Origin of the sequence: Occallatibacter sp. (assembly GCF_049510455.1) — a bacterium.
Lineage (GTDB): Bacteria > Acidobacteriota > Terriglobia > Terriglobales > Acidobacteriaceae > Telmatobacter.
The window spans coordinates 1-51,986 of record NZ_JBEKYX010000020.1 but is presented as its reverse complement, the minus strand read 5'-3'; the positions used below and the strand labels follow the sequence as shown (position 1 = coordinate 51,986).

Sequence of the window (51,986 nt, the reverse complement as noted above, 5' to 3'; positions counted from 1 at the left end):
AGGCCGGGGATTCATCCCCGGCAATAAGTTCTCAGGTAGGCCGGGGATTCATCCCCGGCAATAAGTTCAGAAAAATGAACTGGGCCTTTAGGCCCGGAGGTATGCTTTTGGTCTTAAATTTCCTCTGTATGCATTTGCGTCTGAGTGGCGTTTTTATCTGCCAGACTCATCACCGCCGATGATAAAACGGCAGCACAACCAGCGCCGCACATCCAAAAGCAATCAAAAATCCCAGCGCAATCAACCCATAAATCAGCACAAGGTTAGGCCCTTGTCCCTCGTCCTCACTCATACTTCAGCGACTCCACCGGATCAAGCTGCGCCGCCCTCGTCGCCGGCATCGTCCCAAAGACAATTCCCACCAGCGTCGCCGCGCCCAGCGCAATCACCACGCTCCACGGGCTCACCGGCAGTTGGAAATCCGTCAGCAGCCGCACGGAAACCGGCAGCGATAGCCCCACAAGGCAGCCCACCACCCCGCCCGCAAGCGAAATAATCGTCGCCTCGGCCAGAAACTGCAGCCGTATCTCCCGGCTCGTCGCGCCCATTGCCTTTCGTATTCCAATCTCGCGGATACGCGCCCGCACAGTGGCCAGCATGATGTTCATAATCCCCACGCCGCCCACCGCCAGCGTCACCGCGGACACCAGCACCAGCACCGCCGTCAGAATGTTTGAGATCGTATCCGCCATCTTCAGCACTTCGCGCAGGTCTTGCGCGTGATACACCGAGTTCGGCCTGTGGTGCGCGCTCACAATCCGCGGAATCTCCCGCGTCGCGTCCTGAACCTCCGCCATCGATCGCATCGAGAAATAAATCTGCTTCACATTCTCCGTGCCCGTAAAAAACCGCCCCACGGAATAGGGAATCAGAATCGTCTCCTCGGCAATCTCCGATTGCCCAAAGTCCGTCACGCTCTCCCGGAACACGCCGATAATCGTGAACGGAATTCCGCTGATCGAAAACTCACGCCCCACCGCCGCATCTTCGCTGCCGTAGCGCCGCTTGGCAAAGGTCTCGGTCACCACCGCCACCTTCATGTGCTGAGTATCGTCAATATCTTCCAGAAAGCGTCCGTACGGCACCAGCAGGTTGCGAATCTGCTCGTAATCCGGGCTCACCCCCAGCACCAGCGTGTCCTTTACCAATCCGCCGCCAAGGCTGATCCGGGTATGCATCTCCAGAATCGGCGACGAATACATCACTCCCGGCACCTGCGCCACCACCCGTTTCTCATCGTCGCGCGTCAGGTAGTCGTTATAAACGTTGGTTTCCGAGCCCGCCGCGCCGCCCCCGGCATACTCCAGCTCCACCTCGTTCGTCCCGATCTTCTGAATCTCATCCAGGATGAACTGCTTGCCCGTCATGCCGATGGTGACCACCAGAATCACGGATGCGGTCCCAATCACCATGCCCAGCGCCGTCAGCGCAAGCCGCATCTTGCTCGCCCGAAAGCTATCCAGAGCAATCTTGAGGATCTCGCTCCAGACCATCGTCCGCCGAGCGCTCAGCAGAGTCTCCTGAAAGCGGCGGCTCGTTGCCGGCTGCGCACTTCGCTTCGCCGTCTGCTCCGTGCTCTCGCTGATTGTGCTCACTGGTCCCATAGCGTTTTCTATTCGATGCGCCACCGCCCCATCCGGTAGCTGAAAAAGACTCTCCGCTCCAAATTCCGGGTGCCCCAGGTCCCTCGCATTTGGGGACCTGGGATAGCGCAGCTCTACTTCCCATCATACTTTTCCAGCCACTTCAGCTCCTCGCGCACCTTGATGTACCCATGCCACGGATTCTTCCCCAGATCATGCCCCTCGCCCGGAAACACCAGAAAACTATGCGGAATCCCCAGCGATTCCAGCGCTCGCTCCAGCGTCACGCCCTCCAGGTAGCTCACCCGTACATCGGCCCCGCCCTGCACCAGGTGCGTCGGCGTCTTTACCTTGTCAAACAGGAACAGCGCCGCCTCGCTCTGGTAAATCTCCGGCTTCTCCCACGGCCGCCCGCCCAGAACCCACGCATCGTCAAAGGTCTCGTCGTCATTGCCCCAGTTCGCCGCATGTTCCACCGCACCCGCGCCCGTCACCGCCGCCTTGAACCGCGTTGTCTGCGTAATCAGCCAGTTCGTCATATACCCGCCATAGCTGTAGCCGCCAATCGCCAGCCGATCCGGGTCAGCAATCCCATCCTTCACCAGCGCATCCACCCCCGTCAGAATGTCCCTCCCCGGCCCTGAAACGATATGCGGCACAATCGACAGCATGAACTCATCCCCATACCCAGTCGATCCACGATAATTCGGCCGAAATACCAGCCACCCATTCGCCGCTGCCAGCGTGGCCCAGTCATACCAGTCCGCGCCAAACCGGTTTCCGTCCGCATCCGCTGGCCCGCCATGAATCAGCGTCAGCATCCGCAGATGCTTCGCGCCTTTCTTACCCGGCGGATAAATCAGCACGCCTTCAACCGTCTTCCCGTCGTCGCTCTTCCACTGATACGTCTGCCACTCCGACTTCGCCCGCTCGCCAAACACCGGATTCAACGCCGTCAGCGCCTTCACCTTGCCGGGATTCATCGCATCAGCCACCAGATACGCCTGCATCGGCTCGTTAATCGTCGAATGCGTTACCAGAATTGCGTTCCCACTTTTCGCCGCGCTGATCTGCCCGTATGTCCCCGTCAACCCCGGCAACTTCACCGCATGTGCCCCGTCAATCCGGTACACCTGCTGCTCCGTGCCTTTTTCTCCCAGCGCCAGTTCAGTGCCATCCGCCAGCAAAGCAAAGTTCGCAAACGATCCCTCAAACTCCGCGCCCAGCCGCGTCACCGCACCCGTCGCAACCTCCAGCCGGTAAAGCCGCCCCTGCACATCGCGATACTCGCCCTCGGCCGTACCCGCCGCCGCCGCCACCAGAAAGTACAGCCACTTGCCGTCCGCGCTCCAGCGCAAGTTGGATTCAATCCCGTTGTTGTGCGTCAACTGCTTTGCAGCGCCCTTCCCATCCGCCAGAAACACCTCATAATCCGCCGGCTTCTCAATCCTGTGGTGCGGCGGCCCGGTCACAAACACAACAATCTTGCCATCCGGCCCCGGCACAATCTCACCAATCTCAAGCTCGCTCTTCGCCGCCACCTCCGCACCATGAGGCAACTCGTCCCCAGCCTCGCTCTTTTTCTCGTCTTTCTTCTCGTCCTTCTTATCCTTTGCAGTTTCCGGCCCGGCGTTCTCTAATGCCTTCGCAATCGCCGGCCCCACCGCCAGCTTCACCAGCACATCGCCCCGATGCTGCTCCCGCCACCGGATCACATCCTTCCACTCCGCCTTCTGCGCCTCTTTCTCCTCGCTCGTCTGCGGCTTCGTCACGGAAAAATAAATCGCGCCACCATCCGCACTCCACGCAAAGGCATGCGCATCCAGCTTCTCCGTATACAGCGGCAGCGCCTCACCGCCACCCACCGCAATCACCCAAACCCGGCTCGCCTTCGCGTCATCCCCCGCGCTACCGTCCGCATCGGCAGACTCACCCGCCAACGCCCGGTCACTTAAAAACGCAATCCACTTCCCATCCGGGCTCCACTGCGGATTCTCCTCACTGCCCGAATGCGTCAGCGGCTTCAGCCCCGCAGCGGCAGTCCACAGCCACAGGTCGCTCCGGAAAACATTGTTCTTCCAGTCCGGAGCCTCAGTCCCAATCACCGCCGCACCGCCATCCGGCGAAATCCGCGCCGCCGTGATAGCAGTCGCATTCATAAACTCGTCCAGCGTAATCGGAGGCTTGGCAGACTGAGCCGCAGAGGGAAGCAGAGAAACGCCGCAAAACACCCCCGCGGCAACCAGAAAAGAGCAGACAGATTGAAAGCGCATAGCAGCACTATACCGCTCAATCATCCCACCAGCCGCGAATCCCACATCACAGCCACTGGATCTTCCGCTACGATCAGCCGAAACTGCGGATGCGCCGCATTCACAACCAGGTTGAACTCCGGCCCATGCGTCACCACACTCGGAACCCGCAGAATCGGACTCCGCTGCGAGTCATACCACGCATCTCCAAAGGCTTTTGCCGCGCCCTCATCCTTGCTGTCCCAGCCGGGCAGATCATCTGGCCGCACTGTCTCAATCCGCAGCGCATCAGGTACGCGGATCAGAACAGATTTGTGATTCTTCGGCAGCTTCGGAGCGTTCCTATGCGCCAGAACCTCCAGCATCGCCGCAGCATAGCTTTCCGACGCATAGATCACGCGCTTCCCGGCAGAGTTCCAGCGCCCGCCATGCATTGCCGCGCCAGTCGGGTCGAAAATCGGGTGCCGGCCATCGGCTATGCGGTAAGCATCCATCCGGTCAACACACCCTAAGGAAACTCTGATTAAGTGGCAAAACTCTGATTAAGTGGCACGAACGGTAGGTCACGGCTTCAGCCGTGACATAAATGCAGCAAAATCAATGCGGCTTTAGCCGCTGAGGTATGCTTCACGGACTTAATCAGACCTTCCCTAAGCCGGCAGCCCAAAGAAGAGCTTGTTCAAAACCGACTCCACCCGCCGCGCGCCAATCTCCGTTCGCGCCGCCTCAAGAGGCGTTTTCTCGTCCAGTTCGCTGTGCGCAGCGTTCATCCACTGCCGGGCATCGTCCTTGTCGTCCAAAACGTATTCGGCATACGCCAATACCCGCGCCAGGCGTTCGATACGCTCGCTTTCGGCCCGTGAAAGACGCTTCTCGTGTGCGCGCCGCTTCCACGTCGCCGCGGGAATCATCGTGTATTTGAATGCATTGGCAGCCCGGTTGTCGTGGTACAGCCGCGAGGAAAGCAGAACCAGTGAGCGCTTCGGCAATCCAACCTCCACTGCCGTATCCAGCTCCTGCATCGTCCGAACAGACGTCCCCAGACCGAGTATCTCTGCAATGGATCGAACGGCAACCACGATTCCACCTCGGTATCATTATAGCCATTTCTCAGGCTCACGTGGAAGAATCGAGCCGAGCCCAGAATCACGGACAGCCCAAATCCTCATTCCCCGCCAGAGCCTGCCCTCCGGATTCCTCGGTTTTCTGGAGTATCCGATTGCCATTTGCCAGAACAACCCCATCCACGGAGCGCAAAGTGTACCTGCCCTCATAACCCAGATGCGTGAACACGTTGTACTCCACCGTGACATACGGTTTGCCTTCGCGCTCCAGGCGATCGCGCAGGCTTGGCAGTTGGATGGCCGTGTAGCAATAGCTCTCGCCTACCTTTCGGTAAAGCACCGTCGGAGCATGGGCGGATGTAGCTTCAGGGCCGACAAGACCCCAGGGCGCTTTTCCATCCAGCGCCACATTCATCTCGTATCGCCTCACGGAGACGCGGTTCCAGTTGCACCCAATCACAGACACAACAATCAGGGACAGCAACACAATGGTCGCGCACAGGACGCGGCTCACAAGGAGCCTTGCTCTTTCTTTCGGCATATTTTTTTGATCGTGAGATCTTGATTAGAAGAATAACGATTTTGAGGAGTCAAGTGAAGAGTGTTTTGAATCCTGAATGTAAAAATCCGCCAAAGCCTCAAGCGGCAACCGTGATGCCGGCATTATTTCCGGTCGTGCGCATCGCGATTGCCCGTGATAAATGCGCGAAGAACCGACAAGTGCTGATTTCAGTCAATCCGCCCACTGATTCCGAGATAAAAGGAGCCGGGATTACGGAATGAAAAGAGCCATCCATACGAATGCCGCCGTGGATACTTGCCATCAAATCAGCCGTCGCACTCGTTGTCATCTTGTTGCATGTATCATCTAGTCAGATAGTCAGATTGAAGTGAGGTCAAAACAATGGCACCCACAGTGCGAAAAAACGCAAAGAATACGGCTCCAGTTGTCGGTCTTGAGCGCTGGAAGCTCGAAGATGCCAAAGCACGCTTGAGCGAAGTGGTGCGCCGTGCAGGGACGAAGGGACCGCAGTTGGTGACGATTCGCGGCAAGGAAGCTGCGGTTATCCTTGCGCCCGAGCAATACAAACAGCTTTTGCCAAAAGCCAGGGGGCACAAGCCGCTCGTTCAGTTCCTGCAAGGGCTCGGTCTGGCCGGTGTGGATATTGAGAGGCAGACCGATACAGGAAGGGACATCGATCTGTGAAAGGCTGGCTGCTCGATACAAATGTGATTGCCGAGGTTAGCGGAAACCGTCCAGACCCCAAAGTTGAAAAATGGCTCAGGACGCAACCGGAACAACTGCTCTTTCTTAGCGTCCTGACCATCGCCGAGTACGAAAGAGGCATCGAAAAGTTGGCTCCTGGAGATAAACGCCGTCCGCATCTCAAGAAATCGATCCATGCTTTGCAGGCACGGTTTTCAGGGCGGGTCTTGTCTCTGGCGGATACGACTGTTATTCGTTGGGGAGCAATCAGCGGCGAGGTAAAGCGCACTACTGGCAACTGGCCTTCGGTCATCGATACGATGCTTGCGGCAACGGCGCTGGAGCACAACCTGTACCTGGCCACTCGAAATGTCATGGATATGGCAGGCAGCGGTGCAGCGGTTTTCAACCCGTGGAAAGACGACCCGATAAACTTTCCTCTATGACTGGTTGGTCCAGTGCGGATTCCGCAGTCAGCACTGCCCATGCCAGGTATCTGTCAGCCGGCTTTTTAAATTCCGTAATCGGTGGCTTTATTCGGCTGGAATCCGCAAAGAAAATCCCGGCATACAAAAAATCGATCGAAAATCACTGTTCATCATTAGCAAAGATCCGGCTATGATGCTTTGCTAACCCCTAACCCCGTTTTTCCCATCTTGACATATTCCTTAATAGGAATATATTGAACCCATGCCAAGAACGGCCCACCCCACGGACGTCTTCACCGCCATCGCCGAGCCGCGGCGGCGCGAGGTCATCGCCGTCCTCTCAAACGGCAAGGAGTACCCTGTCAACGAGATTGTCCTTCGCATGAAGATGGCCCAGCCTGCCGTCTCCAAGCACCTCGGTGCGCTGCGCAGGGCCGGCGTGGTGACAGTAGTCAAGCGCGGACAGCATCGCATGTACCGCCTCAACCCGGAAGGCCTCAAGCCGGTGCATGACTGGGTAAAGGTCTTTGAGCGCTACTGGACCCACCAGATCGATCAGATCAAGGAGCGCGCGGAGCGCAAGGCGCTTGAACGCCTGATCCGCCTCGACGGCGATTCAAATCAAAGGCCCGGCAACGGAGCAAACCGAAAAAAGGAGAAATAATGCCAGCCACCGTAAAGGAAGGCGTACTACAAGCGTTCGAGATCCTCAAAGAAGAGGAAATCGCCGCTCCCATCGACATCGTCTTCGAGACCATCCTCGAGCAGATGGGCCCGCTCAACTCCACTCCTGAAAAGCCCATGCCCATGGTGCTTGAAGCCTGGCCCGGCGGGCGCTGGTTTCGCGATCTCGGCAACAACACCGGCCACTACTGGGGCGCGGTGCAGGCCATCAGGGCTCCATCGCTCCTTGAAATCTCAGGACCGCTCTTCATGTCCACACCGGCCATCTCGAATCTCCAATATCGACTCACAGAAGAAAACGGCGTCACGCGCATGCGCTTCCTGCACCGCGCCATGGGCTGGATTGGCGAGAATGACCGCGGCGTGGATGAAGGCTGGAGCCAGTTGATCGGCCGAATCGTCACAGCAGCCGCCGCACGCGCCCAGGCTGTTCGAGACTGAGCGGTTTAAGACAAGGAGGTAGCCATGTGTCCCTTCTGCATATCCACCGTGGCATGGATCGCCGCCGGTGTCATCTCGACGGGCAGCGTTTCCGCGCTCGCCGTAGCAAAAATCTGGAACAAAAAAGCACACGAACCACAACCAGCCAAGGGAGGAAATCATGACAACCAATGAACAGATCGCAGCAATGAACAAGCCTCCGGTAGTCTCCGCGGACGAATGGCAGAAGGCCTGGCAGGAAATGTTGATCAAAGAGAAAGAGCATACCCGCGCCCGCGATGCATTGGCCGCCGCGCGCCGCCGCATGCCGTGGCTCGCAGTCGAAAATCAGTATGTCTTCGAGGGCCCGCAGGGCAGGCTTTCGCTGCTCGATCTCTTTGAAGGCCGGCGTCAGCTCGTACTCTATCGCGCCTTCTACGACTCCAACGTCCACGGATGGCCCGACCACGCCTGCGTCGGCTGCTCACTCGGCGCCGACCAGATCTCGCACCTCTCGCACCTGCACGCCCGTGACACCACGCTGGCTTACGCCTCACGCGCATCGCAGCAGAACATCGCCGGCCTCAAGCAGCGTATGGGCTGGGAAAAGATTCCCTGGTACACCATCACCGACAGCTTCGACAAAGACTTCGGCGTCGATGAGTGGCACGGCCACAACGTCTTCTTCCGCGACGAAAATGACAAGCTCTTCCGCACCTACTTCGTCAACAATCGCGGCGATGAAGCCATGGGCTCCGTATGGAGCTACCTCGACGTCACACCGCTCGGCCGTCAGGAAGATTGGGAAGACTCGCCCGAGAGCTACCCGCAGACGCCGCGCTACAAGTGGTGGCGCTGGCACGACGCCTACGGCACTGAGGACGCCAAATTGGTCAGCGTCGTCGACAAAGCCATGGTGACACTGAACCTCTAACTCCCCGCACTCAGGGCCCTGGAATGAAATCAAGGGGAATTACATACTTAATTTCCCTTGATGCTCTTCTCCAGCTAACTTGCTGACTCGCTACCGCGCGAAGCGCGGCTGATCCGCTAAAAAACAAAACCGGATGCTCAAGCCATCTCCCGAAAGACAGTTTTTGCGCCCAACGCCGTTCAAGGGAGTTGCATATAAATTCCAAATCAAACGCACACCCGCCCAAATCATCGAAAAATTGTGAATCCTGCGTAACATCACGCTCCGCGTTTCCACAACCAAATCCAAATCCGCCATACTATTCATGGCCCTCCCGAGTGTGGGCCGTAGTTGTTTACCCGGTTGTGAGGAAAGATGAACGAGAAGCGTTGGGTTTTGTTAGTAGCAAGTGAAGTCGGACGCACCGACTCCGTATCGGATCGAGCCATGGAGCGCCTTGTCGACGCCATCGGCGAAGAAGGCTACACCGTCGTCCGCACCACCTCGCCTGAAGACGGTCTCTCGCTCGTCACCTCTGACCCCAGCTACTCCGCCGTCCTTCTCGACTGGGATCTCGAAGGCGAATCGCAGTTTGAAGAACGCGCCGCCCTCGACATCATCCGCGGCGTCCGCCACCGCAATAAAAAAGTCCCCATCTTTTTAATCGCCGACCGCACCCTCGTCTCCGAGCTTCCCCTCGAAGTCATCAAGCAGGTCCACGAATACATCCACCTCTTCGGCGATACCCCGGCCTTCATCTCCTCGCGCCTCGACACCGCCATCGAGCGCTATCACGATCAGCTCCTGCCTCCATACTTCCGCGAGCTGCTCCGCTACAACGACCAGTCCGTCTATTCCTGGGACGCACCCGGCCACATGGGTGGTGTCGCCTTCCTCAAGCACCCCGTAGGCCAGGAGTTCCACCGCTTCTTCGGCGAAAATCTCCTCCGCTCCGACCTCGGCATCTCTTCCGCGCCTCTCGGCTCCTGGCTTGATCACGTCGGCCCTCCCGGCGAATCCGAGCGCAACGCCGCCCGCATCTTCGGCGCCGACTGGACCTTCTACGTCCTCGGCGGCTCCAGCACCTCCAACCAGATCGTCGGCCACGGCGTCATCGCGCAAGACGACCTCGTCCTCGCCGATGCCAACTGCCACAAGTCCATCTGCCACTCGCTCACAATCACCGGCGCGCGCCCCGTTTACTTCAAGCCCACGCGCAACGGATACGGCATGATAGGCCTCGTCCCACTCAAGCGTTTCTCGCCCGCATCCGTGCAGGAGCTCATCGCCCGCAGCCCATTCTCCCCCGGCGCGCGCTCGCAGGAGCCCACATACGCGGTCGTCACCAACTCCACCTATGACGGCCTCTGCTACAACGTCGATCAGGTCGTCGAACAGCTCGCCGGCTCAGTCTCACGCATTCATTTCGATGAAGCCTGGTACGCCTACGCCAAATTCCACCCCATCTACAAAGGCCGCTACGCAATGGGCGTCCCGGAAGATATGAAAGATCGTCCCACCCTCTTCTCCGTGCAGTCCACGCACAAAATGCTCGCCGCCTTTTCGATGGGTTCCATGATCCACATCAAACTCTCGGATCGCGCCCCGCTCGACTTCGACCAGTTCAACGAATCCTTCATGATGCACGGCACCACCTCGCCCTTTTATCCGCTCATTGCCTCGCTTGACGTCGCAGCCGCCATGATGGACGAGCCCGCCGGCCCAACGTTGATGGATGAGACCCTCGCCGACGCCATCAGCTTCCGCCAGGCCATGAGCTCCATCGCCCATCGCCTGCGCATCACATCCGACAACGGAGACGGCTGGTTCTTCGGCATCTATCAGCCCGAGCACGTCACCGATCCCGCCACCGGCGAACGAATTCTCTTTGAAGATGCGGAAGACGAGCTCCTCGCCACCCAACCCAGTTGCTGGACCGTGAAACATGGTGAAGCCTGGCACGGCTATCAGGATGAAGACTCGCCCGACGACTACTGCATGCTCGACCCCACCAAAGTCACCATCCTCACCCCCGGCGTCAACGCCCAGGGCGTCATCGGCGACTGGGGCATACCCGCAGCCATCCTCACCGAGTTCCTCGACTCGCGACGCGTAGAAATCGCCCGCACCGGCGACTACACCGTCCTCGTCCTCTTCTCCGTCGGCACCTCAAAGGGCAAGTGGGGCAGCCTGCTTGAAAACCTCTTCGAGTTCAAGCGCCTCTATGACACCGGCGCCGTGCTGGAAGATGCCCTCCCGGAACTCGTCCAGCGTTTCCCCGCGCGCTATCGTGAGATCACCCTCAAAACGCTATGCGACGACATGCACAAAGCCATGGTCGAGCTCGACCTCGCCGGCCTCGTCAACGCCGCCTGCGATGAAGACTTCGATCCCGTCCTTACCCCCGGCCAGACCTACCAGAAGCTCGTGCGCCGCGAGACCGAAAGCATCCCGTTCAAGGAGATGGCCGGCCGCCTCGCCGCCGTCATGCTCGTCCCATATCCTCCCGGCATCCCCATGTCCATGCCCGGCGAGCGCCTCGGAGGCCCCGAGTCGCCAGTCATCAAGCTCATCCTCGCCATGGAGCAATTCGGCAAGCGCTTCCCCGGCTTCGAGCGCGAAGTCCACGGAATCGAAGTCGACAGCGAAGGAAACTACCACATGCGCGCTGTCATCGAAGAACCCAAAAACTCGGAGGGCTCATGACCATCCCCAATTCATCCGTTTCAGGCGAGTATTCTGTTCAACAACGGTACTCCATGGTCGAAGACTTGCACAGCGACATCAACGAGTCCAGCGTCGAATTCCTTCTCATGGACCTTGATCTGGCCCTTGCCTTCATGGATGCGACAAGCCTGGCCGGCGACCAGGAGACGATACACCGTAACCATGAGAACGCTCGCGCTGCATTCGATAACGTCAAACGTCTGCTGCAACGCCTCAAACCCAGCGCCGCGCAGCGCTCGATCATTGAAAACAAGCTTGCCATCTTAAAGTTGCGGCTGCTGGCTGTAGGCCAGCGCTTTTGAACGCGACGGGTTGGTAAGTGCGGTAGGACATCGAAAGCCCGCAAAAAAGAAAACAACTCAATAGGGAACCGCAGACTTATTTTTTGGGGACTGGCTTCAACTCAGTTTCTTCCAGGTTTTCGCCTACGCTGGAATACAGCAGCTTGCCGTGCTGCCGAACGTAAGACAGAGGAACTTTGGGATTATTGATGTCCTTGTTCCCGTCCGCAATCCACTTCGCACCCCATCGTTGATACCAATACTCCATCGCGTCCGGCTTCAGCAGGAAGATTTCTTTTAGTTCAATGGCCTCGTAGGTCGTAAAAATCCAGTCAACTTTCCGGTATTTCTCGATGATGACCGGATTGAGGTGATGGTGAGTGGTGAACTGGTCTGTGCGGAGCAGGTTCACCGTCTTCAATTCGTATTCGTTTCCGTCGGAGTCGATGGCGTCGTTACCCTCACGTGATTTCAGAACTACAAGACCCAAAATTAAACAGACCTGAAGAATCTTCCCTCCATTGTCTTGAAAATATCCGGTATTCCATGTTTCATGGCAAGCTTTTGATATTTCCTCACTGCGGGAAAAAGTCGCTTGAGCAGTCGGGCGTCAGGATGAGGCTGCATGGTCATGCTGGCTCATCCTCCAGTAATGTATTTGGGGCAACGCTGAAGGCTTTGCCCAGCTTCTCGATGTTATCGATAGAAACGTTTCGCTCGCCCCTCTCAATGGACCCGATGTAGGTCCGGTGGAGGCCTGCCATATCGGCTAGGGCTTCTTGCGAAATGTGGCGCTCCGCCCGTAGTTTACGGATATTCCGTGCTAAGGTGCTGCGAAGGACAGGGATGTTTTTACGCCGGGGCACACTAAAAGACTTTATCCCCAGATGACTTTAGGTCTACAGACGTTAGGTAGCTTTCGAAAAACAACCGCTTTAGAATGATAGGGACCAATGCAGCATAGTTCTTCGACGCTTACGATTGCCCCCGCTTACACGACAACCTGTGGTGCGGCATATTGCGGTGATTCTCTAGAGCTTTTGGCAGCTCTTCCTGACAACAGCATCAATTTGGTGATGACCTCACCGCCTTTTGCTTTGCAGAGGCAAAAGGCATATGGCAACAAAGACCAGGACGAATACATCGACTGGCTAGTGCAATTTGCTAAACAGGTCCATCGGGTTCTTAAGGATGACGGTAGCTTCGTCCTCGATCTTGGCGGCGCTTATGAGAAAGGCGTCCCGACCAGAAGCCTCTACAATTTTCGGGTTCTCATTCGGTTTTGTGATGAGCTGGGCTTTTTTCTTGCAGAAGATTTTTATTGGTTCAATCCCTCCAAGCTGCCCAGCCCTATTGAATGGGTGAACAAACGAAAGCTAAGAGTGAAGGACGCTGTTAATACGGTTTGGTGGTTCAGTAAGACTGAATGGCCCAAGGCGGACATAACGAAGGTGCTGGCGCCCTATAGCGACAGAATGAAGAAACTATTGGAGAATCCGGCAGCCTTCTACACGCCGAAGGTCCGTCCGTCAGGTCACGATATCGGCTCAGGATTTGGTAAGGATAACGGGGGGGCTATACCGCCTAATCTTTTGCAGATTCCCAACACCGAATCGAACGGTCAATACCTAGACGGCTGCAAACTGCTGGGAGAAAAGCAGCATCCCGCCCGCTTTCCAGCAAAGCTTCCCGAATTTTTTATCAACATGCTCACAGACCCAGGCGATGTGGTCTTAGATATTTTTGCGGGTTCAAATACGACGGGACAAGTTGCCCAGGCAGGAGGGCGTCGATGGCTGGCGTTTGAGCTTTCACGCGAATATGTAGGTGCATCAGCGTTTAGATTTCTCGATAGGCAGAACACTCATGCCGAAATGCGAGAAATATTCGACCTCATAGATGCTGGGGAAACCGTCGATCTAAACGAATACGTAATCCAAAGGGAGCTGCCCTCAGATGCCAGATGGGAACACTCTTCGCAATCTTTTGATTTAAGCGGAGCGGATAAGTCTCCCAAAACCTACCCTTTTCAAGCCGCTCACACCCCAAACTGCCGCAAATGATGATCAAGATGTTTGTACATCAGAATCGCCCACTCCTCCGGCGTCATCTTCCCAAAGAAACTATGCGGATTTCCCGTACACCCCACCGCCCCACCCGCCGCAAACCTGTCAATCAGTCCCGCTAACCGCACCCGTTCTTTGTCCAGGTCTCGCTCGTCCGTCACAATCAGGCTCTTGATCGTCGGCGAATGCTTCCGCATCAGGTCATCGTTCCGCAACACCAGCGGCTTCACCAGCCGCCCCATCACGCGAGCAGGCAGCGGTCCCTTTTCGGGCACCGTATCTCCCACCGCCCACTGCATACTCATCGCGCAATGCGCCACCATCTGCGCGACTGTCATCTGACCCCAGAGCCGTTCGCTCTGCGGCTCCAGCCGTTGCAGCCGAGCCTTCACCTCATCCGCCACCGCGGCATCGAACAAATTCTTCATGACCACGCGCCTCCTGCGAACTACTCACGGCCTCTAAGAACAGCGGCAATCACGCCTGGGCTGCGCCGGCCGTGAATGACAGCGACAATCCACAGCGGGTCTTTCTCAGGCGCGTATGCAATCAGGTATTCCCGAACGACGATGAAGCGCAACGGCAGGGAAGTGAAGTGAGGGCGACGAAAGCCCTGATGGGGAAATTGCGTCAAATGCCGCAGGCGATCAAATATTTCATTCACCATGCGATCGGCGCCGTCCGGACTATCCTCCGCGATATAAGCGCGGATTTCGTCGATATCGTCGTAGCCTTCCGGGTGAAGCCTGAAGCCGCTCATGCAGAGCGCCGGCGGCGCTCTTCCGTTTTCGCCATGAGGCGACGATAGGCTTCTTCCCCGTCAATCAGCTGCACATGTCCGGTTTCGATGTCGCGATAACGGCGCTCAAGCATCTCGCGCGCGAAAGCCAGTTCATCGAAAAAGCCCGTCACGACGTCTTGCACAAGTGCATCGCTGCGGCGGCCCTCATCTCGCGCCATCTGGTCCAGCTTCGCTTGCACATCAGGGGTAAATTGCACTTCCATGACCATCAGCCTACGCGCAAACCCACGCGGGCTCAAGCCTGAAGATTCAATAAGCCAACCTAACCACGCGCAACAGCCGTCCTCGCCGAATCCCGTCCCGCACCCCGCAAACCACTCCGTCCTTCCGCCTCAGCCACCTTGCACCAAACCTTCCAGGCCGCCCATCCGCATACACCTGCCGTAACCACCATCCCAACCCCCGCGCACACCAGCCCCGCCGCGTCCCGCACCACGCAGTGGCGGCCATTGCACCCAATCACAAGATCAGCGCGTACCTCCACCTCTCGCCCATCGTTCTTTGCCACCACGCCCGCAACGCGTCTGCGGTCTTTGATAAGGTTCACCGCCTCGTGCCCCATCAGGAGTTGAAACGAAGGAAACTTCCTCGCACGGCTCGAAAGAAAATTCAGAAAATCCCACTGCGGCATCAGCGCAATGAACTTGCAGCGCGTCGGCAAATGGCGAAAATCTGCCACCCGGAACGCGGAGTCTCCAATCACCACTCCGCCCGCCTCCACCTTCTGGTGCGGCAACGCAAGAAACTCCTCCAGCAGCCCAAGCTCCTTCAGCACATCCAGGGTCGAAGGATGCACCGTGTCCCCGCGAAAATCGCGAAAGAAGTCCGGGTGCTTCTCCAATACCGTGACCTCCACACCCCTGCGCGCCAGCAGGTATCCCAACATCACACACCACCCACAATGCAGCAACCTGTCTCCACCGCCGCCATATCGCACCCTCCTCTTCAGTCCATAATCTTCGATGCCGAAAGATCAGCCATCAATCCTCTCGCATTCCTGAAATTATGGATTGCTTTCCTCGCCGCTAATCCTTGAATGAGTAGCCATGGCTCTCTAGGAACGTGCTGATGTCAGTCCAATCTCCGTACCCATCGCCAGGAACTCCAGTATGCGCGACGCTGAATGTCGAGCCTGCTGGAAACTGCAGCAGTTTCTGTTCGAGGGCCTTCAAATCCGTGCATTGGTACTGATTGACCGAGTATTGAAACGGCCCCGCAGGCATGAGATAGTCAATTCGAGACTCGGTGGGAAACACCGGATCGTTGGCGCGACCGTGGATGACATAGTTGCCAGGAGTGGGCCCAACGCTTATCTGGCTGCCGCAGCTGAACGTGCAGGCAAGTTCTTTCGTCTCCTTATCTCCAATCAACTTTGAAAGGCCATTCACATCTTCTGGCGAAAGCGTCCAGCCCTGCGCGCGTACATACGCGGCAAGCAGTTTCGAATCCAGACCGTAAAGTTTCCAGTCATCCTGCCCGCTTTTCTGACCTTGCATACGGAGTTGTGCCCCGCTATCTACATATTTCTTGTGCCCGCGGGAAAGTTGCTCCCACACCACTAGCTTCATGGCTGCGCTTCCATATTTCTCCAGATAGCCCACCGCATCATCGGCCAGCGGTGTCCCATCTTCAACTTGCCTGGCTGCCAAAGTGTCGAGCACTGGACTAGCCTGCATGAATCCCAGGCTTGGGAAGAATTCTCCTCGCGGACAATAGGGCGGACTCACCTTTGGAAGCACTTGCACCACCCTCGGCCTGGCCTCCTCCGGCGAAACCTTGAGCAGATAAGCCAACACGGGAATCTGGACATTGCAGGGCCACTCGGTCAGATGCTGATCAATGAACGGAAGCACAGCGGGCAGTGTGGCACGTGTCGTGTAGCGATGCAGCAAGGTCGCCGCCCGCATCAACTCTTCCGGAGCGCTGAGCGTCACAAAATTCGCGGCGATCTGCTGCTCCTGCGCAGGAAGCGACTCATCGGTCAATCTCAGATACAGCGACGAAAAGCGCGGTGCCGGACGAACGATTTCCTGGCGTATGAAAGCCGTTGCCGCAGCGGGATCAAGTTCAAGCCAGCGTAGCAGCGCATGGCCATCGCCCGCCTCAGCTTTGCGGCGGACAACGGGCAGCATCAGCGGAGATCGCAGGTGGTCCCAGTTGGTATCGAGCAGCGCCACCTGGCTTTGCTCAGAGAGACGATCGAAATTCGCCGCAGCCACTGCAATGATTTCAGTCGAATAAGGAGTGCGCAGGTCGTAAGCAGAACCCAATACCACCCAGTAACCGTTCATCGGATTCAGGAGTATTGTTTCAAGCGATGGAATCATCGCCTCGACCGTCTTATTCTGCAGCGACGCAAACAGCGTCTCCCTCACCTCATTCACAACCTTGGGCGGAACGCCCGAAATCTCTCCGTTTTTCTCCGCACGTGGGCTGAGGAGCCTGGCGTAAGCCGCAAAGAGAACCGGACGTACACCTACATTCGGGTCTACCAGCAGGCGGCGCATCTCCGCTTCCGCGACGTCGTTGTGCGAATTGATCCGCAGGCAATGCGCAACATCGATTCCCTTGCCCAGGATCCCCGTCAGCGCCACCGCTGCTTCCGGCGTGCCCAGGTGGCATAGCGCGTCTCTTTCCTGCTGATACTTCAAGTACTCCGCCGATGGGGGCGTAGCATAAGCCGGTGGCGGCGCGACCCACGCGGCTATCCCTCGCGCAACGACGCTACGTTTCCACTCTCCTTCCGCGGGAACAATCTCTAGGATCATCTCCGCGGTTTTGCTCACAGAATTCGGCTTCACCGTGGAATTCTGTGAATTTTCGATCTTGTTCGTGTCATCGTCCAGGCCGACTGTTAATGACAGCCTCACGGTATATTTTCCTGGAGCGTCGAATCGAAATTTGTCGGTCAGCGCATAGGAGTATTTCTTCGCCTCCGCCGTCAGATCGGAGCTCTGGACGTCATACTTGGGTCCGCCCGTTGCTCCGCAGCCATGCCAGCCGATGTCTGTCCATCCAGTCGCGGGTATAACATCGAGCGACCAGTGGGTAAAGAACCGGCACCGCGGATATCCGAAGCAACTCTCCCTGAATAGAGTGCACGGCTCAAGGTAACGGTTTGGGGTACTGCTGGAGATGAGAACTTCCAGCGGAATCATTTCGCCAAGCTGGAACCGGTTCGATCCAGTGGCAGAGCGCAATTCAACCTTCAAGTCCGCGGCTTCCTGCGCAGGCGAGCCTTGTGCAAACACTGGAGAACCACAGACGGCAGCAACGATAATCAGCAGAGTGAGGCCGGTACGAAGCATTCGATCTCCTCGAAGGCCAAAAAACACGAAGGCTGTTCTCTCAACCTAACCCATCGGATATTGTGGTCCGGTTTAATAATTTAGACGCTTCGTTGAAGATAGGTCCTGATCAATCGGCTTCTCATCCTCAGCTTTCTCGTTACCAAAGTCCAATGTCCTTTCGTACCGTACACCCCACTCAGATAGTTTGCATAGAATTAACCCCGTTTGTGCTTTACTCATAATCAGCAGAAGAAAGACGGCCCGAATCCAGCTGGATTCGGGCCGTCTTGTTATGGAAGGGACGGGACCCCTCCCCCATCCCCGCTGCACCAGAATTTGTGCAAAGAGTCACGCTTCATCAAGAACGAGATTGCACAGTCCCGAAATGAAGATCGCATAAAGATTTCCGTAAAAACTGTGCAGCCGTTCTTAACCATCACAAAATACGAAGCTTGGGGATCGACGCTGCACAGGATAGCTCGCATATTGTCCGTAATCGAACAGTTGCAATTCCCGGAATTGCTGCCTATCATCAACTCCATGAATGGATTCTCCTGTTGCCGGTGTTGTTCGCTGCTCACCGCGGCTCAGGCAACCTGCTGAATCCAGCTTAAGCAAGAATCAGGTTTGCTATCTGCCCGCGGTTCAGCTCCAGCTGACGCGGGTTTTGCATTTTTCAAAGGTGTTTACAAACATATGACCCAAGCAGTTCCCGAAAAAGAGACTAAGGCCCAGCGCTCAGAACGGCTCAAGCGCACCAAGAATCCATGGGAAGCCTTCGATGAAGTCCGCCAGTTCGCCCGCGAAGGCCGCTCCAGCGTCGTCCCCGAGTGGGCATCGCTCTATTTCAAGTGGTGGGGCGTTTACACCCAGGGTGATGGCGTCGGAGCCACCGGCGGCAAAGGCGGCGAAGGTCTTGCCACGGATTACTTCATGCTGCGCATTGGCATTCCGAACGGAATTCTCACCGCGCATCAGCTCCGCACCATCGGCAGCCTCGCCCGCAAATACGGTCGCAACCTGGCCGACATCACCACTCGCCAGAACATCCAGTTTCACTGGCTGACAATTGAAACCCTGCCGGAGGTCGTCGACGCGCTCGACTCCATCGGCCTCTCGCCCAAAGGCGCATGCGGCGACGTCGTCCGCAACGTCACCGGCTGCCCACTCGCCGGCATCTCGGCAGACGAGCTCATCGACGCCTCATCCATCGCGCAGGAAATCGCGCACTTGCTTACCGCAAACCCAGACTTCTACAACCTGCCGCGCAAATTCAAAATCTCCGCCACCGGCTGCCCGCACTGGTGTACCTATCCGGAGATCAACGACATCGGCCTCACGCCAGCCCGCAAAAATGGCGAAATCGGCTACAGCCTCCGCGTCGGCGGCGGCCTCTCAAACGAGCCGCATCTAGCCGAACGCCTCGACGTCTTCCTGCGTCCCGATCAGGCCGTAGCAGCCGTTCGCGGCGTTGCCGAAATCTTCCGCGATCAGCAGGGCCTGCGCGAAAGCCGCGATCGCGCCCGCCTCAAATACCTCTTCATGAAAGAAGGCTGGACCGCCGCCAGCTTTCGAGACGAGCTCCAGCGCCGCCTCAGCTTCACACTCGAAACCGCCGGCGAAGAAACCATCCCCAGCGACGTCTTCCGCGACCACGCCGGAATCCTTCCGCAGAGCGAAGCCGGATTGAGCTCCATTGGCGCATCCGTCCTCCGCGGCCGCCTCACCGGCGAGCAGCTTGAAGCCGCCGCCGATCTCTCCGAGCGCTTCGGAAAAGGCCGCCTGCGCGCCACCGTCGCGCAAAACCTCATCTTCCTCGACATTCCCAACGCCAAAACCAGCGAACTCGTCAAGGAACTGAATCAGCTCGACCTGCAAGTGGACGGCTCCGTCTTCTGGCGCGGCGCTATAGCCTGCACCGGCACGGAATTCTGCAAGCTCGCCATCACGGAGACCAAAGGCTTCGCCCGCTGGGTAGTCGGCGAGATGGAAGAACGCCTCCCGCAATTCGATCAGCAGCTTCGCCTCCACGTCACCGGCTGCCCCAACAGTTGCGGCCAGCACTGGATCGCCGACATCGGCATAGAGGGCAAGAAGATCAAGCATGACGGCAAGCTGACCGACGCTTACTACTTCTGCCTCGGCGGCGCAGTGGGCCAGCATGCAGGCTTCGCGCGGCCCGTCGGTTACCGCTGCCTTGCTACGGACGTGCCGGAATCCATCGAGCGCCTGCTAAGCCAATACCTCGCCAGCCGCACCTCAGAGGAGAACCTGCGTCAATGGTTCGGCCGCCACACCAACGATGAGCTCCGCGCGCATCTCGCCGGCGAACTCGTCGCCGCCGTAGAGCGCGACATACCAACCGGTCCCGTACCGCACAGCGTCGCCGACTAAGAAAACAATATGAGCCGGGTGCCGGTACTGGCTCAGTTTGAATTGTTTTGTAACAGGGCACGACTTTGAGTCGTGCCGAAAATCCGGCTGATAAAGTCTTTGGGCTTTAGCCCCTGTGGGATTTTTTCAAACTGAGCCATTACCCGGGTGCCCCATCCATTCGCGCATTTTGCGAATGGGTGGGAGGGAACAACCAAAGGAAACACAAATGAGCCAGCTTCCCATCTTCCTCCAACTCGACGCCCGTACCGGACTCATCGTCGGCGCAGGCGCTGTCGCGTTAGACAAGATCGGCGCGCTGCTCAAAACAGGCATCCGCCTCCGCGTCGTAGCACCGGAGGCCCGCGAAGAAATCCGCGTACTCGCGGCAGAAGGCCAGCTCGAATGGATTCCCCGCGTCTTCACACCATCCGACCTCGACGGCATCTTCATCGCCATCGCCGCCACCAGCAAGCCCGAAGTCAATACAGCAGTCTATGAAGCAGCAGTCGAGCGCGGTGTTCTCTGCAACAGCGTGGATGACATTCCTCACTGCGACTTCTACTTCGGCTCCATCGTTGAGCGCGGTCCGTTGCAGGTCGCAATCTCCACCAGCGGCGAAAGCCCAGCCTTCGCACAGCGCCTCCGCCGTGAAATCGACGCACAACTCCCACAAGCCATCGCCTCATGGCTGACAGAACTCGGCGCAAAGCGCCGCGAAATCCTCGCAACGTTCCCCGCAAGCGAATCCCGCAAAGCCCTGCTCCACACGCTAGCCAACCAGCCCATCCCTCCCGCCGCATCAAAGGAAGCCAAGGTCTACCTGGTCGGCGCAGGCCCCGGCGATCCCGACCTGCTCACCCTCCGCGCCGCGCGCCTCATTCAATCCGCGCAAGTCATCCTGCATGACGATCTCGTCCCCGAAGCGATCCTCTCACTCGCCACCCAGGCTGAAATCGTCAACGTAGGCAAGCGCTGCGGCCACAAAAACATCACGCAGGAAGAAATCAACGCGCTCATGATCGTCCACGCCCGCGCCGGACGCACCGTAGTACGCCTCAAAAGCGGCGACCCGCTCATCTTTGGCCGCGCCGCGGAAGAGATGTCCGCCCTGCGCGAAGCAAACATCGTCTTCGAAGTCGTTCCCGGCATCACCGCCGCCTTTGCCGCCGCAGCCGCGGTCCCGTTCTCACTCACAGACCGCCATGCAGCATCGAGCGTCATCTTCTCCACCGGCCATCACGCGCAGTCGCACAATGACGCGCCGCTCCCCGCAAAAGAAGACGCAACCCTCGTCGTCTACATGCCAGGCCGGGACCTCAAACTGCTCGCCGCGGAGTGGCTGTCGGAAGGCCTTCCCGCCGATCTCCCGTGCGTTCTCGTCTCCCACGCCGCACAGCCCAACCAGCAGGTGCGATGTACAACCCTCGCCGCCCTCAGCCTCGATTCGGGCGATGAAGCGCCGCTACCCGCACCCAGCCTGCTTTTAGCAGGATGGGCCGTACGCGAAACCGCTGCGCGGTATCTGGCAGAAGCGAACCCTTCCATCGAAGTTTGATCCACGCAATTCAAAAACACAACTGGAGAACATCATGTCTCAAGTCCCTGTGAAACGCAGCGGAATTCCGCTCGACGTCTATGCCGTGGTGCTTGCACTCGTACTAGCGTTGCTCGTGCGCTTCAATCTGATCCCCGCCGTTAAGTGGTAAAGCCAAGTGGTAAAGCCCGTTGGTAGAGCGTACACCGCCGCAATCCCCGCGCCTCCACCCATAGCCGTAAGGAGATCTCTATGGCAACCACCGTCACCTCCGCTTCTCCAGCCTCCCTCAACCGCTCCGCGAACCCGCTCCAGCGCATTCTCGCGCTGATTCCCGGCCTGCTGCTTCTCATCGCCGTCGGCTATGGCGGAAAACTCATCGAGCAATCCATCAACGGCTACACAAAATCCCATCACATCCCATTTCCAAACATTGAATACGTCCTCTGGGCAATTGTGATCGGCCTCCTCATCGCAAACACCGTAGGCGTGCCGCGCATCTTTCAACCAGGCGTAGCCACGTATGAGTTCTGGCTCAAGGCCGGCATCGTCCTGCTCGGTTCGCGCTTCCTGCTCGGTGACATCGCCAAACTCGGCCCCGTCTCACTCGCACTCGCCGGTATTGCCATCACGCTCTCACTGCTTTTCATGCACTTGCTGGGCCGCGCATTCAAGCTAAAGCCCAAGCTGGCATCATTGCTCGCCGTCGGTTCTTCCATCTGCGGTGTCTCGGCAATCATTGCAGCCAAGCCCGCCATCGACGCCGACGATGAAGACGCCTCTTATGCCATCGCGGCCATTCTCGCCCTCGGCGCAATCTCGCTCTTCGCCTTTCCCGCCATCGGCCATGCACTGCATCTGAGTGACAAGGCCTACGGCCTGTGGACCGGTCTCGCCGTAGACAACACAGCGGAGGCAGCGGCGGCAGGCGCACTCTACTCCGACGCCGCCGGCAAATTTGCTGTGCTGGCCAAGACCACACGTAACGCGCTCATCGGTTTCATCGTCCTCGGCTACGCCATCTACTGGGCCTCGCGCGGACAAGCCCAGACCGTAGGCAACAAGGCAGGATTCCTCTGGCAAAAATTCCCCAAATTTGTCCTCGGCTTTCTTCTCATCTCGCTTCTCGCCACCGTAGGCTTCTTCACAAAAGCCCAGATCGGCAGCCTCGCAAACCTCTCCCGCTGGGCTTTTCTGCTCACCTTTGCAGGCGTCGGGTTAAGGACCAGCTTCCGCGAGCTGGGTAAACAGGGCTGGAGGCCGTTTGCAGTCGGAGCCATCGGCGAAGTCTTCATCGCTCTCATAACACTGGGACTCGTCTTCGGAGCGGACCGGCTCTTCCACCTCTAACGGATTTCCCAAATTGAAATTTGCCCCGAAGGCCTGTAAGGCTGCCGGGGCATCTTCGTTTGCGCTCGTTTCATCGCTGCGAAAACTCCGTCACAGCATGTAACATGGTGCGAACTTTTAGAGTGACCGCCACACGCATCCGTACGGATGCGGAAATGCAGCTCCGATGAGAGCGCGTCAGGCGGCAAGGGGCCAAATGATTTCTTTCGGAAGGCTATTGATCTTGGGCTCTGCGGCAGGCTTGTGCCTGGCCGCGGCATCTTGCGGTGGCGGAAGTAAGACACCCCCGCAGCCCACTACCTACACGCTGACGGTCAACTCCACAAACCCCGCAAGCGGCGCGCAGATCTCTTACACAGAGGGCAACAGCAGCGCTGCGCAAACAGGCAAAACCAGCTTTACGGTAACCGTTAACTCCGGCACTCAGGTGGCACTCTCCGCGCCTTCCACGGCGGGGGGCAACAACTTTGCCTCGTGGACAGGCTGCACCGCCGCAACCACCACAACATGCAACGTGACAATGACCGCCGGCGCCACCGTCACCGCAGCCTATACAACCCCCGCGGTTACCTCCGTGACGGTAACGCCAAATCCCGCCTCTGCAACCATCGGCAGCACATTGCAATTCACCGCGACGGTAAACGGCCCGGCAGTTACAAACAACAGCGTCACATGGACAGTTGCCGCGCCCTCCGGCAGTTCGCTCAGCCCCGGAACCATTTCATCCAGCGGGCTGTACACCACTCCATATCCAGCACCTGCAACCGTTACGGTCACCGCGACAAGCGTCCAGAACACATCCGTCTCCGGCAGCTCAACAGTAACTCTGACTGCGCCGGCCACTGCAGCCGGACCCACACTGAGCGTGGATGTCAGCACCCAGACCCATGCAATCAACCCGAATATCTACGGCATGAACGGCTATCTGCTCGATTCCGCTTCAGCGGCCACCGCAAATCCAACCGTTGTGCGCTGGGGCGGCGACGCCACCTCACGCTACAACTACAAGCTCAACACCACCAACTCCGCCGCCGACTATTACTTTGAGAACTTCTCTGGCGAAGGCGGCATGTGGGGCGGCGGTAACTATACGGGCTTTATCACTGCCTCCTCAACAGCGGGCATACAGTCGCTGATGACCATGCCTGTGCTCGGCTGGCTCACAAACAGTTCCACCACCGCCTGCAGCTTCACGCAATCGCAATTCCCAGGGCAAACCGGCTATAACGGCTCATGTGGAAGCGGCATTGTCCCTGTAGGAACGGACAACTGCACCACCTCTGGCGGATGCGACCTCTTTGGCGATACCGCCGGCACAATCGCCGCTCTCACCAGCACCTCCAACCCCGCGCCCACTCCTCCTGCGGCCGCAAATGCAACACTGGCATGGGCTCAGAGCACATGGGCTGGCGGATGGGTCGGCTCAATCCTCTCCGCATACGGAGCAGGATCGTCAGGAAAATCCGTAGCCATCTGGGATCTCGACAATGAGCCAGCCTGGTGGGATGAAGTACACCGGGACGTGCATCCGGTAGCTTCCACTTACGACGAAGTAACCAACGGTGGCATTAGCACAGCCTTGGCGATCAAAACCGTGGACCCAACAGCGCAGGTCAGCGGCCCCATCATCGATTACTGGTGGAATTACTTCTACTCGAAAAAGGACATCGAATCCGGATGGAGTTCCGGCGGCCCGTGCTATCAGCCCTGGAGCAATCCCGTCGATCGCAATGCTCACAGCGGCGTGCCCATGATCGAGTATTACCTGCAGCAGATGGCCGCAGCGGAAAAGACCTACGGCATCCGCCTGCTCGACTACCTCGATATTCACGCATACATGGCCGCAACCTATAGCGGCGCTTCTGTTGGCCTGGCTGCCGCGGGCGATACCGGCGTGCAGCAGGCGCGCATGAACTCGACGCGAGCCTACTGGGACCCAACCTACACTGACCCAAACTTCCCGCAACCGAATTACACAACCGACCCAAACTACACCCCGAGCTGCACCACGCCGCTGCAGGCGCCGCAGGCAATTCCCATGATGCAGGCCTGGGTGGCAATGGATTACCCAGGCACTAAGACTTCCATCGACGAGTACAACTTCGGCGGCTTGGAGTCCATCAACGGCGCGGTCACGCAGGCCGATCTTCTGGGCATCTTTGGCCGTGAAGGCCTCGACATGGGCATGTTCTGGCCTACAACAAACGACAACCAGCAGATCCCTGGCAATTTTGCTTTCGCCATCTACCGCAACTACGACGGCAAGCAGTCCACCTTCGGCGATCTTGCCCTGAACTCGTCGAGCGTGGACCAGTCGCAACTCGCGGTCTACGGCGGCCTGCGAAGCAAGGACGGCACAGTCACCATCGTAGTCATCAACAAGACCTACGGCGACCTGACGGCAACGCTCTCAGTCAACGCTCTATCCACATCCACAACTTCAGCGCAGGCATACCTCTACAGCAATGCAAACCTTAGCCAGATCGTAGGCCCAACCAGCGTAACGGTCACGCCGCCATCGGGAAGCGTAACCACCAGCACAATCGGCGCCACCTTCCCGGCGCAGTCCATCACGCTCTTAACAATGGCTAACTGAATCTGACGAGATTTGCTCCTGGCTTCAACCCCGGTTTTGGGCGGCAATCCTCGCCGCCCAAAAATCTTGTCAAGCCCTCTAGCTGAAAATATTTTGTAACTGACAGATTCTAAAGAGCAAAAAACTTTGTGCAATTTGCATAGAATTATCGTCATTTGTGGATAATGAAAGTAGAGCCTTCCAACGCAGCTTCATTCAAGAGAAAAATCTTCGCGGAAAATTTCAGGCACAATATCTGCACGTTGCCTTCCTATGTAGATCCTCTGAATCCCGATTGCGTGGATTCAGGGCTGTAAGGCGCATAAAAGGCGAACAAAACTCTGCACACCGAAAGTTCATCGCAACCGGCTGCATAGTCAATCACTTACAGCCCAATGTGCGGATTTTTTTATTTATTTGGTAACCTGCTTCTGTTATTTAAATAGTAAACAGGAAATAATCCTGTAAATATAACAATCAAAATAAGATAAATACGAAATATCGAACGTCCTGGTTCAAAATGCGCATCCCTCGCAACAACTTCGAATGAACCCCGGAGAAACAAGGCCGCAAGGCCGCGGTTCTCTCAGCGCCGGTACTGGCTCAGTTTGAATTGGTTTGTAACAGGGCATGACTTGAGTCGTGCCGAAAATCCGGCTGATAAAGTCTTTGGGCTTTAGCCCCTGCGGGCTTTTTCAAACTGAGCCATTACCTCAGCGCCCTGTCGTTATACTGGAGTGTTTGTAATGGGCGGCCGCTGGAATAAGCCAATGGCTCGCGGGAAGAGAGTGTGAGGTTGGCGCAGGCGGAGATCGGCATTATAGGCGGCAGTGGATTGTATTCCATGCCCGGATTTACGGACATCCATGAAGAGCGCGTGGAAACGCCCTTCGGTGAACCCTCCGATGCATTCGTCCTGGGCACACTCGAAGGCCGCAAGGTTGCATTTCTCGCCCGCCACAGTCGCGGCCATCGCATCCTGCCATCGGAACTGAACTTCCGCGCCAATATCTATGCCTTCAAAAAGCTCGGCGTGGAGCGCATTCTCTCCGTCTCTGCCGTCGGCTCGTTGAAAGAAGAACACAAGCCGACCGATTTCGTCGTACCGGATCAGTTCATCGATCGCACCTTTCATCGCATCGGTACCTTCTTCGGCGATGGCATCGTCGGCCATGTAGCCTTCGGCGACCCCGTCTGCGCCACCGTCGCAAAAACCGCGGCACAAGCCTGCGCGACTGCCAACGTAGTTGGCAAACTCGGTGGAACCTACGTCTGCATGGAAGGCCCTCAGTTCTCTACCAGGGCAGAATCGAATCTCTATCGCAGTTGGGGCGCCGACGTAATCGGCATGACCAATCTGCAGGAAGCCAAGCTCGCCCGCGAGGCGGAGATATGCTACGCAACAGTCGCGATGGTGACCGATTACGACTGCTGGCGCGAAGGCCACGACGCAGTCACCATTGAAGAGATAGTGGCCGTCCTCCACAAGAATGCCGAAAACGCGAGTCGCGTTGTGAGGGCCGCAATAGCTGCCATGCCGATGCAGAGGAAATGTGCGTGTGTCAATGCGGCGCAGTATGCGGTGCTTACACAACGAGATCTGATTCCCGCCGCCACAAAGGAAAAGCTGAAGCTGTTGTTCGGTAAGTATCTCGGCTGAAAGTGAGCAATTTTCAGGGCTGCTGTAAGATACAGACTGCTGAGAAGTAGGATCCGGGAGGTGGAAATGAAGAAGGAAATTCTCCGGGAAGCCAAATATCGCTTCAACTTTGATCGGACGCTCTATGTGAATCAAGCGGCGAAGAAGGCCTTCAGCCTTGAGTTTGTAGAGGACCACTCCGAAGAAGAATTAGCGACGCGCATCAAGGAAGGCGCGAGCGATAGTGGTTGGATTTTTTACTTCAACAATGCTCCATCGGATGGCGTAAAGCGCGAATTGGAGAAAGTCCTCGGAGCATGACCGAACAGGAGAAGATCACAAGCAGGCTCCGGCAAGAGTATCTTGATCTTCTGCCGGAAATACGCCGCGTACTCGCTCAAGTCGAAACTGAAATTCGTTTCTATACTCTTCCGGTTTTGCATAGTCTGAATCCATACGAAAAACTTGTCATACAGGCTCGCGTGAAGGAATGCGAGAGTGCAGTCGAGTCTCTCCGCAATGATCAGGAAGGAAAGATTTTTGATCCGGAACGCGGGGAGGACTACTCTTTGCGCAATCTCCCGGACTTGGCAGGTGTTCGGATTCTCGCTTTTCCTGACAGCCGGCTAATAGAAGTTGATAATGTACTCCGCGAGCATTTTCCGGGTTGGCTTTCCAAGCCGGTGCAAAACGAAAATGGGAGTAATTTAGCCCCAAAATACTTCGGATATCGCAACAAAGTAAGTCAACGAGTGCGTGGGGAATATCAGATTGTGCCGATGCTGCTCGGACTCTTCTGGGAGGTTGAGCACGCCGCCATGTACAAATTTAAGCCAATTGCGAATTCGAAAGAGATGAGAGGGCTCAGGGCGGATGTTGAATCGGCCTTGTTTCGGTTTGAAAAACGATTCGCGAGCTTTGTCGCGGACAGCATGCAACCGTCTTCTGAAGACCTGTAGAAAATTTGACAACCCCACTGTGAAAAAGAGGAAAAATGGCTATTACCGTCGTAGGCAGTGTTGCATTTGACACCATTGAAACTCCCGCGGGCCGCCGTGAGCGCTGTCTTGGCGGTGCGGCAACGCATTTCTCGCTCGCAGCCAGCTTCTTCACCGATGTACGCGTGATCGCTGTTGTCGGCGAAGACTTTGGCCCGGAGCAGGAGGCCGTTTTCAAAGCGCGCGGCATTAATACCGTGGGTATCGAGCGCGCATCAGGCAAGAGCTTCTTCTGGGAAGGCTCTTATCTGGAGAACCTCAACGAAGCGAAGACGCACAACACCGAACTGAATGTCTTCGGCTCGTTTCAACCCAAGATTCCTGACTCCTATCGCGACTCGGAGTATCTCTTCCTTGCCAACATCGATCCCGTCCTCCAGAAGCGCGTGCGTGAGGCCATGCCCGGCGTAAAGCTGGTAGCTGGCGACACCATGAATTATTGGATCAAGGATCACAAGCCCGCACTGCTCGAAGTTCTCAAAGGGCTGGATATTCTTATCATCAACGACACTGAAACCAGAATGCTGGCCGGCATGAACAGCCTGGTAAAGGCCGCGCAGCAAGTCATGTCCTACGGTCCGCGGATGCTTGTCGTGAAGCATGGCGAATACGGCGCCACACTCTTTCACAAGGCCTCAACAGGCGAACCTGCCGAGCGCACCTTCCGCGCACCCGCGCTGCCTCTTGAGGAAGTGGTGGACCCGACAGGCGCAGGCGACAGCTTTGCCGGAGGCTTCTTCGGCTATCTTGCATCGCAGCCGCATCTGACGCCAGGCGTGCTGCGCCGCGCGATCTTCTACGGCAGCGTGATGGGGTCCTTTGCGGTCGAAAAATTCGGCACCGACCGGATCGCGAATCTCAAACGCGAAGAAATCGACGAGCGTTTCGAAATCTTCCGCGATCTCACGCACCTTGACTGAGCAGCATCCAAGCCGGGTCGAGTATCTTGCCGCAATAGCCTCGTGCGTAGCCGTCTCGCTCATAGCGATTGCCTGGAGCTGGCGGCATGGCGCGATGCTCAACTACGGCGACGCGGTAGCTCATCTGCACATCGCGCGCCGCGTCTTCGACTCCCACCGGCCCGGACTCACGCAGCTCGGTTCGGTGTGGCTGCCGCTGCCACACCTGCTGCTGATTCCATTTGTCGCAGTTCACGCATGGTGGGCCAACGGAGCGGCAGCTCTGATTCCCTCAGCGCTTGCATGGCTGGCCTCATGCGCAGGCTTATATCGGCTGGCGCGCAGATGGCTTGCGCCCACGCCTGCCGTAATCGCGCTCGCTTTCTTCGCCCTCAATCCAAATCTGTTGTATCTGCAGACCACAGCGATGACAGAGCCGCTCTTCGTCTGCGAAATGGTGTGGACGGCAGTCTGGCTCGTAGAATGGCGCGCCGCGCTTGACTCAGACAGTGAATACGCCGGCAAGGGACTGCTCTGGCGCATCGCGCTCGTTCTCGTTGCCGCTGTGTACACGCGTTACGACGGCTGGATTATGGCGTTGCTTGCATGGTGCGCCATAGGTGTCGCACTGCTCCGGCGCGGGCGGCTGCGATCACGCACCTTCTGGCTCGCAAGCGCTGTCGTAGTTGCCGCGCCAGTCGTTTGGCTTGTCTACAACGCGACTGTCTTTGGTGATTGGCTCGATTTTGTACGTGGACCATACTCAGCCAGCGCAATCGAAATGCGAACCGCGACTCCCGGCACCGGACCGCCTCATCCGGGTTGGCATAACCTTTGGGTCTCTCTGATCTTCTATGTGAAATGCGCGGAGATGGACGCAGCCGCACTTCCTTGGGGTAACATTCTGCTCGTTGTTAGCGTGCTCGGGTCTATTTACGCATGGTTCCTGGCTCGTAAGCGAACCTTCGCATGGGCGCTGTTGTTGTGGCTTCCTGTTCCGTTCTACGCATATTCCGTCGCGTACGGCTCAGTGCCAATCTTCCTTCCCGTCTGGTGGCCACACTCCTGGTACAACACGCGCTATGGGCTTGAAATGCTGCCCGCATTCGCTCTCAGCCTGGGCTTCGCGGCTAGCCTCATCATTGCTGCCGCTCGCGAGTTCAAGCCTCGCCTCGCCAGCGCTGTAGCAGCGCTTCTGCTTCTCCTGGTTGTTATCAACTGCCTGGTGATGCTCCGTGAAGGGCCTCCGGTTTACATCGAAGGAACCAAAAACATCGAGTCGCGCCGGTCGTATGAAGTCGAAATCCCCACAGCACTGCGCGCGTATCTGCAAAAAAGCCCTGGCGGAGTCATCCTCATGGATACCTCGGTCTATCCGCAGATTGTCGCCTTCACTGGTATTCCTCTCAAGCAGACCATCAACGAAAGCGACAAGGAATTTTATAGCGCTGCCTTGTCCGCTCCGGCACAGCACGCAGCGGTGGTGCTGGCCTTCGATGGCGATGAGGTGGACCGCGCCGTGCATGCGCACCCGCAGGGACTCAAGGAGGTGCAGCGCTTTACTGCGCCGTGGCAGCCCCCTGGCACACTTTACGTCTCAGTTACCCCAGGTGTGGCAACCTCAACAGGCGTGCTCGTGCAGTGATAGCATCTGGCAAGGAAGCAGCATAGTGACAGCACTCTCACAGTTCGGGCAACCATTCAATTTCTCATGGCTGCAGCAGCTCGGCGTATTGAACGGCGCAATCGGGCGCTTGATCGTGGCCTGCGCATTGGGCGGCCTTGTTGGCCTTGAGCGCGAATTTCAGCGCAAGGCCGCCGGGCTGCGAACCAACATGCTCATCTGCATGGGCAGTGCATTCTTCACGCTGCTCTCAGGAGTCATTGCCGGAGATGTCGGAACCAATCGCGGGCAGGTAGCTTCCAATATCGTGCAGGGAATTGGTTTTCTCGGCGCCGGTCTTATTCTGCACAACAGCAACCGCGTCAGCGGACTAACCAGTGCGGCCAGCGTGTGGGTCATCGCTTCCATTGGCATGGCATGCGGAGCGGGACTGTACGCGCCAGCGATAGCGGCTGCGCTGCTTGTCATCTTCTCTCTGACGGTGGTTGGCTTTCTCGAGCATCGCGTAAACCTGAAAGGCTACTCGCTCATCTACGAAGCGCGTGGAAGCGATCAGACGCAGATGCTTGCATCGATTCTTGGCGCGCTGGACAATGCCGACCAGCGCCTTTCTGGCGTAGAGAGGGACGAGATCGGTGTCCTGCAGCGCGTCAGCTTTTCGCTGTTAGCGTCAAAGAAAAAACACGATCAGTTGCGCGCGCAGCTTTTGAATCAGCCGGCGATCAGCCAGTTGCTTACCTTCCGCGATCCGGAGGAAGAGTGATTCCCTTTACCAAGGCAAACGCCTGCGGCAACGATTTTCTGATTGTGACGGAAGATGCGGCAGCGGGCCATGACTGGGCAGAACTCACCCGTCGCCTCTGCTCACGAAATACAGGCGTCGGCGCGGATGGCGTCGAGTTCTTTGCGTGGAACGATAGCCAACCGCACAAAAAGGCCGGCCGTATCCGCCTGCATAACGCGGATGGATCGATAGCCGAGATCAGCGGCAATGGTACGCGCTGCGTAGCAGCCTGGATGGCGGAAGCGATTGGCGCAAAGCCGGGCGATACGCTGGAGATCGAGACCGATGCAGGTCTCAGGCGCTGTCATGTGAATGCCATTCACGACAAAAGTGGCTATACCGTGGAAATCACAACAGGCATGGGCGTGCCGAAACTTACTCCGCGCACAGTCACCATCCCCGGCGGTGTGCAGGTCCCCGGCACAGAGGTCTCCACCGGCAATCCTCACTTCGTCATCGTCGTCGACAACGCCGACTTCGCCGTGGATGGACAGCGCTGGCAAAGCATTGGACAACAAATTTGCGGTCATCCGGATTTTCCGTATCAAACCAATGTCGAATTTGCGCGTGTGCTCAGTCCCTCGGAAATTGAGATTCGCATCTTCGAGCGCGGCGTCGGGCCCACAACCTCCTCCGGCACAGGCACGTCGGCATCGGCTGCGGCTGTCATCTCACAAGGACTCGTCCGCTCGCCGCTGCGTGTCATTGCTCCGGGCGGCGCACAGACCGTGCAATGGGATGCAACAGATGCAGAACTGCAACTCACCGGGTCCGCGACGCTCATAGCGCGCGGCGAGACGTGGGAGGAGTAATGCAGACGCCTACGCTTCTTCGACCTGCTGCCGTCGAGCCCGGCGCAGGCATCGGAATCGTCGCTCCCGCATCCTCTGCGCGGCAAGATCGCATTACAGACGGTGTGGAGCGGCTCAGCGCGCTTGGGTATACACCGCAGTTTGCCGAGAACGCGTTGACTCGGGGACCGCTATTCTTTGCCGGCACTCCACAGCAGCGGATTGCTGACCTGCACGACGCGTTTGCCGATCCCGAAACGCAAGCCGTAATGTGCCTGCGCGGCGGCTACGGGTCCAATTACCTGCTCGATCGCATCGACCTAGAAGTCTTTCGCGCGCATCCGAAGCCGTTCCTCGCCTACAGCGATCTCACCGGCCTTCAACTACATCTGCTCGACAAGCTCGTCATTCCCGCATTTCACGGTCCCATGCTGGCCGCGGATTTTTATCTTGAAGACGGCGTACACCTGCCGAGCTTTCATGCTGCACTCGCCGGCCAGCCGTACAGTGTGGGAGCGGCAGAGGGTCTGCGCGTGCTGAAGCCAGGCTCAGCAAGTGGCACGCTCTATGGCGGCTGTCTCAGCATTCTCGTCACCATGCTTGGCACGCCGTGGGAGCCGCGGACAGAAGGCAAGCTGCTCTTTATCGAAGATGTCGGAGCAAAGCCGTACCAGATTGACCGCATGCTCTGGCAGATGCGAAAGGCGGGTAAACTCGACAACGTTACGGGAATTATCTTCGGCGAAATGCTCGACTGCATCTCGCCGGGCGCAGATTCCGACCTACTCGATAAGACGATAATGAGTGCTCTCGACGGCTTTTCCGGGCCCATTGCCATCGGCCTGCGCAGCGGCCATGTCTCGCGCCGGAATGTCACTCTCACCTTCGGCGTTGCTGCCGACCTGCACGTCAATGAGGAGACTGAATTGAAGCTGTTGGAACCGGCGGTGCAGCGATGAACGGAAAGCCCCGGCATATACATCTGAGCGGTATCTGCGGTACGGCAATGGCATCTCTCGCCGGATTATTGCAATTGCAGGGGCATCGCATCACCGGCTCCGATACGGCAGCTTACCCACCCATGAGCGATCTGCTGCGAGAGCTTGGAACCCCGGTGATGGAGCCGTATTCGGAAGCGAATCTCGATCCCGCTCCTGATCTCGTGGTGATCGGTAACGCACTATCGCGCGGCAATCCTGAAATCGAAAAGATTCTCGATGCCCGCATTCCATTTACATCGATGGCAGCGCTGCTCAAAGAGGAGTTTCTGACTGGGCGCGAGTCTTTGGTTGTGGCAGGAACGCACGGCAAGACCACGACGACCAGCATGCTGGCATGGATGTATCAAACAGCCTCAGCATCGAAACCGGAACTGGAGCCATCGTTTCTCATCGGTGGCGTAGCGGAAAACTTCGGAACCAGCTTTCATCTGCGGCCCACGCGCACTTTTATCGTGGAGGGCGATGAATACGATACAGCCTTCTTCGACAAGGGGCCGAAGTTTCTGCATTACTTTCCTGACGCACTGATCCTCACGCATGTCGAATTCGATCACGCGGACATTTACGCGGATCTCGATGCGGTGAAAACAGCATTCAAACGGCTCGTGAACCTGGTTCCACGGCGTGGCCGCATCATCGCCTTCGACGGTAGCCCAAATGTGACCGAGTGCGTAGCCAAGGCCTTTTGTAAGGTAGAGCGTTATGGCTTCAGTGCCGAAGCCGATTGGCGCCTGCAGAACCTTTGCTATCGAAACGGCGCAATGCACTGGGAGGTCTGGCACGGCGGTGCGTTGTGGTCGGCTTTTGAAATGAAGCTGGCCGGCGAACATAATGCGCTGAATGCAACGGCAGCCGCCGCACTCGCCGCCGGGCAGGGCATTCCCGTAAATGCAATCCAACAGGCCCTGGCCAGCTTCATGAGCGTAAAGCGGCGCCTGGAAGTACGTGCGGAGATCGGCGGCATAACCATCATCGAAGACTTTGCGCATCATCCTACGGCTATTCGCGAAACGCTGAGGGCGTTGCGCTCGGTGTATCCGCAGGCTCGGCTGTGGGCCGTGCTGGAGCCACGCTCCAATACGCTGCGGCGCAGGGTGCTTGCGGATGATCTGGTGGAAAGCCTGCGCACTGCCGACCGCGTGATTCTTGCCGGCGTGTATCAGCAGCAGAAGATCAAGGAAGATGAGCGGCTGCATCCGGATGAGGTCATCGAACGATTGAACGCTGCAGGAACTGCTGCTGCGATTTATCCCGATGCGAATGCGATTGTGAAGGAGATCGCGCCGCAACTTGCGGCGGGCGATGTGGTGGCCATTCTTTCCAATGGCGGCTTTGATGGCATCTATGAAAAACTGCCTGCGGCGCTGAGAGAGCGCCTAGGTTGATGCCCGGAAAGTAAGCATGATCACGTCGCTAATTCTTCTCTTCACGATCGCAGGTCTGGGCGCACCTGCTGCACTCGTCTTGTTTCCTTGGACGCTGATCACAGGCAGCGCGGATGCGCTTTATAACGTTGCGCAATGGATTGTGCGCGCCGCATTCCGATTGGCCCGCGTAAAAGTCGTGATCGAAGGCCGCGACAGGGTTCCGCGGGACACGGCCTGCATATTCATGGCGAATCACGTTTCGAATCTCGATCCACCCGCGCTGATTCCCAATCTGCCCGGAAGGACTTCGGCATTTCTCAAGCGATCGCTGATGAAGATTCCAGTGCTGGGTTATGGCTTCAGGCTGGGTCAATTTGTTCCGGTGGACCGCGATGGCAACGTGGAAAGCGCCAAGGAGAGCGTGACAGCGGCGCGGCGTGTGCTCGAGAAGGGAATCCACATCACCACATTTGTGGAAGGAACGCGCTCAGGCGATGGACGAATGCTGCCATTCAAAAAAGGACCGTTTTATCTCGCTATGGAATCCGGCGCGCCGTGTGTTCCGGTTTCGATCTACGGCACAGAGACGATGATGCGAAAAGGAAGCCTGAAGGTATATCCAGGAACTGCGCACATTATCTTCCACGAGCCCATACATCCAGCCGAATTTGCAACGCGGGAAGAACTGATGGCGGCGGTGCGTGAGTCGATAGCTTCAGGGCTGCCGGAGTGGATGCGTGGATGAAAAATCAGGGCTCAACATTGGCATTGTAGCCATCGTTCGCCAGCTTCTGGCGCATGGAATCGGCGTCGCTTCGGCTTACAAATGGACCCACCAGCACGTGGATCAGGTTATCGCCTGCGCCGTGACGCGCTGAGACAGAGTAGCCGCGCTGGCGAAGTGCGCTGATCAGTACATCGGCGTCCGCTGAGTTCTCGACGGCAGCCACCTGCACAACCCACGAGCCGGCCTGCGAGGTGTATTGCGGCAGCGCCGTGTGTACCGCGGGCTGTGTACTGGCAGGCTTTTGTGCGGGAGGCTGCGAATCGGGAATTGCCTCAGCGGGCGGTGGAGCAGGTTCCTGGGCGGCGGCAGCGGGAGACAGAGAGCCGGCTGTCTCATCGGGTTGTGTGTGGGCGGCGCGCGTGGTCGAGTTTGATGCCGGATGTGTCGCCTGGTCCTGGGCGAGAAGCTCGGCGATGGAGTGTCTGGAGGATGAAGCTGTTGTGCTGGTAGACTTTGGCGTTTCAGCGCGATGGCCTATCACGTACCCCGCGAGAAAGCAGATGCAACAGAGCACCAGCAGGCCAAGCCCCAGGGCTGTCAGTACCGTAGGGCCCAGGGTGACTTCCTTGTCGTCTCCCTGGGTCTCAACCTTAAACTCGTTTTCCTTATCCCATTGCATACATTGTGTTGGATGCGAAGTTGCGGGTTTTGTCTACGCCCTCTCCGCAGGTTTTATAGCGGCCTCGCTTACCTTGTTGAGCAGGCTGAGCAGCTCCATGGGCAGCGGGAAGACGATGGTGGTGTTCTTTTCGACGCCGATTTCAGCAAGTGTCTGCAGGTAGCGGAGTTGCAGGGTCATGGGCTGTGTGGCGAGAAGCGCAGCGGCGTCGACGAGCTTTTGCGCGGCGTTGAATTCGCCCTCGGCATGAATGATCTTGGACCGTTTTTCGCGCTCGGCTTCGGCCTGCTTGGCCATGGCGCGGAGCATTTGATCGGGCAGGTCTACCTGTTTGACTTCGACCGAGGTGACTTTGACGCCGAAGGGCTCCGTGCGCTGGTCAATGATGGTCTGGATTTTGAGGTTGAGTTTGTCGCGGTGGCTAAGCAACTCATCCAGTTCGACTTCGCCGAGAACGGAGCGAAGCGTGGTCTGGGCGAACTGCGAAGTCTGGTAGACGTAATTGGCTACCTTGATGGCGGCAAGGTTGGGATCGAGGACGTAAAGCGTTACGACGGCGTTGACCTTGATGGTGACGTTGTCGCGGGTGATGACGTCCTGCGGCGGGACTTCAAGGACCTCCTGGCGCAGGGAGATGCGGACCATCTGGTCAAAAGGGCGGAAGACGAGGGTGACGCCGGGGCCTTTCGGCACGGGAAGGGCACGACCGAGGCGGAAGATGACTGCGCGCTCGTAATCGCGGAGGATCTTGATGGAATTGAAGAGGTAAAGGGCGATGATGACGACGATGACGAGAAACGGCAACGGCAGAACTGCAAGAGACATAAGGGCTTCCTCGCTTCAGGACGGATTGTATATGGCTGGGCAAGCCCGGTGACAGGTTAGAGGTGAGAGTGAACGGAAAAAAGCTGAAGAAAGTTCTTCACTCCACCTGAAGATTGAGCCATGCCTATGTTGATAAGGCCGCCTTCTCAATCTGCTTCAGCCTGGCCGCCAGCAATTCCTGTTCCCGCAGATTCTTCGTCATCTCCATGGCGCGTTGTGTTTCCTCACGCGCCTCAGTGAACCGGCCCATTTTCATCAGCAGGTCTCCGCGGACACTGGGAAAGAGATGGTAGCCGGCCAGCGCAGAGTCGCCGGCGAGCGTGGCCGCTGCGTCGAGCGCATTGAGCCCGGCGGCTGGGCCTTGCGCCATGCCAACAGCGACTGCGCGATTGAGTGCCACGATTGGAGATGGATTGATTTGCAGCAAGGCGTCATAGAGGAGAACGATCCCGCCCCAGTCTGTCTCTTCGGCGGTGCGTGCGCGTATATGATATGCGGCAATGGCTGCCTGCAACGCGTAGGGTTTCGCGCCACCGCCTAGTCTTTGCGCTTGTTCGAGCGCGGTCATTCCTCGCTGAATCTGCGCGTAGTCCCAGAGCGTTCGGTTCTGATCCGGCAACAACACTGCCTCGCCGTTTTTGCCGCGGCGCGCTGCGGAGCGCGATGCCTGCAACTCCATCAGCGCCAGAAGAGCATGGACCTCCGATTCACCAGGGAGAAGCTGCGCCAGCATGCGTCCCAGACGCAGTGCCTCTTCAGAGAGCGCGGCCCGCATCCATTCGTCTCCGGATGTTGCGGTGTATCCCTCATTGAAGATCAGGTAGATGACCAGCAATACGGAGTCGATCCTGCTACGCAACTCATCTCCGCGTGGCGTCTCAAAAGGAACATGCGCTTCCGAGAGGGTCTTCTTGGCGCGAAAGATCCGCTGCCCCATCGTCTTCTCAGGTACAAGGCAGGCGCGCGCGATCTCCGTGGTGGTGAGGCCGCCGATCAGGCGCAGCGTCAGTGCGATTCGTCCTTCCATTGCAAGTATGGGATGGCACGCGGTAAAGATGAGCCGCAGAATGTCATCATCGATCACTAGATCCAGTGAGTGCTCCAAAGCATCTCCAAGCTGCTGCTGTTGCCATTCCAGTTCGCGCGTGATTTGTTCGTGCTTTTGTACGAGCATGCGGCCACGGCGCAACGAATCGATGGCGCGCCGTTTAGCCGCTGTCATCAGCCACGCGCCGGGATTTTCGGGGATGCCTTGCTCGGGCCAGAGTTCAAGCGCAGTCACCAGGGCGTCCTGGGCCAGCTCCTCTGCGATACCGATATCGCGGGTGACGCGGGCAATGGCGGCGACGAGCCGTGTGGACTCGATCTTCCACACGGCCTCAATCGCTTTATGAATGTCTTTCACTCCTTCGAGCCCGAGTGCGGAAGGTTCTCATAGCCTTCGGCTGCCTTCTGCACATCGCTGGGGAAATCGCCCATCTCGAAGATCTGACGAACCTCGATGATCTCGTTGTTGGACATGGGCGCGCGCTTTGCCCATTCGATGGCTTCTTCCCGCGAGTGTGCCTGGATGATCCAGTAGCCTCCGATGACTTCTTTGACCTCAGCGAATGGTCCGTCAGTCACCGTGGCTTTGCCGTCCAGGTAGGAAATACGCGCCCCAGTTGCAGGCGGAAAGAGGCCGTCGAGCGCGAGCAGAACTCCCGCTTTCTGTAGCGTCTGGTTGTACTCCTGCATCTTCGCCACGGCCTCCACACTGGGAACAGTGTTGGGGGTCGCACTCTCGTATCCCTTTGGGATGACAATCATCATGAAACGCATCAAGCTGCTCCTTATGGCACTGCTCCAGTTGATTCCTGCCAGGTTGTACTATCAGGTTGTACTATTTGGTTGGCATTGGGAGGAACGCTCGCACTTCAGCCGGCGCGCGACAGGCGACAACGGCTTTGCCTCCCCACGCGAGCGCCTCGTCCATACCGGCGCACTCCAGAATCCAAAAACCGCCTACGTGTTCCTTGGTCTCAAGGTAGGGCCCGTCCGTAACAACCACATCTCCATCCGTTTGCTTGCGCAGCGATTTTGCGTTCTGTGCCTGCTCCAGGCCACCGGCGAAAAATCTAGCGCCGGCCGCCGTCATTTCTCTGTTGAGCGCGTGAATATCACGCATCATCGTCTCGCTCTCGACGGACGGGTCGTAGTTGTCGGGGTGTTGAATTGCAAGCAGATATTGCGGCATAGTTTCTCCTTGAATGGTCTTTAGCAGGGCTCTGCGCCCGCTCTTCATTCTCTCGACGAACGGACAGGTGGAAATTCGACAAGCCGCTCACAGAATTCCGTTCCGACCGTGCTTCTCAGTTCTTTTCCGGGGCCGGTACAAAGAAAATCTCTCGGATCTCGACCGGCATCGACACACCACACGCCTTGGCGCCCTTGCGTGCCCAAGCCAGCACCTCATCGAGATTTGCGCACTCCATGATGGACAATCCGCCGATGTGCTCCTTGGCCTCGAGATATGGCCCGTCTGTGAGCATCAGCTCTCCGTTGGGCTGCGTGCGCAGTGCGTGGGCCGCGCCCAGGCCGCAGGCGAACTTCGTCACGCCGGCAGCGTCCATTTCCCGGTTGAGCTCGTGAATTGCCTCCACCGCGGCTTCGTCGATGGTGGATGGGTCAAAGTTGTCAGGGAAGTACGTTGAAACCAGATATTGCGGCATAGTGTCTCCTGGAAGTGGTTTTCAGCCGGGCCGGTTGCCCGCCTTCACTATAACGACGAACGGCCAGACGGGAATTCTACAAGCCATCCTGGAAATTTTGGTTCCGGGTTCTGCAGGCAGCGCGAGAGTTCCGTCGACTATCCTGGCGGGTCTGCATTTTCGGACGGCATGGGGTAAAAATAATCTCCTAACCGCTAACGCGGATTCTCTGTCTAAGGCGCTGAATGCAAGAGAACGATCACTCGATTGTCCGGGCGGTGCTGGCCGGAGACAAGGAAGCGTACGGTGCGCTGGTGCGCGCTCACAGTGGAAGTATCTTCCGAGTGGCCTTTCGCATGATGGGCAATGAGGCCGATGCGGAGGAGATTGTGCAAGAGGCGTTTTTGCGCGGGTATCAGCGCTTGGAGAGCTTTCAGCAGCGCGCGAGTTTCGGGACGTGGGTCTACCGGATTGCTGTGAACTGCGCGCTGGATCGGATTCAACGGCCGGGTATTGAGGCTGAGTATCGAGCGGGCGATGAGAACGATCCGGAAGAGAAGACGGTGCAGATAGAGACGCAGGATGCTGATCCCGAGAGGTCGCTGCTGAGTCGCGAGATCGGCGCGGTGCAGGAGAGAGCGATGCGGCGGTTGACGCCGACGGAGAAGGCTGCATTTGTGATGCGACATCATGAGGATCGATCGGTGAACGAGATTGCGGAGGTGCTTGGCGTGGCTCCGAATGCGGCAAAGAATGCGGTGTTTCGCGCTGTGCAGAAGTTGCGGCGGGAGCTGGCGCCGCTGCGGGGGATGGCATGAAGCACTTGAGCGAAGAAGAACTGGTTGAGCTGTATTACGGCGAGGGTGAGGGCGCTGCATCGGCGCATGTGAAGGCGTGCCGGGAGTGTGCGGCGCAGTATGCGGAGCTGAAGCAGAGTCTGGATGGGATGAGTTTGGCGGAGGTTCCGCAGAGGGACGCGCAGTATGGCGAGCGAGTGTGGCAGGCGCTTGAGCCGCGGCTGATTCCGTATGAGAAGAAGGCGCGTGGTTGGTTTGGATGGGGCTGGTCTGGATGGACTGGGTGGAAGGCGGGGACGCTGGCTCTGGGATGCGCGATGCTGCTGGCGGCGGCATTTGTGGGTGGGCGCTACTGGGCGCGGATCACGACGAAGACAGATAACACTGCTGGAAATAAAAATCCGCAAACAACGACGCAGCCGACCGTGGTGGTGGTGTTGACGGAGCACCTGGACAGAACGGAGCGACTGCTGGTGGCGCTGGAGCATGCGGATTCGCAGGATCACGTGGAGAATGCGCAACTGCAGTCGGATGCGCGTGAGCTGCTGGCGTCGAACCGGCTGTATCGCACGACGGCAACACATGCGAAGGACCCTGCGCTGGCGGGCGCGCTGGACCGGCTGGAAGGTGTGCTGGCAGAGATCGCGAACAATCCGAATTTGACGGCGGAAGATCTGCAGCGGGTGCGCAGTGAGATGAACACGCAGGGAATTTTGTTCGAGATTCGTGTGTTGAGAACACGGAAGACGGATCAGGGCAACAAGACGAATCAGGGAAGAGGAGCATCGATCTAATGAGAGCTAAGGGAACAGTGGTTTTATTTTTCGCAGCAGCGTTTACGGTTGCGCCGTGGCATTTGCGCGCGGCTGAGGCTGGAGCATCGCCAGTGCTTAACTGGATGAGTGCGGGAACTGCTGACGAAGCGAGCCTGTATGCCGATGGAACGCGGGCCGTGAATGAGAGCCGCTGGCAGGATGCGGCGGGGTTGTTTGATCGCGTGGCAAAGATGCATGGCGAACATGCGGAAGGCGCACTCTACTGGAAGGCGTATGCGGAGAACAAGGAAGGCCAATCGGCGAATGCGCTGAGCACATGCGGAGAGCTGCGCAAGCTGTATCCGAAGAGCCGGTGGATCGAGGAGTGCGGCGCGCTGGAGATTGAGATTCGCGGCAAGAGCGGCGATCCGGTGTCACCGCAGGCGGAGCCGGACCAGAATCTGAAATTGCTGGCGGTGAATGCGCTGATGGAGCAGGACCCGGCGCAGGCGGTGCCGATACTTGAGAAGATTCTGGCGGGCAATCAATCGGACGAGCTGAAGAAGCGCGCGCTGTTTGTGCTGGCGCAGAGCCAGTCGCCACAGGCTGCGGCGGTGATCGGCAAGGTGGCTCAGGGGCAATCGGGACCCGAGTTGCAGATCCATGCGATTTACATGATTGCGACGGCGCAGGGAAAGCACGCAAACGAGACATTGGCGAATCTCTATAAGCAGACGAGCGATGTGCGGGTGAAGAAGGCGATTCTGCAGGCATATCTGATTACGGGAGATTCGTCGAAGGTACTGGAGGCGGCACGCCAGGAGACGAACCCTGACCTGGCGAAGACGGCGGTACATACGCTGGGAGCGATGAGCGCCGTGCAGGACCTGCAGGGGCTTTATCGCGCGACGAACAGTGCAGAGACCAAGGCGGACATTATTAATGCGCTGATAGCCAGCGGTCACGAGGGCGTGGCCGTGCTGAGCGAGATTGCGCAGTCGGAACAGGATACGGAGCTGCGGCGTAAGGCGATCCGCAATCTTGGGATTTCTGGAGGGATGTCAGTGGCGCCAGTGCTGGTGGCAGCTTACCAGAAGAGTTCCGACACGGACACGAAGCAAGCTGCGGCGCAGGGTTTGTTCCTTGCGAATGACGCGCACGACCTGGTGGCGCTGGCACGCGCGGAAAAGGACACGAATATGAAGCAATATCTGGTACAGCAGCTAGGCTTGATCCATAGCCAGGAAGCGACCGATTACATGCTGGAAATTCTCAACAAGTAATAGCGAGGAATCCCATGAGACAGAATTTGACACAAAACTGGTTGTTGGCAGCCGCGCTCGGCGTGGGCGCAGTGGCGGCGGCACAGGAAGCGCCGAAGGTGATCAATGCGCAGTTTCACCCGGAGCAAGGCGGAGGGGAACTGTCCGCGATGGCGGGCCGATTTCAACATGAGACTGGACCACTCTGGTTTGGCTATGAGGTGGCAGCTTTGCCGGGATCTCGTTTCTCTTCGTGTTCAGGCGACGCGCAGCCCTCGATGGACGATGGATGCTGCGGTGTCTATCAACTAGAAAAATCCGACAACATCTATCGGTCCTCTGACAAAGACGAGGTGGTAACGAAGATCGATGTGCTGGTGCGGATGGATCATGGTGCGATCGACAAGCTTCGTTTCGTCGGCGCCGGATGCCGGCTGGATGCAGGAGGGTTGTCGTTCACGTGGCTGACGGGAGTTGGCGCGGATGAGAGTATTGCGTGGCTTGCGAGCCTGGCGACTGGGGACGACAACAAGAGGCTCACGGATCAGGCGCTGGCGACGATTGCCATGCATGAGTCTCAAAAGGCGACAACGGCGCTTGCAGGATTTGCGTCTTCGTCGAATCCGCTGTGGCTGCGAGAGAAAGCAGGGTTCTGGCTGGGCGCGGAGCGTGGACATGACGGCCTGCTGGCTCTGGAGAAACTGGCGAAGGATAGCGATCCGGAGTTTCGCAAGAAACTGGTTTTCGATTTATCGGTGAATCATGATCCTGCCGCGATTGAAGACATGATCCGCATGGCGAAGTCTGATTCCGACACGCGCGTTCGGGAAGAAGCGATCTTCTGGGTGGGGCAGAAGGCAGGCGTAAAGGCCATAGGCACCTTGAAGGATGCGGTGGCGAACGATCCTGAGGTTGCCGTGAAGAAGAAGGCTGTGTTTGCACTGAGCCAGCTGCCGAAGGACCAGGCAGTGCCGGAGCTGCTGCAGGTGGCACAAACCAATTCCGATCCTGCGGTTCGCAAGGAAGCAATCTTCTGGCTGGGGCAGACGCACGATCCGCGTGCGCTGGCGTACTTCGAGAAGATTCTTGAACGCTAGCGTGGTGTAGGAGAGATCATGCGAGAAGTACGTTTGTGGATGATGGCTATTGCCTTGCTTACAATCAGCGTACCTATTCAGTCTGTTGCTCAGGAGTCAACACAAGACTTTGTGCAGAGGGTAACGCAGGCCGCGCGCTTACAGCACACCCTAAGTGCAGACATCGTACTCACATGGAAGACAAGTGCCGGAACTAAAACCTCAACAGGCACTGTTCGTTTGATGAAACCCAATTATGCATTCGTCAAATTGGCGGGAGACTATCCGCTGCATGTACTCGTTTCAGACGGAACAGTGCGATATTTAGTTCCTGATGATAAGAGCTATACCCAGGAATCAATCGATCCGCGTGGAGAAAAGATCGACACGCCCTGGTGGGGATTTCCATACCGTTTCTTTTTTACGCAGAGCCTTAACCCTTTTGGCGCCTCCGTAGATCCGAGCGAGCATTTGGACTCAGTCAGCGGTGAGTCAGTTGATGGTCAACAGTTCCGAGTTCTGCTGGTTCACGGTACTGGCCCGATGGGCGAATATGGTGCGCGGTTCTTCTTCGACAAAGACGTTCTGGCACGATCTATCGTGCAGTTTGGTGCAGGCACAAAGGCCGGAGTCTTTGAGGCGAAGTTGAGCAATATACGCGTGAATGCTCCTTCCTCGGCTGCTTATTTCCATTTTGTGCCAGCTGCCGGACAAAAGTCGACCTCAATAACCGCTGGAATGCTTTCGATTGGCGAGAAGGCGCCGGACTTCACTTTGCCGACGCCAGAAGGAGAGCGGTTGGCGCTTTCAACCCAACGCCGAGGCAAGAAGGCGACCCTGATAAATTTCTGGTATTTCAACTGTGCTCCATGCCGTATCGAGTTTCCTGAGTTTGAAAAACTCTACGAACAATACCGCGCGCAGGGCTTCACGATTGTGGCGGTAAATCGCGGAGATTCTGCAAAAACGGTTGTGGACTACGCGCGTAGAGCCGGCTTGAGTTTCCCGCTCGTGCTCGGCGGGGAGCCTGGCAAATCGAATGTTTTTGCGAACTACAAGAGCACCGAAGCGTTTCCACAGACCTACTTGCTGGACGCAGACGGACGTATTGTCTATCGAACTGCGGGAATGGATATTGATGGGCTTAAGCGAGCCCTTCAGCAGTTTGGCTTTCGATAGGCAGTTCGCACAACAAACGAATCCCTGTCCGATTCTGTACAGTACATGCTGATTTCGGACAGGGGCAACAATGCGCGTGTCTTTAATCCCCTTTGTTTTGAAGCCAGGTAAGTTCATGGAACGGCAATCGCCGTGCTTACGTAACTCCTGAAATCCACTTTGAACGCTCTTCGAGGAGAAAGCGAATGCTGGCAGATCTGCGCGATGCGATACGGCAACTAAGGAAGGCGCCTGGGTTTACAGCGACGGTGGTGATTACCTTAGCTCTGGGTATCGGCGCGACGACAGCCATCTTTACGCTGGTGCATCAGGTGATGTTGAAACCATTGCCTGTGGCCAAGCCGGATGAGCTCTGGCGCATCGGGGACAAGATTCGCTGCTGCAACTGGGGCGGCTATACGCAGAGCGATGATGGTGATTTTTCGCTCTTCTCCTGGGAGGCTTACAAGAACTTTCGCGCGCACACGCCGGAGTTCGCAGACCTGGCAGCGCTGCAGGCTGGTAATTCTCCTCTTGGCGTGAGGCGCGCTGGATCGCAGGCGCAGGCAGATACATACAACGGGCAGGAAGTTTCCGGAAATTTCTTCCGAACCCTGGGCATACAGCCGTGGGTGGGCCGGTTGATGACTGACGCGGATGACCAACTGGGAGCACCGCTGGTTGCGGTGATGAGCTATCGCACATGGCAAACAAAGTTTGCCTCCGATCCTTCCGTAGTTGGCGCTAGCTTCCTGATCAACGGAAATGCGTTTACTGTGATCGGCGTTACGCCGCAAGGGTTTTATGGGGCTAAACTCTCGGGCTGGGGTATGCCAGACTTCTGGCTGCCGATTACCTCCGAGCAGATTCTCGGCGGAAATGTTTCACGGCTGAAGCGAGCCAATGGAAACTACCTGGATATTCTGGGCAGAGTTCGTCCCAGTGTGAATCCGCAAGCGCTGGAAGCGAAGCTGCGCGTAGATCTCCATGATTGGCTGGCGAGCCATGTGCCTGACATGGAGCCGGGTGAAAAGCAGCTTTGGCAACAGCAGACACTGCATCTGATTCCTGGCGGAGCGGGTGTGGCGGTCATGCGGGATGAATACGAGAGCAGCCTCAAGCTGCTTTTGATTGCAGCCGGATGCGTTCTGCTTGTGGCTTGCGGGAATCTGGCAAACCTGATGCTGGCGCGTGGATTGAGAGAACGCGCACAGATTTCGATTCGCGTTGCGATGGGAGCTTCGCGAATTCGGCTGGTGCGCAAGGCCCTGGTGGAAAGTGTGCTGCTGGCGATTGTTGGCGGAGCACTCGGGATTGCTGTGGCGTATAGCGGAACACGCCTGATTCTTTACCTGGCCTTCGAGATTGGTGGAGGGAACAATTATGTTCCGGTCAGCCCGGCGCCATCGTGGCCGGTGCTGCTCTTTACACTTGGCATCTCGATTCTGACGGGAATTCTCTTTGGAACGGCGCCGGCGTGGATTACCTCGCATGCCGATCCGGTAGAGGCGCTACGCGGTGCGAGCCGTTCTGTAGGCGGCGGCCGCTCGTGGGCTCAGAAGTCCTTGGTCATCGCACAGGTGGGGATGTCGGTGGTGCTGCTTTCGGCTGCGGCTTTGCTGGCGGAGAGCCTGCGCAATCTTGAGCATCAGGATTTTGGCTTCGAGACGCAAGGCCGTTATCTCGTAGGGATCAATCCGACGCTGAGCAACTACAAGCCGGAACAGATGGAACTATTATTTCGCAAGATCGATGACAGCCTGAAGCAGATTCCGGGTGTGCGTGGGGTTGCGCCTGTGCTTTATGCGCCGATGAGCGGCGATAGCTGGAATGAGGGGATTCGCATTCAGGGCAGGCCGGAGCCTAACGCGAAGGAAGACACAAGCGCTGGTTGGGCGCGCGTGATGCCGGGGTTCTTCGATGCCATCGGCGCGAAGATTGTGCTAGGCAGGCCCATCACAGAAGATGACACCGCAAGCACGTTGAATGTAGCGGTTGTTAATGAGGCATTCGTTAAGCGCTTTTTCAAAGACAAGAATCCGATCGGGTACCATTTCGGTCTTGACCGGCTTAAGTGCGCCTCTACCTATGAGATTGTTGGCGTGGTCAGAGACATTCGTTACATGACGTGGGACTACAAGGAGGCTGTCCGGCCCATGTTCTGGGTGTCTGAGACGCAGACCGTAACGTCGTACGACGATCCTATTTTTTCAGATGGCGAAAAGTATTCTCATTTTCTCTACAACATTGTCATCGGGGCTCCCGGCGATCCAACCGGAATGGAGCAGCAGGTGCGCAAAGCAATCGCGAGCGTTGATCCGACGCTTGTGGTGAACGGTGTCGATTCTTACAGCGAAGTGATCAGCGGGGATTTTCAACAGCAGAACATGATTGCCACATTGACGACTCTTTTTGGCGCGCTTGGACTGACGCTGGCGGCGGTTGGGCTTTACGGTGTGATGGCCTACACAGTGGAACAGCGCACTAACGAGATAGGCTTGCGCATGGCTCTTGGCGCGGATCGCGGAAACGTGATCAGGATGGTGCTGCGCGGCGCGTTCTTGCAGGTGGGCATCGGCCTGGGCCTGGGGATTCCGTTGGCGGTTCTGGCCGGAAAGCTGATGAGGGATCAGCTATTCGGCGTGCAGCCGTGGGATCCGGTTATGCTGGCAGCCGCAACGGTACTGCTTGCTCTGGCTGCGCTGGTGGCTACCGTGGTACCGGTGCGCCGTGCGGCAGGAGTCGAGCCGATGGTTGCGCTGCGTAACGCGTGAGCGGAGATCACGACAGATGTCGGCAGATAGAGAACGGAGAACATGCTCAATCTGTCTCTTGCAGAATTGGAATCTTGAATGTGGCTTCTCTCCGCATTTCAATAGGTTGGTATTCATCATATTTAGACCTGGCTCTAAGATTTTGCGTGCATCTGTAATTTTTTTCTACGATTTGCATTTCCATGGAAACAGAGTAGGGCGTATTGGCCATGTACTTGCAACAACCGATCTCGTTTAAGACTGAAAAGACTTTGTGAGGGTCCCAATGTTCCGTAGAATTTGTACCGTGGCCAGTCTCGTCATATTGATGTTTGGCATCGTTACCACTGTAAAAGCGCAGCGAACAGCCAATGTCACCGGCGTGGCTAGCGATTCATCCAAGGCTGTGATTCCAGGCGCCACTGTAACCCTTCGGAATCCGCAGACTGGGGTCGAGCTGAAGGCAATTACGGGGAACAATGGCGCATATACGTTTAACTTGGTGCCGGCGGGACCTGGCTATGAAATTCACTTTGAGGCTGCCGGGTTTAGCCCAGTTGTGATCAAAGACCTTTATCTGAATGTGGATGACACTCGCACGCAAAACGCGACAATGAGGGCCGGTACGACTGTGACGGTCGAGGTCTCCGCGGGCAGCGAGAGTGAAACGGTCAATACTACGGATGCTCAGGTAGGAAATAACGTTCAGGTCCAAGTGCTCAATGAGCTTCCGATTGAAACTCGTGATAGCCCGTCAGCGTTGTTTACCATGCTGCCCGGAGTTACGGCAATGGGCTCGGTGACCGGATCGCGCACGGATCAATCGAATGTGACGCTGGATGGCCTGGATGTGAATGACAACGAGACGGGCAACTTTGGCGCTGTGGTGGCGAATGCTCCCGTTGATTCCGTGCAGGAGTTTCGAGGCATAGTTGGCGGCCAACTATCCAGCTCCGGAGAAGGCGGCGGAGGTCAGTTCCAACTGGTTACCAGGGGCGGCACCAACCAGTTTCATGGCAACCTCTCCGACTATTACCGCAACACCGTTCTGGAAGCCAACGACTGGTTCAGCAACAACTCCGGGGTGCCAAGGTCTCCGCTCATCCGCAATCAATTTGGCGGCTCTATTGGAGGGCCGGTTAAAAGAGACAAGATCTTCTTCTTTTTTAACTATGAAGGACGCAGGGATACGTTATCGAATCTCACCACGCGCACCGTGCCACTCGACAGTTATCGCAGCGGCTCCGTGAACTACTTCACGAATCAACAGGCCGGCACCATGAACTCGCTTTCTCCAACGCAGGTTGCTGCCCTGGATCCTCTGGGAATTGGTTACAACAGCGCACTGTTGAGCCTCTATTCCAGCCGGTATCCTCACGCGAACGATTTTTCCGGTAAAGAGGGTGATCTGGTAAACACTGCCGGCTATACGTTTAATGCTCCGTTTCCGTTGACGGAAGATAACTATACCCAGCGGGTTGACTATAAATTGAATTCGCGGCTCAATTTTGAAGGTGTCGGGCACTTTACGCGACTCAATGATACGCAATCGGCAGTCCAGTTTCCCGGTGACCCGGAGACGTTCCCGTTTGTGGATCAAAGCTATGACTGGGCAGGTATTAATACCTGGGTGATTTCATCGAATAAGACAAACCAGGTGGAGCTGGGAGAAACCTACGAAAACTATTCATTTCCTTGCACCTATAACCCGGAAGGCGCTACGCAATTCGGAAATCTGGGTGGAACCGGGAGCGGCGGAATTGTGTTAAGCGGTCCGTATGCAAGCTGCACCAATGCGCAGGGCCGGACCTATCCCATCCTGATGATCAAGGATGACTTTGACTGGCAGAAAGGCCGGCATGACTTCGCGGTTGGCGGGCAGATCAAGCGGATCAGCCCTGACAACTTTGTCGTCCTCAATTACAACGGTAATGGACTTGGTCTTGGCGGATTTGTGAACAGCCTTACGTCGCCTGGTTCGGAGCCGAGCATGCGTCCGTCTGACCTTGATCCCAACATAAATGCAAAAAACCTTTATGACAGCGCGTATGCTTTGGCTCTAGCGCCTTACTCGTCCACGTCTGCTACTTACAACTTCAACAACCAGGCGCAGGCATATACCCAGGGATCCGGAGCCACGCAGGATTTCCGGTTCTATGAAACTGAAATTTATGCGGGCGATACATGGAAGATCACCCCGAAGCTGACGATTTCCTATGGCGTGCGCTGGCAGTATTACTCGGTTCCTTATGAAAGGCATGGCCTGCAGTCGCTTGCTCAATTTGGGAGCCAGTCTATTTCCGATTCAACGTTCAATTATTATTTTGGACAGCGCGAAGCGCAGAGCGCGGCCGGACAGATGGGGACTCAAACTGTTCCGCTTATCTCCTATGTTCTGGGTGGAAAAGCAAACGGCACCCAGAGCTATTACGCGCCGGAATATCACGATTTTGCTCCGCGCGTTGCGTTTGCATGGGCTCCGGGGAACGGGCACACGGTCTTCCGCGGGGGCGGCGGGATTGTGTACGATCACACGGTTATCAGCGCGATCCAGTATCAGCAGACGCAATTCAATTACCTGTTCAAGAACAGCGTGAACGACCCTATGGGAACTACTGGCAACGCTTATGGTTCCTACCAGACTCTTGGGCGGTTTAACGGGCTCAGCACTCCGCCGACGCCACCGTCTGCGCCGGCCATCGCCACTCCCTATTACCCGTGGGTACAAAATGCGGGGACTTCAAGTGCTTTCCCGAATGGATTGCTCAATGGCGAAGACAACGAAACGATCGATCCTCATTTCAAAAATCCCTTTTCATTCCTCCCGACGTTTGGCATGCAACATGAGTTCCCGAAGGGGTTCATTCTGAAGACGGATTACGTGGGCCGTTTTGGCCGCAGATTAATGGCGCAGGCCGATGCCTCGCAGCTCATCGACTTCCCGGACGCGGCGTCCGGTCAGACGATGTCGCAGGCCGTCACCGCCGTAGAAAAGCAAGTGAGAGCCGGCGTTGGCGTCAACAACCTTACGCCTCAACCGTGGTTTGAAGATGTGGCTACTCCGGGGTTTGGGGTGTCTCAAGGGTTCTCCAGCAACACTGCCTATGCGGCAAATCAGGGTGGCGCCTACCCCTTTCGAGGAGATTTTGCAGATTGGATTTTCTCTCTCGCCGGATCACCGGTTTCCGCATCACAGTTCTTCCTGCCTCCAAACGTCGGCATGGCCGCGCAATTTGCCGAGAATACCGTGTATACCAACAAGGGATTTTCGGGATATAACGGCGCACTGGTTACGCTGCACAAGAACAGCAGTTTCGGCTTGACGTTCGACATCAATTACACGTGGTCGCATGCGATCGACAACGTTTCAGTCACTGCAAACACTGTGGCATACGGTGGTTATGGATTTATCTGCGACGTGGTGCGGCCGCGGGAATGCCGAGGGAACTCCGACTTCGACGTGACTCACTACATCAATGGATACTTCGTGTATGACCTGCCGTTTGGGCATGGAAGAGCGTTTGGAGGATCGTCACCGCGGATCGTTAATGAGTTCCTTGGCGGATGGTCTGTAAGCGGCCTGCCCGGCTGGCATACGGGATTCCCCTACTTTGCCGGCGCCAACGCGTTTGTTGCTGGATTTTCTAACGACGCCCCGGCGATTCTGACCGGAGACATACACGATATGGACATCCACATCCACGGCGGAGGGGGAAATCCACTTCAAGCTTTCAGGAACACGAATACAGCGGTTAACGATTACACGGGCCCTGTCGGATTCCAGATTGGAAGCCGCAATGACTTGCGTGGACCGAGATCAACGACCCTGGATGCGGGGCTTTCCAAGACATTTCCCGTGGTCGAGAAGGTTGTCGTCAAGCTTCGTGGAGATGCTTTCAATGTCATGAATCATCCGGTCTTCGGCAACCCAGCCACAAACAACATCGACATTACGCAAAGCTCTGCTCCGTTCGGACTGCTCACGAGCGATACCCCTAATGGCCTTGCTCCTCGTGTTTTACAGGTATCCCTGCGCGTGGAGTTCTAACACTCTGGTAGTTCGGATAATTCGTTCTTCATGACGTACAAAGGCCACGCTTAAAATGCGTGGCCTTTGTCGTTTACTGCTGGTCCTTTTCGGGTTGAGCCGTCTTCGAGGTAAATCACAGAGGAAGGGTGGCGCGGTTAGAGCATTTCTCCTCTTGCTGTAGAGCGACCTCTGGCCGCAAAAACAAATACGCGGCGAGGGTGGAGCACCCGAATTTTATACCTTGGGGAGAGATGCTCTGATGTTGCGGCCTGGGGCTGCAGCGTTTGAGGATTTGCTGGAACAACTTTCGCTTTTTGTTTTCCCGGCAAGGCTGTTTTTTGAAGAGTGGGGAATTATGCCGCTATGTGATTGTTTTTGTGTAATTTACCGTTGATTTATGGTGTTTACTAATTGATTATCATGAGTGGTTACTTTTGAGGGGACACCCTCGAAAAAAAAATTTCTGGGCTGCCTTGAAAGAGCTACGGCCCGAATCCTTTTTGGGATTCGGGCCGTAGCTCTTTCTTCTGCTGATTCTGAGTAAAGCATAAATGGGGTTAATTGCATGCAAAGTTTCTG

General features: G+C 57.1%; 49 protein-coding genes. 30 read left to right on the top strand and 19 right to left on the bottom strand.

Annotated features, from left to right (window positions below; genetic code table 11):
- Positions 1-169: 169 nt before the first annotated feature.
- The 6 genes from ABSG47_RS05765 to ABSG47_RS05740 all read right to left on the bottom strand — a co-directional run bounded on the left by ABSG47_RS05765 (position 170) and on the right by ABSG47_RS05740 (position 5,413).
- Entirely contained in the window at positions 170-292 is a 123-nt protein-coding gene (locus ABSG47_RS05765; RefSeq protein WP_424167582.1) for a hypothetical protein, read from the bottom strand.
- A complete protein-coding gene (locus tag ABSG47_RS05760; protein WP_424167579.1) occupies positions 285-1,628 on the bottom strand; it encodes an ABC transporter permease in 1,344 nt (447 codons plus the stop codon). Before ABSG47_RS05760 ends, ABSG47_RS05765 begins: the two co-directional genes overlap by 8 nt.
- An 89-nt stretch (positions 1,629-1,717) precedes the next feature.
- On the bottom strand, positions 1,718-3,742 hold the full coding sequence (locus ABSG47_RS05755; RefSeq protein WP_424167577.1) for a prolyl oligopeptidase family serine peptidase: 2,025 nt from the start codon (positions 3,740-3,742) through the stop codon (positions 1,718-1,720).
- Between the two features lie 134 nt (positions 3,743-3,876).
- Positions 3,877-4,329, bottom strand: coding sequence for an RES family NAD+ phosphorylase (locus ABSG47_RS05750; RefSeq protein WP_424167574.1), 453 nt, complete (start codon positions 4,327-4,329; stop codon positions 3,877-3,879).
- Positions 4,330-4,485: 156 nt separating this feature from the next.
- Positions 4,486-4,914, bottom strand: a complete 429-nt coding sequence (locus tag ABSG47_RS05745; RefSeq protein WP_424167572.1) for an Xre family toxin-antitoxin system antitoxin — start codon at positions 4,912-4,914, stop codon at positions 4,486-4,488.
- A 67-nt stretch (positions 4,915-4,981) separates the two neighbouring features.
- Positions 4,982-5,413, bottom strand: coding sequence for a hypothetical protein (locus tag ABSG47_RS05740; RefSeq protein ID WP_424167569.1), 432 nt, complete (start codon positions 5,411-5,413; stop codon positions 4,982-4,984).
- A gap of 80 nt (positions 5,414-5,493) precedes the next feature.
- Between ABSG47_RS05740 and ABSG47_RS05735 the strand changes: the two genes are divergently transcribed.
- The 8 genes from ABSG47_RS05735 (at position 5,494) to ABSG47_RS05700 (ending at position 11,580) form a co-directional block, all read left to right on the top strand.
- Positions 5,494-5,682 (top strand): hypothetical protein, encoded by a 189-nt coding sequence (locus tag ABSG47_RS05735; protein ID WP_424167566.1) that lies wholly within the window; start codon positions 5,494-5,496, stop codon positions 5,680-5,682.
- A gap of 121 nt (positions 5,683-5,803) precedes the next feature.
- Positions 5,804-6,106, top strand: a complete 303-nt coding sequence (locus tag ABSG47_RS05730) for a type II toxin-antitoxin system prevent-host-death family antitoxin (RefSeq protein ID WP_424167564.1) — start codon at positions 5,804-5,806, stop codon at positions 6,104-6,106.
- Positions 6,103-6,552 (top strand): type II toxin-antitoxin system VapC family toxin, encoded by a 450-nt coding sequence (locus ABSG47_RS05725; protein WP_424167561.1) that lies wholly within the window; start codon positions 6,103-6,105, stop codon positions 6,550-6,552. Before ABSG47_RS05730 ends, ABSG47_RS05725 begins: the two co-directional genes overlap by 4 nt.
- Before the next feature lie 244 nt (positions 6,553-6,796).
- Positions 6,797-7,198 carry an ArsR/SmtB family transcription factor gene (locus tag ABSG47_RS05720; protein WP_424167558.1) on the top strand — a complete coding sequence of 134 codons (402 nt, stop codon included), beginning with the start codon at positions 6,797-6,799 and terminating at the stop codon, positions 7,196-7,198.
- Positions 7,198-7,659 carry an SRPBCC family protein gene (locus ABSG47_RS05715; RefSeq protein WP_424167555.1) on the top strand — a complete coding sequence of 154 codons (462 nt, stop codon included), beginning with the start codon at positions 7,198-7,200 and terminating at the stop codon, positions 7,657-7,659. The genes ABSG47_RS05720 and ABSG47_RS05715 overlap by 1 nt, the downstream gene beginning before the upstream one ends.
- A gap of 160 nt (positions 7,660-7,819) precedes the next feature.
- Positions 7,820-8,572, top strand: a complete 753-nt coding sequence (locus ABSG47_RS05710) for a DUF899 family protein (protein WP_424167552.1) — start codon at positions 7,820-7,822, stop codon at positions 8,570-8,572.
- Between the two features lie 354 nt (positions 8,573-8,926).
- The gene (locus ABSG47_RS05705; protein ID WP_424167549.1) at positions 8,927-11,257 is read left to right on the top strand and encodes an Orn/Lys/Arg family decarboxylase; all 2,331 of its coding nucleotides are present in this window, start codon (positions 8,927-8,929) and stop codon (positions 11,255-11,257) included.
- Positions 11,254-11,580 carry a hypothetical protein gene (locus ABSG47_RS05700; RefSeq protein WP_424167546.1) on the top strand — a complete coding sequence of 109 codons (327 nt, stop codon included), beginning with the start codon at positions 11,254-11,256 and terminating at the stop codon, positions 11,578-11,580. The genes ABSG47_RS05705 and ABSG47_RS05700 overlap by 4 nt, the downstream gene beginning before the upstream one ends.
- Before the next feature lie 76 nt (positions 11,581-11,656).
- Here the strand turns inward: ABSG47_RS05700 and ABSG47_RS05695 are convergent, their stop codons facing one another.
- On the bottom strand, positions 11,657-12,130 hold the full coding sequence (locus ABSG47_RS05695) for a PDDEXK family nuclease (RefSeq protein WP_424167587.1): 474 nt from the start codon (positions 12,128-12,130) through the stop codon (positions 11,657-11,659).
- A gap of 58 nt (positions 12,131-12,188) precedes the next feature.
- Positions 12,189-12,425, bottom strand: a complete 237-nt coding sequence (locus ABSG47_RS05690) for a helix-turn-helix domain-containing protein (RefSeq protein ID WP_424167543.1) — start codon at positions 12,423-12,425, stop codon at positions 12,189-12,191.
- 87 nt (positions 12,426-12,512) lie between these two features.
- Here ABSG47_RS05690 and ABSG47_RS05685 point away from each other — a divergent pair, with 87 nt between their 5' ends.
- Positions 12,513-13,622 (top strand): DNA-methyltransferase, encoded by a 1,110-nt coding sequence (locus ABSG47_RS05685; protein ID WP_424167540.1) that lies wholly within the window; start codon positions 12,513-12,515, stop codon positions 13,620-13,622.
- Here the strand turns inward: ABSG47_RS05685 and ABSG47_RS05680 are convergent.
- From ABSG47_RS05680 to ABSG47_RS05660, 5 genes are all read right to left on the bottom strand, one after another.
- On the bottom strand, positions 13,598-14,053 hold the full coding sequence (locus tag ABSG47_RS05680; protein WP_424167537.1) for a DUF1569 domain-containing protein: 456 nt from the start codon (positions 14,051-14,053) through the stop codon (positions 13,598-13,600). The genes ABSG47_RS05685 and ABSG47_RS05680 overlap by 25 nt on opposite strands.
- Positions 14,054-14,073: 20 nt before the next feature.
- Positions 14,074-14,385, bottom strand: coding sequence for a type II toxin-antitoxin system RelE/ParE family toxin (locus ABSG47_RS05675; protein ID WP_424167534.1), 312 nt, complete (start codon positions 14,383-14,385; stop codon positions 14,074-14,076).
- Complete coding sequence (locus ABSG47_RS05670; protein ID WP_424167531.1) at positions 14,382-14,630, bottom strand: hypothetical protein; 249 nt, start codon at positions 14,628-14,630, stop codon at positions 14,382-14,384. The genes ABSG47_RS05675 and ABSG47_RS05670 overlap by 4 nt, the downstream gene beginning before the upstream one ends.
- A 59-nt stretch (positions 14,631-14,689) precedes the next feature.
- A complete protein-coding gene (locus tag ABSG47_RS05665; protein ID WP_424167529.1) occupies positions 14,690-15,313 on the bottom strand; it encodes an FAD-dependent monooxygenase in 624 nt (207 codons plus the stop codon).
- Between the two features lie 139 nt (positions 15,314-15,452).
- The gene (locus ABSG47_RS05660; protein WP_424167526.1) at positions 15,453-17,735 is read right to left on the bottom strand and encodes a hypothetical protein; all 2,283 of its coding nucleotides are present in this window, start codon (positions 17,733-17,735) and stop codon (positions 15,453-15,455) included.
- Between the two features lie 678 nt (positions 17,736-18,413).
- Between ABSG47_RS05660 and ABSG47_RS05655 the strand changes: the two genes are divergently transcribed.
- From ABSG47_RS05655 to ABSG47_RS05590, 14 genes are all read left to right on the top strand, one after another.
- Entirely contained in the window at positions 18,414-20,111 is a 1,698-nt protein-coding gene (locus ABSG47_RS05655) for a nitrite/sulfite reductase (protein ID WP_424167523.1), read from the top strand.
- 208 nt (positions 20,112-20,319) lie between these two features.
- Positions 20,320-21,648, top strand: a complete 1,329-nt coding sequence (cobA, locus tag ABSG47_RS05650; RefSeq protein WP_424167520.1) for a uroporphyrinogen-III C-methyltransferase — start codon at positions 20,320-20,322, stop codon at positions 21,646-21,648.
- Positions 21,649-21,879: 231 nt separating this feature from the next.
- Positions 21,880-22,977 (top strand): YeiH family protein, encoded by a 1,098-nt coding sequence (locus ABSG47_RS05645; protein ID WP_424167518.1) that lies wholly within the window; start codon positions 21,880-21,882, stop codon positions 22,975-22,977.
- Between the two features lie 217 nt (positions 22,978-23,194).
- Complete coding sequence (locus ABSG47_RS05640; RefSeq protein ID WP_424167516.1) at positions 23,195-25,573, top strand: glycoside hydrolase family 44 protein; 2,379 nt, start codon at positions 23,195-23,197, stop codon at positions 25,571-25,573.
- 775 nt (positions 25,574-26,348) lie between these two features.
- Complete coding sequence (gene mtnP, locus ABSG47_RS05635; RefSeq protein ID WP_424167584.1) at positions 26,349-27,212, top strand: S-methyl-5'-thioadenosine phosphorylase; 864 nt, start codon at positions 26,349-26,351, stop codon at positions 27,210-27,212.
- A 66-nt stretch (positions 27,213-27,278) separates the two neighbouring features.
- Positions 27,279-27,512: a hypothetical protein gene (locus ABSG47_RS05630; protein WP_424167514.1), complete on the top strand. Its 234-nt coding sequence runs from the start codon at positions 27,279-27,281 to the stop codon at positions 27,510-27,512.
- Positions 27,509-28,150, top strand: a complete 642-nt coding sequence (locus tag ABSG47_RS05625) for a hypothetical protein (RefSeq protein ID WP_424167512.1) — start codon at positions 27,509-27,511, stop codon at positions 28,148-28,150. Before ABSG47_RS05630 ends, ABSG47_RS05625 begins: the two co-directional genes overlap by 4 nt.
- A gap of 35 nt (positions 28,151-28,185) precedes the next feature.
- Positions 28,186-29,109: a PfkB family carbohydrate kinase gene (locus ABSG47_RS05620; protein ID WP_424167510.1), complete on the top strand. Its 924-nt coding sequence runs from the start codon at positions 28,186-28,188 to the stop codon at positions 29,107-29,109.
- Positions 29,102-30,733 carry a hypothetical protein gene (locus ABSG47_RS05615; protein ID WP_424167507.1) on the top strand — a complete coding sequence of 544 codons (1,632 nt, stop codon included), beginning with the start codon at positions 29,102-29,104 and terminating at the stop codon, positions 30,731-30,733. The genes ABSG47_RS05620 and ABSG47_RS05615 overlap by 8 nt, the downstream gene beginning before the upstream one ends.
- A 25-nt stretch (positions 30,734-30,758) precedes the next feature.
- A complete protein-coding gene (locus ABSG47_RS05610; protein WP_424167504.1) occupies positions 30,759-31,475 on the top strand; it encodes an MgtC/SapB family protein in 717 nt (238 codons plus the stop codon).
- Complete coding sequence (gene dapF, locus ABSG47_RS05605) at positions 31,472-32,308, top strand: diaminopimelate epimerase (RefSeq protein WP_424167501.1); 837 nt, start codon at positions 31,472-31,474, stop codon at positions 32,306-32,308. The genes ABSG47_RS05610 and dapF overlap by 4 nt, the downstream gene beginning before the upstream one ends.
- A complete protein-coding gene (locus tag ABSG47_RS05600) occupies positions 32,308-33,246 on the top strand; it encodes a S66 peptidase family protein (RefSeq protein ID WP_424167498.1) in 939 nt (312 codons plus the stop codon). Before dapF ends, ABSG47_RS05600 begins: the two co-directional genes overlap by 1 nt.
- Complete coding sequence (gene mpl / locus ABSG47_RS05595; RefSeq protein WP_424167495.1) at positions 33,243-34,673, top strand: UDP-N-acetylmuramate:L-alanyl-gamma-D-glutamyl-meso-diaminopimelate ligase; 1,431 nt, start codon at positions 33,243-33,245, stop codon at positions 34,671-34,673. The genes ABSG47_RS05600 and mpl overlap by 4 nt, the downstream gene beginning before the upstream one ends.
- A gap of 16 nt (positions 34,674-34,689) precedes the next feature.
- Positions 34,690-35,400: a lysophospholipid acyltransferase family protein gene (locus ABSG47_RS05590; protein ID WP_424167492.1), complete on the top strand. Its 711-nt coding sequence runs from the start codon at positions 34,690-34,692 to the stop codon at positions 35,398-35,400.
- 4 nt (positions 35,401-35,404) lie between these two features.
- Here the strand turns inward: ABSG47_RS05590 and ABSG47_RS05585 are convergent, their stop codons facing one another.
- The 6 genes from ABSG47_RS05585 to ABSG47_RS05560 all read right to left on the bottom strand — a co-directional run bounded on the left by ABSG47_RS05585 (position 35,405) and on the right by ABSG47_RS05560 (position 39,597).
- Entirely contained in the window at positions 35,405-36,061 is a 657-nt protein-coding gene (locus ABSG47_RS05585) for an SPOR domain-containing protein (RefSeq protein ID WP_424167489.1), read from the bottom strand.
- Positions 36,062-36,094: 33 nt separating this feature from the next.
- Positions 36,095-36,886, bottom strand: a complete 792-nt coding sequence (locus tag ABSG47_RS05580) for a slipin family protein (protein WP_424167486.1) — start codon at positions 36,884-36,886, stop codon at positions 36,095-36,097.
- 124 nt (positions 36,887-37,010) lie between these two features.
- Entirely contained in the window at positions 37,011-38,291 is a 1,281-nt protein-coding gene (locus ABSG47_RS05575) for an RNA polymerase sigma factor (protein ID WP_424167484.1), read from the bottom strand.
- Entirely contained in the window at positions 38,288-38,698 is a 411-nt protein-coding gene (locus ABSG47_RS05570; protein WP_424167482.1) for a YciI family protein, read from the bottom strand. Before ABSG47_RS05570 ends, ABSG47_RS05575 begins: the two co-directional genes overlap by 4 nt.
- A gap of 70 nt (positions 38,699-38,768) precedes the next feature.
- Entirely contained in the window at positions 38,769-39,122 is a 354-nt protein-coding gene (locus tag ABSG47_RS05565; RefSeq protein ID WP_424167480.1) for a YciI family protein, read from the bottom strand.
- A gap of 115 nt (positions 39,123-39,237) precedes the next feature.
- Positions 39,238-39,597, bottom strand: a complete 360-nt coding sequence (locus ABSG47_RS05560; RefSeq protein ID WP_424167477.1) for a YciI family protein — start codon at positions 39,595-39,597, stop codon at positions 39,238-39,240.
- A gap of 224 nt (positions 39,598-39,821) precedes the next feature.
- Between ABSG47_RS05560 and ABSG47_RS05555 the strand changes: the two genes are divergently transcribed.
- The 7 genes from ABSG47_RS05555 to ABSG47_RS05525 all read left to right on the top strand — a co-directional run bounded on the left by ABSG47_RS05555 (position 39,822) and on the right by ABSG47_RS05525 (position 51,425).
- A complete protein-coding gene (locus ABSG47_RS05555) occupies positions 39,822-40,394 on the top strand; it encodes an RNA polymerase sigma factor (protein WP_424167475.1) in 573 nt (190 codons plus the stop codon).
- Entirely contained in the window at positions 40,391-41,167 is a 777-nt protein-coding gene (locus ABSG47_RS05550; protein WP_424167473.1) for a hypothetical protein, read from the top strand. The genes ABSG47_RS05555 and ABSG47_RS05550 overlap by 4 nt, the downstream gene beginning before the upstream one ends.
- A complete protein-coding gene (locus ABSG47_RS05545; protein WP_424167471.1) occupies positions 41,167-42,411 on the top strand; it encodes a HEAT repeat domain-containing protein in 1,245 nt (414 codons plus the stop codon). Before ABSG47_RS05550 ends, ABSG47_RS05545 begins: the two co-directional genes overlap by 1 nt.
- Positions 42,412-42,425: 14 nt before the next feature.
- Positions 42,426-43,487, top strand: a complete 1,062-nt coding sequence (locus tag ABSG47_RS05540) for a HEAT repeat domain-containing protein (protein WP_424167469.1) — start codon at positions 42,426-42,428, stop codon at positions 43,485-43,487.
- 18 nt (positions 43,488-43,505) lie between these two features.
- Positions 43,506-44,645: a redoxin domain-containing protein gene (locus ABSG47_RS05535; RefSeq protein WP_424167467.1), complete on the top strand. Its 1,140-nt coding sequence runs from the start codon at positions 43,506-43,508 to the stop codon at positions 44,643-44,645.
- A 185-nt stretch (positions 44,646-44,830) separates the two neighbouring features.
- On the top strand, positions 44,831-47,398 hold the full coding sequence (locus tag ABSG47_RS05530; RefSeq protein WP_424167465.1) for an ABC transporter permease: 2,568 nt from the start codon (positions 44,831-44,833) through the stop codon (positions 47,396-47,398).
- A gap of 265 nt (positions 47,399-47,663) precedes the next feature.
- A complete protein-coding gene (locus ABSG47_RS05525; protein ID WP_424167463.1) occupies positions 47,664-51,425 on the top strand; it encodes an outer membrane beta-barrel protein in 3,762 nt (1,253 codons plus the stop codon).
- Positions 51,426-51,986 lie beyond the last annotated feature (561 nt).

Excerpts from the sequence above, each read along its gene's own strand:
- ABSG47_RS05765 (WP_424167582.1), bottom strand. The coding sequence starts at position 292 with ATGAGTGAGGACGAGGGACAAGGGCCTAACCTTGTGCTGATTTATGGG.
- ABSG47_RS05755 (WP_424167577.1), bottom strand. The coding sequence starts at position 3,742 with ATGAATGCGACTGCTATCACGGCGGCGCGGATTTCGCCGGATGGCGGT.
- ABSG47_RS05750 (WP_424167574.1), bottom strand. The coding sequence starts at position 4,329 with ATGGATGCTTACCGCATAGCCGATGGCCGGCACCCGATTTTCGACCCG.
- ABSG47_RS05730 (WP_424167564.1), top strand. The coding sequence starts at position 5,804 with ATGGCACCCACAGTGCGAAAAAACGCAAAGAATACGGCTCCAGTTGTC.
- ABSG47_RS05720 (WP_424167558.1), top strand. The coding sequence starts at position 6,797 with ATGCCAAGAACGGCCCACCCCACGGACGTCTTCACCGCCATCGCCGAG.
- ABSG47_RS05715 (WP_424167555.1), top strand. The coding sequence starts at position 7,198 with ATGCCAGCCACCGTAAAGGAAGGCGTACTACAAGCGTTCGAGATCCTC.
- ABSG47_RS05710 (WP_424167552.1), top strand. The coding sequence starts at position 7,820 with ATGACAACCAATGAACAGATCGCAGCAATGAACAAGCCTCCGGTAGTC.
- ABSG47_RS05705 (WP_424167549.1), top strand. The coding sequence starts at position 8,927 with ATGAACGAGAAGCGTTGGGTTTTGTTAGTAGCAAGTGAAGTCGGACGC.
- ABSG47_RS05700 (WP_424167546.1), top strand. The coding sequence starts at position 11,254 with ATGACCATCCCCAATTCATCCGTTTCAGGCGAGTATTCTGTTCAACAA.
- ABSG47_RS05685 (WP_424167540.1), top strand. The coding sequence starts at position 12,513 with ATGCAGCATAGTTCTTCGACGCTTACGATTGCCCCCGCTTACACGACA.
- ABSG47_RS05680 (WP_424167537.1), bottom strand. The coding sequence starts at position 14,053 with ATGAAGAATTTGTTCGATGCCGCGGTGGCGGATGAGGTGAAGGCTCGG.
- ABSG47_RS05675 (WP_424167534.1), bottom strand. The coding sequence starts at position 14,385 with ATGAGCGGCTTCAGGCTTCACCCGGAAGGCTACGACGATATCGACGAA.
- ABSG47_RS05670 (WP_424167531.1), bottom strand. The coding sequence starts at position 14,630 with ATGGAAGTGCAATTTACCCCTGATGTGCAAGCGAAGCTGGACCAGATG.
- ABSG47_RS05665 (WP_424167529.1), bottom strand. The coding sequence starts at position 15,313 with ATGTTGGGATACCTGCTGGCGCGCAGGGGTGTGGAGGTCACGGTATTG.
- ABSG47_RS05660 (WP_424167526.1), bottom strand. The coding sequence starts at position 17,735 with ATGCTTCGTACCGGCCTCACTCTGCTGATTATCGTTGCTGCCGTCTGT.
- ABSG47_RS05655 (WP_424167523.1), top strand. The coding sequence starts at position 18,414 with ATGACCCAAGCAGTTCCCGAAAAAGAGACTAAGGCCCAGCGCTCAGAA.
- cobA (WP_424167520.1), top strand. The coding sequence starts at position 20,320 with ATGAGCCAGCTTCCCATCTTCCTCCAACTCGACGCCCGTACCGGACTC.
- ABSG47_RS05645 (WP_424167518.1), top strand. The coding sequence starts at position 21,880 with ATGGCAACCACCGTCACCTCCGCTTCTCCAGCCTCCCTCAACCGCTCC.
- ABSG47_RS05630 (WP_424167514.1), top strand. The coding sequence starts at position 27,279 with ATGAAGAAGGAAATTCTCCGGGAAGCCAAATATCGCTTCAACTTTGAT.
- ABSG47_RS05625 (WP_424167512.1), top strand. The coding sequence starts at position 27,509 with ATGACCGAACAGGAGAAGATCACAAGCAGGCTCCGGCAAGAGTATCTT.
- ABSG47_RS05620 (WP_424167510.1), top strand. The coding sequence starts at position 28,186 with ATGGCTATTACCGTCGTAGGCAGTGTTGCATTTGACACCATTGAAACT.
- ABSG47_RS05600 (WP_424167498.1), top strand. The coding sequence starts at position 32,308 with ATGCAGACGCCTACGCTTCTTCGACCTGCTGCCGTCGAGCCCGGCGCA.
- mpl (WP_424167495.1), top strand. The coding sequence starts at position 33,243 with ATGAACGGAAAGCCCCGGCATATACATCTGAGCGGTATCTGCGGTACG.
- ABSG47_RS05590 (WP_424167492.1), top strand. The coding sequence starts at position 34,690 with ATGATCACGTCGCTAATTCTTCTCTTCACGATCGCAGGTCTGGGCGCA.
- ABSG47_RS05585 (WP_424167489.1), bottom strand. The coding sequence starts at position 36,061 with ATGCAATGGGATAAGGAAAACGAGTTTAAGGTTGAGACCCAGGGAGAC.
- ABSG47_RS05580 (WP_424167486.1), bottom strand. The coding sequence starts at position 36,886 with ATGTCTCTTGCAGTTCTGCCGTTGCCGTTTCTCGTCATCGTCGTCATC.
- ABSG47_RS05570 (WP_424167482.1), bottom strand. The coding sequence starts at position 38,698 with ATGATGATTGTCATCCCAAAGGGATACGAGAGTGCGACCCCCAACACT.
- ABSG47_RS05565 (WP_424167480.1), bottom strand. The coding sequence starts at position 39,122 with ATGCCGCAATATCTGCTTGCAATTCAACACCCCGACAACTACGACCCG.
- ABSG47_RS05560 (WP_424167477.1), bottom strand. The coding sequence starts at position 39,597 with ATGCCGCAATATCTGGTTTCAACGTACTTCCCTGACAACTTTGACCCA.
- ABSG47_RS05555 (WP_424167475.1), top strand. The coding sequence starts at position 39,822 with ATGCAAGAGAACGATCACTCGATTGTCCGGGCGGTGCTGGCCGGAGAC.
- ABSG47_RS05550 (WP_424167473.1), top strand. The coding sequence starts at position 40,391 with ATGAAGCACTTGAGCGAAGAAGAACTGGTTGAGCTGTATTACGGCGAG.
- ABSG47_RS05545 (WP_424167471.1), top strand. The coding sequence starts at position 41,167 with ATGAGAGCTAAGGGAACAGTGGTTTTATTTTTCGCAGCAGCGTTTACG.
- ABSG47_RS05540 (WP_424167469.1), top strand. The coding sequence starts at position 42,426 with ATGAGACAGAATTTGACACAAAACTGGTTGTTGGCAGCCGCGCTCGGC.
- ABSG47_RS05535 (WP_424167467.1), top strand. The coding sequence starts at position 43,506 with ATGCGAGAAGTACGTTTGTGGATGATGGCTATTGCCTTGCTTACAATC.
- ABSG47_RS05530 (WP_424167465.1), top strand. The coding sequence starts at position 44,831 with ATGCTGGCAGATCTGCGCGATGCGATACGGCAACTAAGGAAGGCGCCT.
- ABSG47_RS05525 (WP_424167463.1), top strand. The coding sequence starts at position 47,664 with ATGTTCCGTAGAATTTGTACCGTGGCCAGTCTCGTCATATTGATGTTT.